At 56.3% G+C, this 57,671-nt stretch carries 51 protein-coding genes and 1 tRNA gene (1 of these 52 running past the window's edge); 27 read left to right on the top strand and 25 right to left on the bottom strand.

What is annotated here, in order from left to right; translation table 11 throughout:
- Positions 1–280, bottom strand: the 5' portion of a protein-coding gene (locus DPQ25_RS09730; protein WP_112332986.1) for a helix-turn-helix domain-containing protein. The gene continues 704 nt to the left of window position 1, outside the view; 280 of the gene's 984 nt are visible here — the first part of the coding sequence; the start codon lies at positions 278–280; its stop codon lies off the left edge, out of view.
- Between the two features lie 463 nt (positions 281–743).
- Between DPQ25_RS09730 and apgM the strand changes: the two genes are divergently transcribed.
- Together apgM and DPQ25_RS09720 are read left to right on the top strand one after the other, a co-directional pair.
- Complete coding sequence (apgM, locus tag DPQ25_RS09725; RefSeq protein WP_177576974.1) at positions 744–1,985, top strand: 2,3-bisphosphoglycerate-independent phosphoglycerate mutase; 1,242 nt, start codon at positions 744–746, stop codon at positions 1,983–1,985.
- Positions 1,986–2,115: 130 nt separating this feature from the next.
- A complete protein-coding gene (locus DPQ25_RS09720) occupies positions 2,116–3,405 on the top strand; it encodes a DUF1015 domain-containing protein (protein WP_112332984.1) in 1,290 nt (429 codons plus the stop codon).
- Between the two features lie 474 nt (positions 3,406–3,879).
- Here DPQ25_RS09720 and DPQ25_RS09715 read toward each other — a convergent pair whose 3' ends face one another.
- A complete protein-coding gene (locus tag DPQ25_RS09715) occupies positions 3,880–5,697 on the bottom strand; it encodes an InlB B-repeat-containing protein (protein WP_112332983.1) in 1,818 nt (605 codons plus the stop codon).
- Between the two features lie 325 nt (positions 5,698–6,022).
- On the opposite strand from DPQ25_RS09715, the gene DPQ25_RS09710 reads away from it, so the two are divergent.
- Entirely contained in the window at positions 6,023–6,334 is a 312-nt protein-coding gene (locus tag DPQ25_RS09710; protein ID WP_112332982.1) for an MGMT family protein, read from the top strand.
- Between the two features lie 55 nt (positions 6,335–6,389).
- Here the strand turns inward: DPQ25_RS09710 and DPQ25_RS09705 are convergent, their stop codons facing one another.
- The 14 genes from DPQ25_RS09705 to DPQ25_RS09640 form a co-directional block, all read right to left on the bottom strand.
- Complete coding sequence (locus tag DPQ25_RS09705; RefSeq protein WP_112333060.1) at positions 6,390–7,142, bottom strand: EFR1 family ferrodoxin; 753 nt, start codon at positions 7,140–7,142, stop codon at positions 6,390–6,392.
- Between the two features lie 377 nt (positions 7,143–7,519).
- Positions 7,520–7,816 carry a sensor histidine kinase gene (locus DPQ25_RS09700; RefSeq protein ID WP_177576973.1) on the bottom strand — a complete coding sequence of 99 codons (297 nt, stop codon included), beginning with the start codon at positions 7,814–7,816 and terminating at the stop codon, positions 7,520–7,522.
- Positions 7,813–7,995 carry a hypothetical protein gene (locus tag DPQ25_RS09695; RefSeq protein ID WP_112332980.1) on the bottom strand — a complete coding sequence of 61 codons (183 nt, stop codon included), beginning with the start codon at positions 7,993–7,995 and terminating at the stop codon, positions 7,813–7,815. Before DPQ25_RS09695 ends, DPQ25_RS09700 begins: the two co-directional genes overlap by 4 nt.
- Positions 7,996–8,003: 8 nt before the next feature.
- The gene (locus DPQ25_RS09690; protein ID WP_112332979.1) at positions 8,004–8,543 is read right to left on the bottom strand and encodes a hypothetical protein; all 540 of its coding nucleotides are present in this window, start codon (positions 8,541–8,543) and stop codon (positions 8,004–8,006) included.
- Complete coding sequence (locus DPQ25_RS09685) at positions 8,531–9,124, bottom strand: response regulator transcription factor (RefSeq protein WP_242978288.1); 594 nt, start codon at positions 9,122–9,124, stop codon at positions 8,531–8,533. Before DPQ25_RS09685 ends, DPQ25_RS09690 begins: the two co-directional genes overlap by 13 nt.
- A gap of 370 nt (positions 9,125–9,494) precedes the next feature.
- Positions 9,495–10,103 carry a sugar O-acetyltransferase gene (locus tag DPQ25_RS09680; RefSeq protein WP_112332978.1) on the bottom strand — a complete coding sequence of 203 codons (609 nt, stop codon included), beginning with the start codon at positions 10,101–10,103 and terminating at the stop codon, positions 9,495–9,497.
- A 13-nt stretch (positions 10,104–10,116) separates the two neighbouring features.
- Positions 10,117–10,590: a flavodoxin gene (locus DPQ25_RS09675; RefSeq protein ID WP_112332977.1), complete on the bottom strand. Its 474-nt coding sequence runs from the start codon at positions 10,588–10,590 to the stop codon at positions 10,117–10,119.
- Position 10,591: 1 nt separating this feature from the next.
- Positions 10,592–11,035 carry a cupin domain-containing protein gene (locus DPQ25_RS09670; RefSeq protein ID WP_112332976.1) on the bottom strand — a complete coding sequence of 148 codons (444 nt, stop codon included), beginning with the start codon at positions 11,033–11,035 and terminating at the stop codon, positions 10,592–10,594.
- 97 nt (positions 11,036–11,132) lie between these two features.
- Positions 11,133–11,510, bottom strand: coding sequence for a MerR family transcriptional regulator (locus tag DPQ25_RS09665; protein WP_112332975.1), 378 nt, complete (start codon positions 11,508–11,510; stop codon positions 11,133–11,135).
- 93 nt (positions 11,511–11,603) lie between these two features.
- Complete coding sequence (locus DPQ25_RS09660; RefSeq protein ID WP_112332974.1) at positions 11,604–12,494, bottom strand: LysR family transcriptional regulator; 891 nt, start codon at positions 12,492–12,494, stop codon at positions 11,604–11,606.
- A gap of 358 nt (positions 12,495–12,852) precedes the next feature.
- Positions 12,853–13,965 carry a MerR family transcriptional regulator gene (locus DPQ25_RS09655; RefSeq protein WP_177576972.1) on the bottom strand — a complete coding sequence of 371 codons (1,113 nt, stop codon included), beginning with the start codon at positions 13,963–13,965 and terminating at the stop codon, positions 12,853–12,855.
- A gap of 458 nt (positions 13,966–14,423) precedes the next feature.
- Positions 14,424–16,094 (bottom strand): RNA polymerase sigma factor, encoded by a 1,671-nt coding sequence (locus DPQ25_RS09650; protein WP_112332972.1) that lies wholly within the window; start codon positions 16,092–16,094, stop codon positions 14,424–14,426.
- 180 nt (positions 16,095–16,274) lie between these two features.
- A tRNA-Ser gene (locus DPQ25_RS09645) sits at positions 16,275–16,363 on the bottom strand.
- A 95-nt stretch (positions 16,364–16,458) separates the two neighbouring features.
- A complete protein-coding gene (locus tag DPQ25_RS09640) occupies positions 16,459–17,295 on the bottom strand; it encodes a hypothetical protein (protein WP_112332971.1) in 837 nt (278 codons plus the stop codon).
- 322 nt (positions 17,296–17,617) lie between these two features.
- Between DPQ25_RS09640 and DPQ25_RS09635 the strand changes: the two genes are divergently transcribed.
- The 3 genes from DPQ25_RS09635 (at position 17,618) to DPQ25_RS09625 (ending at position 20,998) form a co-directional block, all read left to right on the top strand.
- The gene (locus DPQ25_RS09635; protein ID WP_242978287.1) at positions 17,618–18,868 is read left to right on the top strand and encodes an ATP-binding protein; all 1,251 of its coding nucleotides are present in this window, start codon (positions 17,618–17,620) and stop codon (positions 18,866–18,868) included.
- Positions 18,869–18,889: 21 nt separating this feature from the next.
- Complete coding sequence (locus tag DPQ25_RS09630; RefSeq protein WP_112332970.1) at positions 18,890–20,089, top strand: peptidoglycan-binding protein; 1,200 nt, start codon at positions 18,890–18,892, stop codon at positions 20,087–20,089.
- Between the two features lie 384 nt (positions 20,090–20,473).
- Positions 20,474–20,998, top strand: a complete 525-nt coding sequence (locus DPQ25_RS09625) for a GNAT family N-acetyltransferase (protein ID WP_112332969.1) — start codon at positions 20,474–20,476, stop codon at positions 20,996–20,998.
- Between the two features lie 341 nt (positions 20,999–21,339).
- On the opposite strand, the gene DPQ25_RS09620 is transcribed toward DPQ25_RS09625, so the two are convergent.
- The gene (locus DPQ25_RS09620) at positions 21,340–21,771 is read right to left on the bottom strand and encodes a hypothetical protein (RefSeq protein ID WP_112332968.1); all 432 of its coding nucleotides are present in this window, start codon (positions 21,769–21,771) and stop codon (positions 21,340–21,342) included.
- 85 nt (positions 21,772–21,856) lie between these two features.
- Positions 21,857–22,453: a sugar O-acetyltransferase gene (locus tag DPQ25_RS09615; RefSeq protein ID WP_112332967.1), complete on the bottom strand. Its 597-nt coding sequence runs from the start codon at positions 22,451–22,453 to the stop codon at positions 21,857–21,859.
- A gap of 356 nt (positions 22,454–22,809) precedes the next feature.
- Here DPQ25_RS09615 and DPQ25_RS09605 point away from each other — a divergent pair, with 356 nt between their 5' ends.
- Positions 22,810–25,443 carry a metallophosphoesterase family protein gene (locus DPQ25_RS09605; RefSeq protein WP_112332965.1) on the top strand — a complete coding sequence of 878 codons (2,634 nt, stop codon included), beginning with the start codon at positions 22,810–22,812 and terminating at the stop codon, positions 25,441–25,443.
- 345 nt (positions 25,444–25,788) lie between these two features.
- Here DPQ25_RS09605 and metG read toward each other — a convergent pair whose 3' ends face one another.
- Entirely contained in the window at positions 25,789–27,735 is a 1,947-nt protein-coding gene (gene metG, locus DPQ25_RS09600) for a methionine--tRNA ligase (RefSeq protein ID WP_112333058.1), read from the bottom strand.
- Positions 27,736–28,007: 272 nt separating this feature from the next.
- Positions 28,008–28,205, bottom strand: a complete 198-nt coding sequence (locus DPQ25_RS09590) for a hypothetical protein (protein ID WP_112332963.1) — start codon at positions 28,203–28,205, stop codon at positions 28,008–28,010.
- 240 nt (positions 28,206–28,445) lie between these two features.
- On the opposite strand from DPQ25_RS09590, the gene DPQ25_RS09585 reads away from it, so the two are divergent.
- A complete protein-coding gene (locus DPQ25_RS09585) occupies positions 28,446–29,783 on the top strand; it encodes an MATE family efflux transporter (RefSeq protein WP_216083984.1) in 1,338 nt (445 codons plus the stop codon).
- 267 nt (positions 29,784–30,050) lie between these two features.
- A complete protein-coding gene (locus tag DPQ25_RS09580; RefSeq protein ID WP_112332961.1) occupies positions 30,051–30,428 on the top strand; it encodes a hypothetical protein in 378 nt (125 codons plus the stop codon).
- A gap of 120 nt (positions 30,429–30,548) precedes the next feature.
- Here the strand turns inward: DPQ25_RS09580 and DPQ25_RS09575 are convergent, their stop codons facing one another.
- On the bottom strand, positions 30,549–31,094 hold the full coding sequence (locus DPQ25_RS09575) for an acyltransferase (RefSeq protein ID WP_112332960.1): 546 nt from the start codon (positions 31,092–31,094) through the stop codon (positions 30,549–30,551).
- Positions 31,095–31,420: 326 nt separating this feature from the next.
- Here DPQ25_RS09575 and DPQ25_RS09565 point away from each other — a divergent pair, with 326 nt between their 5' ends.
- From DPQ25_RS09565 to DPQ25_RS09550, 4 genes are read left to right on the top strand one after another with little or no spacing between them, the layout of a single operon-like run.
- Positions 31,421–32,125, top strand: coding sequence for a histidine phosphatase family protein (locus DPQ25_RS09565; RefSeq protein ID WP_112332958.1), 705 nt, complete (start codon positions 31,421–31,423; stop codon positions 32,123–32,125).
- A complete protein-coding gene (gene ruvX / locus DPQ25_RS09560; RefSeq protein ID WP_112332957.1) occupies positions 32,122–32,550 on the top strand; it encodes a Holliday junction resolvase RuvX in 429 nt (142 codons plus the stop codon). The genes DPQ25_RS09565 and ruvX overlap by 4 nt, the downstream gene beginning before the upstream one ends.
- A 28-nt stretch (positions 32,551–32,578) precedes the next feature.
- Positions 32,579–33,274, top strand: a complete 696-nt coding sequence (locus DPQ25_RS09555; protein ID WP_112332956.1) for a DUF2461 domain-containing protein — start codon at positions 32,579–32,581, stop codon at positions 33,272–33,274.
- 55 nt (positions 33,275–33,329) lie between these two features.
- Entirely contained in the window at positions 33,330–36,371 is a 3,042-nt protein-coding gene (locus DPQ25_RS09550) for an alpha-amylase family protein (protein WP_112332955.1), read from the top strand.
- Between the two features lie 118 nt (positions 36,372–36,489).
- On the opposite strand, the gene DPQ25_RS09545 is transcribed toward DPQ25_RS09550, so the two are convergent.
- Positions 36,490–37,635: an MGDG synthase family glycosyltransferase gene (locus DPQ25_RS09545; protein ID WP_112332954.1), complete on the bottom strand. Its 1,146-nt coding sequence runs from the start codon at positions 37,633–37,635 to the stop codon at positions 36,490–36,492.
- Positions 37,636–37,978: 343 nt separating this feature from the next.
- On the opposite strand from DPQ25_RS09545, the gene DPQ25_RS09540 reads away from it, so the two are divergent.
- From DPQ25_RS09540 to DPQ25_RS09525, 4 genes are all read left to right on the top strand, one after another.
- Positions 37,979–39,694, top strand: a complete 1,716-nt coding sequence (locus DPQ25_RS09540; protein WP_112332953.1) for a VanW family protein — start codon at positions 37,979–37,981, stop codon at positions 39,692–39,694.
- A gap of 261 nt (positions 39,695–39,955) precedes the next feature.
- Positions 39,956–40,930, top strand: a complete 975-nt coding sequence (locus DPQ25_RS09535; protein WP_177576971.1) for a glycosyltransferase family 2 protein — start codon at positions 39,956–39,958, stop codon at positions 40,928–40,930.
- A 146-nt stretch (positions 40,931–41,076) separates the two neighbouring features.
- The gene (locus tag DPQ25_RS09530) at positions 41,077–43,023 is read left to right on the top strand and encodes an NAD(+) synthase (protein ID WP_112332951.1); all 1,947 of its coding nucleotides are present in this window, start codon (positions 41,077–41,079) and stop codon (positions 43,021–43,023) included.
- A gap of 72 nt (positions 43,024–43,095) precedes the next feature.
- On the top strand, positions 43,096–43,755 hold the full coding sequence (locus tag DPQ25_RS09525) for a GNAT family N-acetyltransferase (RefSeq protein WP_112332950.1): 660 nt from the start codon (positions 43,096–43,098) through the stop codon (positions 43,753–43,755).
- On the opposite strand, the gene DPQ25_RS09520 is transcribed toward DPQ25_RS09525, so the two are convergent.
- Positions 43,707–44,456 carry an ABC transporter ATP-binding protein gene (locus DPQ25_RS09520; RefSeq protein ID WP_112332949.1) on the bottom strand — a complete coding sequence of 250 codons (750 nt, stop codon included), beginning with the start codon at positions 44,454–44,456 and terminating at the stop codon, positions 43,707–43,709. The genes DPQ25_RS09525 and DPQ25_RS09520 overlap by 49 nt on opposite strands.
- Before the next feature lie 75 nt (positions 44,457–44,531).
- Between DPQ25_RS09520 and DPQ25_RS09515 the strand changes: the two genes are divergently transcribed.
- On the top strand, positions 44,532–46,064 hold the full coding sequence (locus tag DPQ25_RS09515; RefSeq protein WP_112332948.1) for a phosphohexomutase domain-containing protein: 1,533 nt from the start codon (positions 44,532–44,534) through the stop codon (positions 46,062–46,064).
- Between the two features lie 63 nt (positions 46,065–46,127).
- Here DPQ25_RS09515 and DPQ25_RS09510 read toward each other — a convergent pair whose 3' ends face one another.
- Both DPQ25_RS09510 and spoVAC read right to left on the bottom strand, forming a co-directional pair.
- Positions 46,128–47,168: a stage V sporulation protein AD gene (locus DPQ25_RS09510; protein ID WP_112332947.1), complete on the bottom strand. Its 1,041-nt coding sequence runs from the start codon at positions 47,166–47,168 to the stop codon at positions 46,128–46,130.
- Positions 47,169–47,191: 23 nt separating this feature from the next.
- Complete coding sequence (gene spoVAC, locus DPQ25_RS09505) at positions 47,192–47,638, bottom strand: stage V sporulation protein AC (RefSeq protein WP_112332946.1); 447 nt, start codon at positions 47,636–47,638, stop codon at positions 47,192–47,194.
- 280 nt (positions 47,639–47,918) lie between these two features.
- Here spoVAC and DPQ25_RS09500 point away from each other — a divergent pair, with 280 nt between their 5' ends.
- The 9 genes from DPQ25_RS09500 to DPQ25_RS09460 all read left to right on the top strand — a co-directional run bounded on the left by DPQ25_RS09500 (position 47,919) and on the right by DPQ25_RS09460 (position 57,241).
- Positions 47,919–48,431 (top strand): P-loop NTPase family protein, encoded by a 513-nt coding sequence (locus DPQ25_RS09500; RefSeq protein ID WP_112332945.1) that lies wholly within the window; start codon positions 47,919–47,921, stop codon positions 48,429–48,431.
- Positions 48,432–48,499: 68 nt separating this feature from the next.
- Entirely contained in the window at positions 48,500–49,267 is a 768-nt protein-coding gene (locus DPQ25_RS09495; RefSeq protein ID WP_112332944.1) for an aminoglycoside adenylyltransferase domain-containing protein, read from the top strand.
- A 198-nt stretch (positions 49,268–49,465) separates the two neighbouring features.
- Positions 49,466–49,717, top strand: coding sequence for a hypothetical protein (locus DPQ25_RS09490; protein ID WP_112332943.1), 252 nt, complete (start codon positions 49,466–49,468; stop codon positions 49,715–49,717).
- A 185-nt stretch (positions 49,718–49,902) separates the two neighbouring features.
- Positions 49,903–50,889 carry a tRNA dihydrouridine synthase DusB gene (dusB, locus tag DPQ25_RS09485; RefSeq protein WP_242978286.1) on the top strand — a complete coding sequence of 329 codons (987 nt, stop codon included), beginning with the start codon at positions 49,903–49,905 and terminating at the stop codon, positions 50,887–50,889.
- A gap of 91 nt (positions 50,890–50,980) precedes the next feature.
- Entirely contained in the window at positions 50,981–52,582 is a 1,602-nt protein-coding gene (locus tag DPQ25_RS09480) for a potassium/proton antiporter (protein ID WP_112332942.1), read from the top strand.
- 127 nt (positions 52,583–52,709) lie between these two features.
- Positions 52,710–54,008, top strand: coding sequence for a galactokinase (locus DPQ25_RS09475; RefSeq protein ID WP_112332941.1), 1,299 nt, complete (start codon positions 52,710–52,712; stop codon positions 54,006–54,008).
- 79 nt (positions 54,009–54,087) lie between these two features.
- Entirely contained in the window at positions 54,088–55,074 is a 987-nt protein-coding gene (galT, locus tag DPQ25_RS09470; protein WP_112332940.1) for a galactose-1-phosphate uridylyltransferase, read from the top strand.
- A gap of 52 nt (positions 55,075–55,126) precedes the next feature.
- Complete coding sequence (galE, locus tag DPQ25_RS09465) at positions 55,127–56,134, top strand: UDP-glucose 4-epimerase GalE (RefSeq protein WP_112332939.1); 1,008 nt, start codon at positions 55,127–55,129, stop codon at positions 56,132–56,134.
- Between the two features lie 288 nt (positions 56,135–56,422).
- Entirely contained in the window at positions 56,423–57,241 is an 819-nt protein-coding gene (locus DPQ25_RS09460) for a lipocalin-like domain-containing protein (protein ID WP_112332938.1), read from the top strand.
- Positions 57,242–57,671: the final 430 nt, after the last annotated feature.

The raw sequence follows: 57,671 nt of genomic DNA, 5'->3' as shown, positions 1-57,671 counted from the left end.
TCTCCAGCGTAACCCGGTCGCCATTGTTGATGATATGTGTTGTACGGCCCCGGCACATATACATAATTTCTATATAATTATGCTTGTGCCGGGGAAAATCAATAAACCGGGTGTGGGTGCGCACGTCAATCAGGCGGCCCTTTTCCAGCATCTTGCGGCTGTCTATGGTAAAATCGCTGCCGGCGGTGTAGAGGGTCTTGCGCACTTGGGTACGCCCGTCCAGAATCTCCTGCTCCTCGCCGGTGATCTGCTCGAGTGTGTGCATTAGGTCCTGGTTCATCGCGGTTCCCTCCCCGTTATCCGTCTCTTTACAGCCCCATTATAGCACGGAAGCCAGGCGGCTTCAATCTTTTCCGCTCAGCCGGTATGCGCGCATAAAAATCCGCCGCGCGGATGCCGGTGATTTTTGTGCGCTCGGCAACCTTTCAACACTTTCAACAGGTTTTCAACGGGCCGCGTCCCGTTTTTAGTGGCAGCTGTTCGTGCGCGGGGCGCGCCTGTGTCGAGGCGCCCTTATGCCGCACCCTGCTCATTGGGTGCTCCGCGGCGGGAGCTCCCGTGAACCGGGGCCCTTCAAACGGATAAATTTCGCAAATATAATTGAAGCGAGCCCGATTGTGGGGTATAATGGTATAGGTTTTCATATGCCATGAAAAGGGACCCTTTCGGGGCGATCCCCCGGGGCTTTTAGCCGTTACAGCCTTAAAGCTGGAAAAGGCGATCTTATGAACAGGAGGAACCCCATGAAATATATCCTTGTCATCGGCGACGGCATGGCGGACAATCCCGTGCCGGAGCTGAATGGGCGGACGCCGCTTCAGGCGGCAGCTATCCCCACCATCGACGCACTGGCGGCCCGCGGCACTGTGGGCCATGTGGTCAACTGCCCAAAGCCGCTGCCCGCCGGCAGCGAGACGGCGATCCTCTCTATTTTCGGCTGTGACCCGCTGCGTTATTTTACCGGGCGTTCGCCCATGGAGGCAGCGGCATCCGGCCTGAAGCTGGCGCCGGGCGACGTGGCCTATCGCTGTAACCTGGTTGCGCTGGAGGACGGCGGCATGCCCTATGAGGAAAAGAAAATCCTCTCCCACAGCGCGGGCAGCATCGAAGGGGAAGCCGCGCTGCAGGCGGTGGAGATTTTGGAGAGCGACCCGTGCTTCCGCGCTGCCCTGGAGCGCGCCCGTATGGTGATCCACCGTTTTCCGGCCTTCCGTCAGCTCGCCGTACAGTCCGGCGCGGACATCCGGGGAATCCGGCTCACTCCACCCCACGACCATCTTGGCGAGGCGCTGGGTCCATGGCTGCCCAGCGGCTGCGGCAACGCCGCCGTGCTGGACGAGCTGATGCGCATCGCACATCGGGTATTGAACCGCCACCCGTTTAATGAGGAGCGGCGCAAAAACGGGAAGCTGCCCGCCAACGGCATCTGGCTCTGGGCCGAGGGCACGGCAGTGGAGCTGCCCGGCTTTGAAAAGCAGTACGGCCACACCGGCGGGGTGATTTCCGCCGTGCCGCTGTGCCATGGGATTGGGGTGCTGCGGGGCCTGAGGATGATCGAGGTGGAGGGCGCCACCGGCGAGCTCGACACCAATTTTGAGGGTAAGCTTCAGGCAGCGCTTGACCTGCTCCATACCGATGCGGATTTTTGCTGCCTGCATCTGGAGGCTCCCGACGAATGCACCCACAACGGCGATCTGCCCGGAAAAATCCAGGCCATTGAGTGGCTGGACTCCCGGATATTAAAACCGCTGCTTGCCCGGCTGGACGAGGAGGGGACGGACTACCGCATCCTGCTGCTCTCCGACCATAAGACCCTGACCGCTACCCGTGGGCACGACGGTGACCCGGTGCCCTTCCTGCTGTTTGACAGCCGCAGGGACACGGGCCTTGGCGGCGTCTACGACGAGCCTGCCGGTGAGGCCGGAGTGGAGGTTGCCGCGGGCTGTGAGCTGCTGGGCTATCTCTTTGAGCAAAACACGCTTTAACGCTTCTTAGCGCCGCTAAGCACCGCTAAGCGCCGCCGCGCGGGTTCCGCGCATAGGGCGGGGAAGCGGCGCATAAATTGAACCTAGGGATAATCGCGGCCCATTGCATATGGAGAAAGGGAAGAAACGCATGAACGAAAAATTTGAACGGCTGGGCTTTTACCCCGCCGATATTCTGCTACCGCGCAGCGCCGGCATGACCAAGTGGGCCGTGGTGGCCTGCGACCAATTTACCTCTCAGCCCGAGTACTGGCGGAAGGTGGAGGAAACGGTGGGCGGGGCCCCCTCCACGCTGCGGCTGATTCTGCCGGAGGCCCGGCTCAACGACCCGGATGTGGCGGGGCAGATTGCCGCCATCAACGCCACCATGGAGCAATACCTGGCGGACGGTGTGTTCCGTACCCTGCCCGAGGCGCTCGTCTATGTGGAGCGCACCCAGTCCGACGGGCGGGTCCGGCGGGGGCTGATTGGGATGGTGGACCTGGAGCAGTACGATTTTACGCCCGGCTCCGGCGCGCTGATCCGCGCTACGGAGGGGACTGTGCTCTCCCGCATCCCGCCGCGTGTACGCGTACGGGAAAACGCGCCCATCGAGCTGCCGCATGTCATGCTGCTGATCGACGACCCGGAGAGGACGGTCATCGAGCCGCTGGCTGCCGGGAAACAGGCCGCGGAGCCGATGGAGAAGCTCTATGACTTCGATTTGCAGCAGGGCGGCGGCCATCTGGCGGGCTGGCTTCTCAGCGGTGCCCAGGCGGATGCCGTTGCCGGCGCGCTCTCCGCACTGTGCAGCGAGGAGGCCATGGAGAAAAAATACGGCCTGCGCGGCGCTGCCCCGCTGCTGTTCGCGGTAGGGGACGGCAACCATTCGCTGGCGACGGCAAAGCAGTGCTATGAAAACCTGAAAAGGGTAACGCCCCGCGAGCGCTGGACCAGCCTGCCCGCGCGCTATGCGTTGGTCGAGGTGGTCAACAACCATGACGAGGCCCTGCGGTTTGAGCCCATCCACCGGGTGGTGTTCGGCGTGGACCCGGAGCAGCTGCTGGCAGGCCTGCTGGACTTCTACCCGGGCGCTTACGAGGGCCGGGGAGCAGGGCATGCCATTGCCTATACCTGCGCCGGGCGGCAGGGGTGGGTTACGGTGCCGGAGCCGAAGCTGCAGCTCGCCGTCGGCACGCTGCAGGCCTTCCTGGATGCATATGTTGAGCGGCATGGCGGCGAGGTGGACTATATCCACGGCGACAGCGTGGCGGACGAGCTGGGGGCCAGACCGGGCAACATCGGCTTTAAGCTGCCCGCCATGGGGAAGGATCAGCTTTTTAAAACCGTGATGGCGGACGGCGTACTGCCGCGCAAGACCTTTTCCATGGGCCACGCCCAGGATAAGCGTTATTATGTCGAGGCACGCAAAATCAGATAATCTACGGGAAAACGGCACGGTGGCAGGCTTTCGCTAGAAACCGGGGTCCGCGGTAAAGAGGCGGCAGGATTACTTACGTCCTGCCGCCTCCTTTTGTAACCGGCGTTTTGCGGCTTCCAAACGGGGCCCGCTTATTACCAGGGCGGAGAACCCCAACCAACCTGGAACGCGGCGGTAACCCCGTTATCGACGGCAGCTCCGGGCCTTTTTGAAGCCATGTGGTACGCCTTATTTCCCGCTTGTTCTTACCCGCCAGCACGAGGCTTTAATCTTTGGCAGGACTGGGCGCTTTTATGCCGCCTAAAGATATAAAATATCCCCAACGGAAGACAGAAGGCCTCCGTTGGGGGATTGAGAAGGTTAGAACTTATAAACGGGTTAGTGGCCTGCCGGCGCATAGATGATTTGCCGGCGGACAGAGGAATATTGCGTTAAATACAATTTTTCAGCTTTTCAGCAATCCTCCGGCGGCATTTAATACTTTCCAGCTGGCCGCCTGAGCTTCATCATCAGGAGGGCGGCCGTACCGGACACGCCTGTCAGCAGTAGCAGCGCATAAGCCGGCATGCCGCTGTCTCCGGTTGCAGGGGGCTCGGACGGATCTGCCGGTTCCTCCGGGATGGCGGGGGTTTGAGATTCCGCGGGCTCCTCCGGTTCCTCCGGCCCGGCGTCTTCCTTCCATTGGGCGTAGAGAATGACGTGCTCGTCCGCCATGATGAAGGAATCGTTTTCCTGGTAGGAGATTCCGCTTCCATCTACGGCCGTGTTCCAGCCCGTGAAGGTGAAACCGTCCTTAACCAGCGTGCCGGGCCCAACAACGGCAACAGTGTCGCCGGTTTTGTAATCATGGGCCTGCGGCGCTTCTCCGCCGGTGTTGCCGTTGCCGTTGTAGGAGACCGTTGAAATGACCGGCTCTTTTATGGACAGCTTCACTTCCAAGAGCTCCCCGGCGAAGTCGGTGTAGTAGTCCCCGTTTGCCTGCTCCGCGAAAAATCCGAGGGTATAATTCCCGGCGGGAATCCCCTTCAGCGGAACCGACAGGCTGCCGGCGGCATTTACGGAGGCGTCTGCCAGCTTTCCATAGCGAATGAGGTTCCCGGCCTCGTCAAACAGCACGCAGGAAACGTACTGGTTTTTGCCTGTGGTGGCCTCGGTGTAATCGAAGGTCAGGACGGAATCAACGAGCGCGGTTCTGGCGTCCAATTCCTCCTGGGGGATGGACAGGGTTTGGCTGTCATCCTTCATTGTAAATTTAATGGAGCTGTTCTCACTGAATGGGCCGGCCTCGTAAAGGGCGTCGTCCGCCAGTCCGGTGCTTTTGAGGCCGGTGGACTGAGAGGTAAACAGGATGCCGTCAATATCGAGGTTGAGCGCGGGGCGTACCGGGCCGGTTAAATCCTCGTTGGGCACCAGCCGGTCGGAGCCCTCCACCTGGCTTTGATGGGCGGAATAGAGACTGTTCGGGATAACGATGCCATTGTACCCAAACAGGATATCGACGAGGGTCCCGGACGGCGTGCGGGAGTGGAATAGTTCAAAATAATTTTCGGCAGGGGTTTTGGCAATGGATTTATACTCCGCGGTGGAAAGGGTCCACAGCTTTTGGTCCGGCGCGGGCTTGCCGCTGATCCCGTCCTCAGTGGTCAGTGTTCTGGCAATTAACCGCTGAGACTCCAGCGGCAGCATGCAGGTGCTGGCAATTTCCTCCATACGCTGCTGCAAAGAACCGCCGTAATAGTCGTTTGGGTTGGTAAAACCCTGATCACCGTCCGCCGCGTCTGCATCTACCTCATAATACAGCGCCCGGTTGGGTTCCTCCTTATAGGTGGTGGTTCCGCCTTCCGTCTTGTCGGGCATCATGGGGTGAATGACCTTGCCGCCCGATTGATAGAGGACCCACCGCTTGCCCCAATGCTCCTGAAATTGCGGGAAGCCGCCCTGCCCGTCTCCTTCAAGAAATTCATAATCACGGAAAGGGGCCCATCCATAGCGTGTGTTTCCGTCCTCAGGGGCCTCGTCCAGCTTGTGGAGAAGCGTGAGATTGTTTTGGTTGCCCGCTTCGCTGTGGATTCCCTCACCGTTATAGCCGACGACATACCACTCTTCGCCCCCAAAACCAACGACGGTTACGCCGCCGTTTCCGAGGGTGGTGGTTATCGACTGTGGACGCCCGGCCCACATTTCCCGCGGCGGTTCGTTCCCCGGATCGGGGGCGGCTTGTACCGCAGCGCAAAGGCTTGTACTGCCGAACAGCAGTGCCGCCGCTACAAAAGCGGCAATTTGTTTTTTCATTCTGTCCTCTCCTTACTAAATGTATAATTGAATTAAAATTATACGTTTAGTCAAAATAATTTTTGGACAGAAAAAATAAAAAAGTCCCCTAAAAAGGGGACTTTAAAAGACGTATACGGCTATATATCATTATGATTATAAGCATACATAAAATATAAAACTGCTTAATTTCCATTATATTCCATTTAATTGTATTTTTCAAGTTCTTTTTTATTTTTTACCGGGAACAGCAGATTTTATATATTTATGCTATGATAAGCATAAGCGGGTGAGAACGGCCCGGCATAGCTTTTCAGTTTTAGCATGAATGAGAGGAGGCCCCTGCATGACAAAGCGGGCTTTACAGGATGAACTGATCTATGAGATCCTTGCTGTCGTTGAGGAAATACCGGAAGGGAGCGTTGCCACCTATGGACAGATTGCCAGGCTGATCGGCAGAGAGAAAAACGCGCGCCTGGTGGGCAAGGCGCTGAGCATGTCGGAGTATTACGGCGAATATCCCTGCCATAGGGTCGTCAACCACGCGGGGCGGCTGGCTCCGGGCTGGCCGGAGCAGCGCTTCCTGTTGGAGGAGGAGGGCGTTGCCATGAAGGATGAGCGGCACGTGGATTTAAAAAAATGCCGGTGGGACTGCTGAAAGGGCCTTTTCCGCCGGTATTCCGCCAGTCCACGAGCATGCGGCCTTTTTGTAGTCATAAATGCTTTGGGCAGGTGTACCGCGGCAGTCCTCTGCTGTGCTTTCCATATTCGATTGCTTCGCGCGGGCAGCGGCAGATGCAGGCCATGCAGTGGGTGCAGTCCTTTCCCCACACCGGCTTTCCGTTTTCCAGATGGACATTGTTGAGCGGGCAAACCTTGGCGCATTTACCGCAGGAGATGCAGGCATCGGTCGCATAAAATTTCTTGGCATGGACGCACACCGGGTAGAAAAGGCCGTTGACGATGCCGCTGTTCATTCTATCCTTGAGGGTGATCGCCTGCGGCGGGAACGCCTCGCCATTCGCTATCAGCCCAGCGGCCCGATCGATTGCCCCCTCCGCCTGCCGGATGATCTGCCCGGCCTTTTCCTGAGTGGGGGTGGAAAACATGGCAATATAGTTTTCCGGCATGGTAATGGCAAGGCAGCCCTTATATGCCAGCGCTTTCCCGGCGCACAGCTCGCGAAGATATTTTCCGGCGTTTCCAATGTCCTCGCCGCAGGTCATGATAAAATAGATCTCGCTATTTCCGGTTAGCTGGGTTTTTTTCAGCCATTTCTCCACAATACGGGGGATTCTCCAGGCATAGGTGGGGACGACGATTATCCACGGCTTGCCGGAGTGCATTTCCGAAAAGTCCTGGCTGCGGATTCTTTCAAATAAATCAACGGCCTCGTCCTTTATGGCAGCGCCGATCCTTTTGGCGGCATACGCGCTGTTTCCTGTCCCTGAAAAATATAAAACCATTTTTATGACCTCCTGCTTATATTTCTGAGCCGATATGCTCTTTACGCTCTCGTAAATGAGCGTTGTCAAACCGGATAATTCCTTCCGCCGGGTTTCGGCCGCGCTCAAATAGTAGTTTTTAACGCCCTCTTTGCGCATGGCCAAGCTGCCGGCTTCTCTTAAGATTTGCAGACGGCGGGAAACGGAGGGCCTTACAGCACGCCGGGCCCGTGGGCCTTCGCTATGAGCCGCCTGCCGGATTTTCTTTCGTTAAAGTTTTATATTAATTATAGAAGATGGATAGCGAAAAAACAATATCCGTAAAGAAAATCGTTACCAATCCGCCCGGTTCCCATATTGCCCGTGAAGAGCGGGCATGCGGCGCGCGGGCGCAAACATTACCGGCGAAGATTCCTCCGGCGGGAAGCGGCGGCCCAAGGAAGCGGGCGCGCCGGGCAGAAATCGCCCCCGCTGTAGGCCGGGGCCGCAGCGGGGGCGACCAGGCTTAAGCCGATGCCATATCCATCCCGCTTTAGCTGGTGGACGCGGTACCGGTTTTGAAAAATCTGTTCCTGTCTTTCCAGCGGAATGCCGATTCCATGGTCCTGAACGGTAATAATAACGCTTCCATGCCGGGTTTGTACGAAGACTGCAATCGGTTGTTCTGAACCGTATTTTACCGCGTTGTCTATCAAATTGCCGACGGCCTGGTAAATCCACCGCTCTTTTGCAAGGATTGTGGCATCCTGCCCCTCAAAATAAATAGGTACGGCTTGGCTGCGGTAGAATCGTCGCTCAAGGTCAGAATATCCTCCATATTATCCACAATGCGGTCGATGCTTTTTACGGCATCCGCGCCGGCCTTCAGCTCCACCGTTGTTCTCAGAACGGAAAGAGCTTTTTTTGTTCATGGGAAACATAGGCGTTCAACCGTTTATAGCCGTTTAAATGATCCTGAAATTTTTGCCTTATTTCTTCGAGCGCCTCTTGAATTGCCGGATCAAGACCGGGGCAGGGCGTTTCAGGCTGCTCAAATTCTTTCATTGAGCGGAGAATTCTTATATTCTCCCGCCGTTGAATCTGCTGCAAAACCGCCCAAAGCAAAAGGGACGGCAATAAGAAAAACAGGCACATTGAAACGGCGCCCGCCGGCAGCCACTCAAAGCTTTTGGCTGTGTAATAGCTGTCGAAGGCGTTTCTCCACACAATACGGGATACATCCATTTGAATATTCCTGCCCGCCGTAATTTCGGACCATTCTTCACGCGTGAGGATATATACGCCGCTGTCGCCGGCATATTCCGTTACCCGATTGGCGGCGGAGGTAATCCTCAGCCACAGCGGGCCGGCAATTGACAGAGCAGAAAGAAGGATTGCATAAATAACAATCGCGGCGCCGGTTTTCCAAGTCATTTTTCGCATAGAGCATACCCCTTCCCGCGCAGCGTATGAATTATTTCTTCTCCAGCCGCCTGCGTCAATTTTTTGCGGCTCCTTGAAATATGAACACGCAATACCGAAAAAAAAGGGTCAAACGTCTCGTCGTAAACATGCTCCGCCAGCTCTTCGGCAGAAACAACAGCCGGGTATTTTTCAGCCAAATATTCTAAAATATCAAATTCCTTGGCTAAAAGCTCCACCGGCTGGCCCTGGACGCTCGCCGCCCGGGCTAAGGGGGTGACCGTCAGCCGGCCGACGCTGAGCACCGGGCTGCTCTTTCCGTAATACCTGCGGATGGACGCCTGGATCCTTGCCCGCGGCTCCACCATGTAAAACGGCTTTGTCAAGTAGTCGTCCGAACTGAGAGCGAGCCCCAGCGCCCGCTCCTCAATTTCGTCCCGGGCTGTTACAATAATAACCGGCGCCGTCACATTGGAGGAACGCAGAAATTTTAAAATGTCAAGCCCGTCTTTATCCGGTAAATTCAGGTCAAGCAAAACAGCGTCATATTCATTGACAAAGGCCAGCTCCTCACCCTTTAGGCCGGTGTAGGAAACATCCAATGGAACCCCTCTCTTTGAAGCCCGGCCTTCATGGAATCTGCAAGCTCTTTGGTGTCCTCAATAATTAGTATTCTCACGGTTACCCTCCTGTCTTATGGATAGTTAAATTATAGCACGCCGAATGTTTATCGAATGTTAATTTTAATCCGGCGTATTTACGGCGCGGGATATTTTAGCAGGCGTACAGGTTCCGGTTTATCCGCTCTATATAAAAACAGCGTGTTTGTTTGGGGTATTATCCCCAGCAAACAAGCTGTCATGATTTATTTATGTCTGTTTTCACATGCCCCGTCGTGTTTTATCCGCAGGCATGGCTGCCGGCCTGTAAATTCAGGATCGGTGACATGTAAGTCCATTGCTGTCTCTCCTTTCAGCTTTTTGCGGCCTGCCGGTTATATGCGCCCGTCAATGTTTTCTTTATTGTACAGGGGTTGCCGCAGGCGACGGTGTTTGCGGGAACCGGTTTTGTAACAACGCTTCCTGCCCCGATGACGGCGTTGTCGCCGATTGTCACGCCTGGCAAAATGATGGTTCCGCCGCCAATCCAGACATTGTTTCCGATTGTGACAGGGGCGGTTTGCGTGCGGATGGCCGTTTTGCCGGCTTCGTCTGTATAAATGCGCGCTGCCGCCGAAACAGGGTGAACGGCAGTATAAATTTTTACATCCGGGCCGATCAGGGTGTTGTTGCCAATGGTGATTCTGCCGGTATCTAAAAGGGTGCAGTTCATATTGATGAGGCTGTTTGCACCAAGAGAGATGTTGCAGCCGTAATCCACCCAAACCGGCTGGTTCACACGCACATTTTCACCGCAAGAGCCAAACAATAAATGAATGATTTGATTGCGCAAATCCATATTTTCGGCGGGCAGGCTGTTATAAACCCGCATAAGGTCTTTTGCGTTGCTGCTCAGGCGGCGAAGCGCCAAGTCCCTTGTATCATAGTATTTACCGCAGAGCATTTTTTCCTTTTCCGTCATAGGTCCGCCTCTTTTATGAAAGGCCTTTCACCCAATCCTCCAGCTCCCGGCCGGAAACACGGTTCAGCATTTTGCCCTCCGCCCAATTTGCGCCCGGGCAGAGAGGCTTCAGGACCTCTACGGTTTTTCCCATTCCGCTGCCGCCGGAGGTAGCAAAGGGGATGATGGTTTTGCCCGAAAAATCGTAGCTTTCCACAAAGCTATTGATAATGGTGGGCGCGACATACCACCAGATCGGAAAGCCGATAAATATGGCGTCGTAGTCCGCCATATTGGGAAGCCGTTCTGCGATTTCAGGGCGGGAGGCGGGGTCGTTCATTTCAATGGAGCTACGGCTCTTTTTGTTCGTCCAGTCGAGATCGGCACGAGTATAGGGGACGGCAGGTTTGATTTCAAAGAGGTCGGCGCCGGCAGCCTTTGCCAAATGCCCGGCAACGGCTTTGGTAACGCCGCTTGCCGAAAAGTATGCAACTAGCTTTTTGCTCATTTTATTTTTCCTCCAATCTATTGTATTCTTCATCACTTACAGGCTCGCACCATTCGTTTGAGGCGTCCTCACCCGGTACTTCTACGGCAATATGCGAAAACCAGCTGTCCTTTTTGGCTCCGTGCCAATGTTTTACCCCTGCGGGAATGGTAATTACCGTTCCCGCGGCAAGAGAAACAGGCGGTTTACCTTCTTCTTGGTACCACCCCTCGCCCGCTGTGCAGATAAGAAGCTGGCCGCCGCCGCTTTTGGCGTGATGAATGTGCCAGTTGTTGCGGCAGCCCGGTTCAAAGGTCACATTGGCAAGAAACAATGCTGTTTTTTGTGGATTTGTCAGCGGGTTCAAAAAGGATCTGCCGGTAAAATACTGTGCAAACGCTTCGTTCGGGCCTCCTGTTCCAAACATGTTGATTGCTTCAAATTGTTCTTTTTCGCGCACTTTCATTGTTCAAACCGCCTTTCTTTCATTGGATTTCGGGGCGCCCGGCTGCTGTGGAGCGGAGGAGCCCGCCTCTTCGCGCCATAAAAATAGAAACCGGTTTTTATTCTGGAATTCTCTCTTTTGTTTGCTTCCTGTTCCGGGCTTTGATTTCAAACCGCAGGTAATCGAGCCGATCCAACTGCCGTTCCTTAAAATGGATTTCCTCAAGTGTTTCGCTTCTTTTTGCCTCCAGCATTTTAAGCCGTTCGTCTTCACCGGAAGCGCCCTGTAAAAGCAATTTCATGTACCTTTCTGCCTCGGCGCTTGTAAACCCAATATCGTGAAGCGTCATAATGGCGCTCAAACGCTCGAGGTCGCTGCTGTCATAGCGCCACGCGCCCATGGCTTTCTTCATTTCGCCGCACAGTCCCCAGCTTTCATACGCCTGCAAAATTTTAATGGGGATTTTATATCGTTCACTCGCTTCGTTGATTGTCACGTTAAGGTTCCTTTCCGCCGGGGATATAAAAATAAAGGCGCTCCGTTTTGAAACACCTTTATTATAGGTTCAATAATTTGAAATGTCTAATGCTTATATTTTATTACAAGATATGCCTTTTAGGTATTGTGCCGCGAAGTCCATGAAAGCAGAAACCGTGGCAGAAAAAATTTGATCCTTTTTCCACCCCAGGACCGTTGAAATTTCCAAAACGGGTTGTAATGGAATAAACCGTAAATTTTCGTAGGTGCAGTTTAAGCTGATGCTGAGCATGACACCGATGTTTTCTTTGGCTAACACCGCCTCGTTATATGGCAGGTTGGCGGCCGCCGCAATGTCTACCCGATCTTTATAATCGCCGAGCCATTTTCCGATCCGGCTTTGGTTGAAGTCGCCTGTTGCAGTTACAACCGACATTCCTGCCAGATCCTCCGGCCTTATACTTTCTTTTTCGGCGAGAGAGGAATCACTCGGAGCAAACACCCCCCATTGTTCTTTAACCGGCATATTGACAAAGTTATATTTGCGCATATCAACCGGTTCTGACATTAAACCCATATCGAGAAATCCTCTTTCAATATAATCCCGAATGTTAGTTGCGTTTCCGCTGTATATCTCGTATTTTACGTTGGGATATTTTTTGCGAAATTCTGCAATGATTTTCGCCAGATATTCCGTCGAACGAAATTCACCGCTGCCGATTGAAATGGTGCCGGAGAGCGCTTCCTCTTTTTTAATAAAATCTCGTTTTGTTTTGTCGGCCAAGGACAAGATTTCCTGCGCACGGCGCTTCAATATCATTCCGTCCTCGGTCAAAACAATATTATGATTACTACGGACAAACAGCTTCACGCCAAGCTCCTGTTCCAAATCTGCAATTTGTCTTGATAATGTCGGCTGTGTAACGTGAAGCATATTAGCTGCTTTTGTAAAATTTTCTTCTCTTGCAACCGCCAAAAAATAATTTAATACACGAAGCTCCATATCAGCACCTCCTCATATAGTTTAGCACAAGCTTGTTCCATTTTAAATATATCTAATAGGAAGATATGCCTATTGCGAAATTTATGTATTAAACTGCCCTTTATACGGACGGCTTGCGGTTTCAAGGAGCAAGCCGCAGCGGGGCGCTCTGGTTCAATGGGTGAAAACAGCGCCGGTAAAAAAGGACCTGCCGTAAGCGAGAGAGAACAGGCAAAATAAGAACCGAGCCCGGAACGCGGAAAGCGTCCAGGCTCAGCCTAGCGGCAAAAGACCGTGAAAAATTATTTTTGCGGTTTTGGCAGATGGACGCGAGCGCTCACGTTCTTGTGAGAAAAGTAATTATTTCATCAAATACAGTTCAGTGAGAACACCTGCCATAATCTCTCCTGAAAACATAATAATCGGTGTCAAAACCGCCCCAGCGGTAATCGCCGCTTTTCCACTCTATAAATAGATATTCTGTATCGTCGATGTTTTTGATTTCATAAGCGCACGCAGTGCAGTTCCATTTGCGCAAAACAAATCCGTTTGTCCACTCCTGAGCATGCCTGCCGCTTATGATTTCATCTCCGTAAACGCTGCTGCATTCTCCGTTTGGCAGAAAATCAATCTCCTTAAAATACGGCTCGAAGCTGCTGTCAACATTTTCCGGGGAAAAGTCATCTTTATTCTGAACAAAGGCTACAGATTTCCATTTGCCCAAAATATTCCGGTCGTTATTAAAAGGGATAGAAATATTATCTTTCCGCGCAATATCCTTTGCTTTGTAGCGGCAGTTATCGCATTGATGAAGCACCAAAAGCGTTGTCCTGCCGGTTTGCAGATAATCAAAGGATTTCAGCTTCACAAACATGTATAATCCGTCCGATTGTTTCTCAACGGTAAATTCGTTGACGGAAGAGCTTTCGCCGTCATCGATCAACAATTTGCCCTTCGTCCAGGAATAGCACCAATACCACTCGCCTTGTGGTAGAAAAAATATTTCACGGTTCTGGCTGCCGATCCCTTCTTCCGGCAGCTTTTTGCCAAGGTTAAACGCTGCTTGGTTATGATATTCGCCTATAATTTCCCACTTTCCAACGATTTTCTCATCGTTTTCAAATGGGATATGTACATTTTCATGTATAAAATTAATCTTTGCTTCTTCCATAAAATTTCCTCCTAACATTAAGCCGCGGAGCTCGTCGAGGCGGCAGAGCGTTTCGTTTAGCTGTTTTTTCTTATTGTCAAATATTGCGCCTATGGCCTTGGGCGGCACGCTGCCTGAAACCAGTTGCTTTATTTCTGAAAGGGAAAAGCCCGCGGTTTTCAATTCGTTTATGCGAGCGCACACGCTGATCTGATTTTCGGAATAATGCCTGTAACCTGTAAAGCTGTCAATATAAACAGGTTTTAGCAAGCCGCAGCTGTCATAATACCGCAGCACAGAAATGGGCATATGGCAGGCCCTGGAAAATTCTCCTATTCTCATTGGTTTCATCTCCGGATTTTTATATAAGGTACCTTACGCGCATATTATAAAGCTAAAGTGTAGGTGAGAGTCAAGCATACAATGAAAAATTATTTTGGCTAAACAGAAAGCAGTCAAGAAAATACAAAACAGCGGCTAATTTTATGAAATAAAAAGTCGGAACGGGTTAGGCTCGTTCCGGTGTGGGTTTACGCTACAAAAAAGATGCCCGCGGAAAATGAGAATTCCGGGTTCAGCATACGTCTATTTTCATGTTAACACAGTGATTTTTCGATTTTTACTTCTGGATGTCCCGTTGGGTAAAAGAGGACGACCCTGAAAAAACAGCTTAAATGCTGGATTTATGACATGAAAAAAATCGGAACGAGCGCAACTCGTTCCGACGTGTAATAGTAAGACAAAAAGAATCTTTTGTTGTTTTTTAAAGGGACTTGAACTTTCGCAATGCCTTTGTTGTCTTAAACATTTGGAACAATGATTGTTGTCAGTGATTTTTTCTGCGCCCCTGTCGGAAGTTTCAGTTTTCCGTTATTTACAAGTTCCTTCATACAATGAAGAATAAACCAACCGTCGGAAAAGAAGGTGTATTGCAATCCGTATTTCTGCATTTTGTGGAGATGCTTCGGCGTTTCATCAAGCACTGCTTTCACAAAAGATTCTTTCAGTGTTTCAAATTCATGCCAATATTTTTCTTTAATGTGGTCACCGATCGCAATAAGCTTATTTTTAATGTCAGTATTTTCAAGCCATACGGCTTGAGAAACGGATTTAAACCATCCCGTATTGCCATTAATGTTCATTTTTGTTCTCATGATTCCCGTTTCCTCAAGGAATGCATAACTTTCATCGCTTACCGAATCATCTAACCTTGATAGAATAGATAGAATACGATTTGTTTTTGAAATATAGTTGTCATCAACCCGTCCATCTGACCATTCGGAGTCGATCTGCCATAAAGTATAATCCTCGTTTCTATTCCAGCAGGGCCCGCACCACTGTTTCATACTATCAAAATACATAGGCTTTTTAACGCCGGGACTGATAACAGAAGCGTAACATATATTCTGTCCTCCATCTGGGCGAACAGTTGCCACCTCCTCAAAGGAAATGCTTTTATCCATCAGACTCTCCCCGCTGAGTGCGGCAATATACGGCACGAGTGACCAAAGGATAAAATTGTCATCTGCTCTTGGGGATTCAGACAGCGAAATCGGTTGATCTGTCTGTCCGCAAATAATGCGTTTATCCTTTAAAATTCCGCTGTTAGTCAGCTCTTCCATTAATTCATTTGCAAAGAGCTTTGCTGCTTCTTGATACATTACGTCATGCAACGAAATCAGTTCGTTTGTTGGATCATCAAGCAAAATATTGCAACGATATTTGCCTTTGTTCTCGGCGAGAAATCCATATTCGGAAAGATACTCTGCTTCACTTTCCACATATACAGGGGAAACGCCAAGGCAGTCGGCGATTTCGTTGATTGTTTTATCCTCTTTCCAAACAGCATAGACAATATTTTGCGATAAAGCACTTCGAAAGAAGTTACTGTTTGTGCCTTTCGTTCCCGGAGAACCATTTGTTCCGCACAGTTCAAATTTGATTGGATTGAATTTGAGTTCACCCGTCTGTCTCATAGTATCCATACCTCTCTTCAAATCTTTTTTTGCTTCAAACAAATGCCATTTGACTGTGCCGAGAGGAATATTGAGTTCTTCTGCGATTGCTTCTTGCTTTTTATTTTCAAAATAGTAGGCAATTACAATACGACGTTGCAGTTTTGACAAATAGGCTATCTCACGATGCAAATGGTCAATCAATTCACTTTCAACGCTTCCTGCTAGCGTGTCATCTTGGGATGGCAATAACTCCGCTAGTTCATCAATTGGAACACCGATCGTCGTTTTTGTCCTGTCACGATAGTAATTAGCCAGAACGTTGTGTGCTATCGTCCAAATGAATTTTTTAGGCGAATCCAAATCATCTTTGACAAGCATCGCACGGAACGCACGTAAGACGATATCCTGAGTCAAATCCTCTGCATCCTGCAAATTAGCGCATCGTTTCAGTGCAAAACCGTATATAGATTTCAAGTATTCAATTATAATACTCTCGGCATATTCACGATCCATCTACTTTATCTCCTTGAAAGCTTTCACCCATATAGACACAGGCATAGAAGAAAGGTTGGGGATTTTTATTTAAATTTTCCCGTTTTTGTCTAATGCAATAAATCGTTGGATTAAATAAATCATATTACACAAATGAAAAGAGGTCGACAGCCTTAAAGCAATCGACCTCTTTTGACAAACTGGCGGAAGCGGTGGGATTCGAACCCACGAGCCCGTGAGGGCTACCTGATTTCGAGTCAGGCCCGTTATGACCACTTCGATACGCTTCCATCATATGAGGCGCGGAAAGGCGCCTCTGTCATTTTATTGTTCTTTTATTATAGCCAGCGGGCGGGGAAAAGTCAAGGCGGGATTTTTTGCCGCTTTAGCCGACTGCGGAGATGGTTTCGCCGTTTTTGGCCTCATCGGGCAGGACCGGCGCCTCGGCCTGGTTCAGGCTGGAGAGGCTGCCGCTGAGAACGTACTTATTGACCTTAATGCTGGCGTCCATGCCGTCTATATGGGAGAGAATGGTGTTAAGCGCCTCCGCGCCGTCTACATCAAACTGCAAAAACTGCCCGTCCTCCGCGCTGATATAGGCATAACCGTAGAGCTCGGGGGCGGTGGCCAGCAAAGTGTCCACAATGGTAGCCGAGCCCTCGCCGATTCCGGTGGAGGTGACAATGTTTTCAATGGCGCTGCGCAGGACCTCGCTTTTCAGGGTCAATTCAAGCTTGTAGGCTTTCTGCCCGCCAGTATCCTCTGTGCGAATCATCTTCTGCGCGGCCACCTGAGGAATGAGCCGGAGAATATCAATCTGCGTCATCGGGGTAGTGTCCAGCTCGCCGGCCAGCGTCCTGGTCCATCCGTCCCCACTATTGGCATAGACCCAGATGCCGTCGTCCTCTGCCGCCGTATAGGTTTCCGTCTGACCGGAAGCGCCGGCCAGGTCGCTGGTTTGAAAGCTCTTGAGTATAAAGGGCGAGGCCGCATAGGTGACGGTGTTCTCGCTGGTAAAGGAAATCTTCTCACCTTCAAAAGTAATTTCAAGCGTGCTTTGATAGGTGGCGTCGCAGCTGGACAACGCGTTGGCGTTGGTCATGGCTTCGCGGAACAGCATGTCCGCATCCGGCAGATCCGCGGCATTGCCGCAACCGGTAAACAGCCCGGCAGCCAGGAATGTGGAAAGAAAGACGGAAAGAATTTTCAGTCGGCGCTTCATGGGCATTCTCCTTTATTGTAAAAAAATGGATATTTGTTGTAAACGCAGGGAAAAAACCGGTTTCTTTTTATATTAACAAACAATTTGTAAATTTACAAGATAAAAACTTCCGCTCGCTTGACACCATATGCGGAATAAGGGTACAATAAATTTGATTTTATGAAAAGAAGGAGCATGCTTGGCCTTGGAACGACGCCCTGACAGGCCGCCTGCTCGCGTGGCGGGCTTTTTATATTCCCATCGCTGCCGGGGAGGCTTCTCCCGCATAAAATCGTTTCCACCATTTTAATTTAGATTCCAATTATAGAAAGAATGAGTATACATGACGGCAAAAGTAAAAGAAGCGGCCTGCGCGATGGCCTCCCTCTCCGTCTACAGGGGAATTTTGAAAAGGACGGTGCCAAAGGCATTGTTTCGCCTGCTGTGGGCAGAGGATGAAAAGGCCTTCTTACAGGCTTGGGGTTCCTTTTTGGCAGTTCTGTGCGAACGCGGCTTCAGTGAAAATTTAATGGAATGTATTTCGCAGACGGCGCTATTTGACGAAAACGCTTTTTCCCTTGCCGCCGCGGCGGGGGAAACGGAATTTCCGCCTTCGTTGATGGCGGCCGTAGAACACGACCTGAAGGTTATTCTGGATATTTCCGCCCTGACGCCGGAGGATCTGCTGCGCGGCTGCCCCTTTGAGGCGGTGCGCGGAATGCAGCTGCCCGGCTGGCAGACGGGGGAGCCGATGGAGGCGCTGCGGGGGCCGATTGACGGCTGCATCTCCCGGATGGCCGCCTATTACCGCGCCAACGGCTGCGGCATGTATGCCCGCTACCGTGCGTTTATCTGGCGTGACGGAGCAATTCAGCCGGTTGCCTACCCGGATAAGACGCGCCTGCAGGATTTGAAGGGTTACGACGTTCCCCGGCGTGAGGCCATTGAAAACACGCTGGCCTTTCTGGAGGGCCTGCCGGCGAACAACTGCCTGATGTATGGCGACCGCGGAACCGGGAAATCCTCTACGGTAAAGGCGCTGCTCAACGAATTTTATCCCAAGGGCCTGCGCGTGATTGAAATGCCCAAGGAATCGCTGATGGATTTCCCCAAGCTGGTTGACCAGATTGCCGCCGTGCCGATGAAATTTATCATTTTTATCGACGACCTGTCCTTTTCCAACCAGGACGACACCTATGCGGCGCTCAAAGCCGTTTTGCAGGGCGGCCTGGCGGCTCAGCCGGATAACGCGCTGATCTATGCCACCTCTAACCGCCGCCACCTGGTGCGCGAGACGTTTTCCGACCGGGAGGGGGACGAGCTGCACCGCAATGACACCATTCAGGAAAGCCTGTCACTGGCCGACCGGTTTGGCCTTGCCATTAATTTTTCTCTGCCGGATAAACAGCAGTACCTGGAAATTGTCCGGCTGCTGGCGGTACAGCGTGGGCTGGAGGAACACATGGAGGAGCTGGAGCGCGGCGCTGAAATGTGGGCGATTGCCCGCGGCGGGCGGTCGCCAAGGTGCGCGCAGCAGTTTATTGCCGGCGCGGAGTCCCGCATTCGGCGGGGAATACCCGTACTGGACCCGTAAACCTGTTTGAAGGAGGCTGCTATGAAAAAAAGAAGAATTGGACGTTCGTCTTTACCGCTGTTTTTATGCGCTGTGATGATGCTTTTGTGCCTGGTTCCCCTGGCCGCCTGCGGCGGCCACGATGTGGAGTCCGGCGCGGGCCAGAGCGATTACCCCGTCACCATCAATGAGGTAACCTTGTCCGCGGAGCCGGAAGGGGTTGCCGTCCTGTCGCCCAACCTGGCCGACGTGGTTCTGGCGCTCCGCTATGAGGTGTCCCTTAAGGCGAGGAGTGAAGACTGCACGCAAAGCGACCTCGCCATCCTGCCCACCGTCAGCTTGGAGGACCCGCAGGCCATACGGGACAGCGGCGCCACGCTGGTCTTGACGGAGGAGGCGCCGACGGAGGAACAGAAAAAAGCCGCGGCGGATGCCGGGCTGGCCATTCTGGTGTTGTCCCCCGCGACAAACCGAGAGGATTTAACACGCCTGTACACCCAGGTCGGCAGCGCGTTCAAGGGCGCGGCCACCGGTTACCATCAAGGGGAAAAAATCGCTAAGAATATTCTGATGACCATTGATGATGTACGGCGTGTCATTCCGGAGAGCGACGTTGTCGTCACCGTCTGTTTTTTGCTGGATGACCAAGGCGGCGCCGTTACCGGCGACTGCTTCGCCGGTAAGCTGATTGAGAGCCTGGGCTTTGCCAATGCGGCAAACGACGGCGCCGGCAACCAGGTGGAGCTCTCTGTTATTGCCAACGCCAGCCCCTCCTATTTGTTCTGCCCCACCGGCATGAAGGATACCATCGCCGCCGCTGAGGCTTTCAAAGACCTTGAGGCCGTCCAGCAGGGACGAATTTTCGAAATCGACCCCCATTTGCTGCAGTGGCAGGGCAACAGCATCACCCAGGGAATTACGGAAATTGTCGGCTCCATCTATCCAGAGCTTCTGAGCGAGCCCGGCGTTAGCTCAGCCGCATCGCAGCCGCCGGAATCATCGGGGGCCGCCGCGGCAACGGAATTGAAACCCGGCGACGAAAATGAAACCGTTAAAAACCTACAGCTGCGCTTGCAGGAGCTCGGTTATTTATTTGTCAGCCCGACAGGCCTTTACGGTGAGGGAACAGAACAAAGCGTCAAGGATTTTCAGCTGCTGAACGGCTTGGAGGTCACCGGCATTGCCGACGAACAAACCCTTGAGCTGCTCTATTCCGACGCGGCAAAACCGCGGACAGATTAAAAGGCGCGGCCTTTCTCTTCATGCCTTTTGTCAATCGGCAGCCGGCCCAGCCGTGGCCTGATTTCGTTTGCCTCTCACGCTTTAGCGTCCGATTGGTGCCTGAATCTCCCGATGGCAATAAAATGGATGTGGGCAGAATCACATGCGATTTGAGGGTGAACGTACTCGCTGCGTTCGCCCTTTTGTTTGCTATAGGATCAGATGCGCTTGCGGGCGGTGGGCGATGCTCATTTATCCCGCCTGTTGACAAGGAGCGGACGGCTTTACTGCCCTATGCGGGACAGGGCTATGCCTGAGAAAATATATAAGCGCTGCAGCTGTAATCATAGAAGACGTACAAACCGGCAAAAGCGGGATCCGCATGCGTGAAGGGGGAGATGGAAAATGAATATTGAGCTTGTCGCATTAACAAACGAATATAAGAAGCAGCTGTTTGAAATGTTGGAAGAATGGAAAAAAGATATTGTAGAGAATCACACAAATATGTCCCCGTGGAAAATATGGTTCAATGATTTTCATGATTTTGATTATTATTTAAAGAATCTTGATACAAAGGAAGAGGCTAAAAATGGTTGGGTGCCGGATACGACACTTTTTTGTCTCGATAAAGATAGAAACATTTTTGTAGGTGCTGTGAATATTCGCCATTATTTAAACGATGCGCTGCTAAAAACCGGCGGCCATATAGGCTTCGGGGTTCGTCCAAGCGAAAGAAGAAAAGGCTATGCAACGGCTATGCTTGCATTGGCATTAGATGCGTGTAGAAAGCTTGGGCTCAATAAAGTATTGATATGCTGCAACAAAGAAAATATTGGTTCGGCAAAATCAATACGCCGCAATGGTGGAGTATTGGAAAATGAAGTTGAGGAAGAAGGGCACATTGAACAGCGCTATTGGATTCAATGGTAGCGAAGAATTTCAATTTATTCCCGGCAAGCAACAGTCTTACTTAGTTCTATTAAAATGGCGCCCAACGCAGCAAACCCGGCTTAATGAGGAGAAAAAATAGAAGGCGCTCAAAAAAATATGCGCAAAGCCTTGATTTAAACCCCATACAAGGGCTTATAACAAGATTTCCATCTATCAAATCAATAAAAAGCAAAACGGCGTTGCGGCTTGGGGGCTGCTGCGCCGTTTTTTGGCGGCCCAAGGGCCGAAGCAGAAACGCGCTGCTTCAGACCGCCCTTAAACAGGCCGGGCATTTTAATTTTACCGCGGCCCCGGTTTTTAGGGCGCGGCGGGCAAGACAGCTACCGGCTGCCCTCCAGCGTGATGAGCATAGCGAATACCTCGCCGGAATAAGAGATGCTCAGAGTGGTCCCGCCCCTTTTGAGCATCGTCCCCACGGCTGTTTTATTTTCCGCGGCGGCGGTTTGAGCATACCCCTTTTCCTCCAGCTGCCGGACATATGCGGCGGCCTCGTCCCTGGTTATATTCTTGAGGAACAGCGCGTAGCGCCCGTCCTCTGAACAATCATAGATATAATCCATTTCCCCGCAGACGGGCTTGGTAACCTGCGCGGTGTATTCGTTTTCCGGCCACGCCGTCACATAGGTGGGCTCGGTTCCGGCCAGGTCCCAGGCTGGCGGGGCAGCTTCGGATAGCCCCGCCGCGCCGGAACAGCCGGAAAATATGCACAGCAGCACAAGAACAGCAGTCAGAGGCTTAATAAGATATTTCATGGCGTCACTCTTTCTATAGGTTTTTAGGGGGCCGCACCCCGGCAATGGCGAAACGCCGGCTCTCTGCCCATGCCGTAAACCGCCGTCATTCCCCTGTGTAAAGCGGGTAGCGGTACCGGTCCTGCTCCGTGACAGGCCGCAGCACCCGGCAGGGAACCCCGGCGGCGACCACGTTGGCCGGTATGGGTTTTGTAACCACGCTCCCCGCGCCAATCACGGTATTGTCGCCGATGGACACCCCGGCGAGCACGGTTGTCCCCGCGCCGATCCAGACGCTGTTTCCAACGGTAATCGGTTTGGCGGCCTCCAGCCCCGCGTTGCGCTGCGCAGGGTCAATGGCGTGCTCGGCGGTTGTAAAGCAGCAGTTGGGCGCGATGAAAACATGGTCGCCAAAGACCACGCTTGCCCCGTCCGTAATGATGAGGTTATGGTTTGAATAAAAATGATCGCCTACGGTAATGTGGTAGCCGTAGTCGCACCAGAACGGCGGGGTAATGAAAACGTCCTCCCCCATTTTGCCCAGCAGCGCCGCAAGAATTTCCCGCTGCGCCTCCCGGTCGTTGGGGCTCAGCTGGTTGTAGCGGTGGCATTGATCCTTACAGCGGCTGATTTCCGCTTCAAGCGCAGGGTTATAGCAGGCCTTGAACAAACAGCCAATCGGAATTTTTACTCGGTCCTCCATATTACTCAGCTCCCCAGCTCCGCCTGCCGGCGGGAAATTTCTTTTCCCCTATTATAACGAAGAGCTTCAAAAAAAGGAAGCCCCGGGAAGAAAAATGGGCCGCGCTCCACTTTACCGGGCGTAAACGCTGCCTTTACAAAATTTTGCCGCTTTTGCGGGCAAGCTCAGCGGCAGCCAGGAAGCCGCCCGCACCGGACTGTTGCCGCTTTGGGCCCGGGCCCGGTGTCTCCGGGGGTTTATACAAGCTTAAAACAGCGGACGGAAGTTTAACGGAAATTTTTCGCAAACCCGGTTCGGCTCTTACATTCATTTTGTACGATAAAACCGTAGAATTTGAATAAAAGGAGAAAGTAACCATGAAAAAAGCAAAAGGGCGGCTGAAAAGGGCCGCCGCGGCATTGATGGCAATGCTGATGGTCGGCAGTGCCGCTTACCCGGTGCTTGCCGCCGGGCCGGCAGAGAAGGACGAGCTCAAAATCGCCGTTCTTTCAGACACACATTATCTCTCGCCGGATATGATTAAGGACACCGCCGATTACACGGAGCACCTGAACAGCGACCGGAAAATGTTTACCGAGAGCTCGGCGATTCTGGAACAAATGCTGGAGACTATCCGGGCCGATCAGCCCGATGTGCTGATGATCTCCGGCGACCTGACCAAGGACGGGGAAAAGGAGGGGCATGAAGCGCTCGCGGCGCGGCTGGAGGCCCTGAAGCAAGCCGTTCCTGGCCTTAAGGTTTATGTTGTACCGGGCAACCACGACCTGCGCAACGCCAACGCCATGAACTTTAACACCGAGGACGGCGCCGCGGCGCCTGCCGGGCGCACGGAGCCGGAGGATTTTAAGGAGATTTACAACGAGGTGACCTATGGGGATGAGAGCATCATCGCCGCCTATACCCCGCCGGAGGGAAAGGAAGCGGGCGGCCTCTCCTATGCTGCCCGCCCGGCAGAGGGCTACACGGTGATCGCCATTGATTCGGCCCGTTACAGCGCGGATAATACCGACAGCGGCCTGGACGAGCATGAGACCAGCGGCGCTGTCAGCGCGGACCTGGAAAAATGGATTCTGGAGCAGATCGCTGCCGCTAAATCCCGCGGCGACACGGTTATCGGCCTGCAGCACCACGGCTACATCCCCCACTTCACCATGGAGCCGGAGCTGCTGCCCATGTACCTGGTCAATGACTATGAACGCCTGAGCACGGCGTTTGCCGACGCGGGCATGAGTTATGTTTTTACCGGGCATATGCATGCCAACGATATTGCCGCTATGACCACCGAAGCGGGCAGTACGCTCTATGACATTGAAACCGGCTCGGTCGTCACCTACCCCTCTCCTATGCGTTTTGTGACCATTAGCCGCAGCTATGACGGCGGTATGGTCCAGGAGCAGCTTGCTGTGGAGACAAAGACACACCTCGGCCCCATCACCTTCACCAACCCCGTCACCGGCCGGGAGCAGACCATTGAGGATGTCACCGCCTATGGCCAGCAGCACGGCTTCAGCAACGACATGCTGTCCACCACTGTCAACGGCTTTCTGAATGGCTATTACCGGCAGATTGCTCAGTCCGGCGGCATTAAGGTGGCGCTGGAGGGCCTGCTCAACGACCTGCTCGGCGACAGCCTTCCCATCGGCAATATCACGGTGGAGAAGCTGGTCGACGCCGGTCTGCCGCTTTTACTGCCGGGTGCGGACAGCGGCGAGGCGCTTTATTACGACACCGACGAGGGCGGCATCGTAGTCAAGCAAAAGCTTTCGATCCTCAACCTCAACGTGGTCATTCCGTCTTCCGCGCTCAAGCAGACCCTCAATGTGCTGCTGGAGAAGATCGACAACGAGGTCTTGGCCAACCCGGCGCTGCTGGATGCCGTTGTTGAAAAGCTGGTGTCCGGCCTTACCGCCATTCCTGTAGCAGAGGACAAATCCCTGCTGGATTATGCAAACTACATTTATCAAAGCCACCTGGCTGGCGCGGACAGCGGCGATCAGCCCGAATGGGTGGCTGCCGCCACGAAAAAAATTGAGAACGGCGAGCTGCTGGAGGCGATCCTCCAGGCCGTCATCGCGGACGTGGCGGATGTGGCAAACCAGGCGCTTGCCAACCTGCCGCTGGAGGACGTTCTCGGCGCGACCGCTTGGAACAACACCACGAAGGAGTTTGTTGCCGCCGGCGGCCGTACGCCGCTTGTCCGTCCGCTGGATAAAAGCGGGGAAAACGCACTTTCCATTGCGCTCGGCGTTCTGGGCGCCAAGTGGCCGTCCGACAGCTCAAGCGGCGAGACCATCTACAGCATGCCGGAGGGCTCTAATCCCGAGGTGGGCTACAGTGTAGCGGATTTTCTTAACGCACTAAAAAAATATTTTGAGTTGGACATCGGCGCCCTGCTGGACAGCTTAATTAACGGGACCCCGGCTGACCCGGAGGAGGGCACGGAGGCCACCGAGGGCCTGCTGACAGCTGCCCTCAAGGGCCAGATCAACACCTGGCTGGCTGGTGTAGTGGCTTCTATGGGTGAGGACGCCAACTACCCCGCGGATAACGACACCGTAATTTCCTCCGAATGGCGTCTGTCCGACCGTACCGGGCTGAACGCCGCGATTGCGGAGGCGGAAAAGAAGCTCGGGGACAGCAGCCGCTATACGGATGAAACCGTTGACGTCCTGCGCCGGGAGCTTGAGGCCGCCGCCGGTCTTGCCGGGGATGCGCTGCAGGCGGAGGTGAACCTTGCCCGGGAAAGGCTTGAGTCCGCGATTGCGGGGCTCGCTGAGAAGCCCGGGGATAACGGCAGCATTCCAGACGGCAACGGCGGCGCAAGCAGCACGCCGGATGACAGCAGGCCCGGCGGCGGTGAGCCGAATATCAATGCGCCGCAGACCGGCGAAGGCTTCTCATGGGCCTCTGTGGCGGTGATTCTGAGCGCCGCGGCCGTTGCTGTGCTGACTTTGGCCGCACTGCGCAGAAGAAATGCCGAGGGCCGTTGAAGATAAGCCTGGCCGGCAGGGCATTTTGCTAAGCAAAATATAAATAGTCTCTCATATAAAGCAGGCTCCTGGTGACAACCGGGGGCCTGCTTGCTGCTGAGGGGACGGCGCCTCCCGCTGCGGAAGGGCTTTGATAGAACGCGGCGCTGCTGCGTTCATGCCCGGGTAAAACAATGCCCCGGTATCTCCAGGGCGCATAAATGAGGTTGCACGGCGGGCTTTACCGTACAGGCCGCCGCGACCGCACATAAAAACCGCATCCAGGGGCGGGCCCCGGGATGCGGTTTACGGACAATATAATGGTTTTATGCCGCGTGTTTCCGGCGCGGCAGGCCCGGCTGCAGGTCAGTGGATGGATGCCCCGGCGGGAATATCGTCCACAAAGATAACGCGTACGTCATCCTCCGCGGCATCCGCCGCTAGAATCATGCCCTGGCTCTCGACGCCGCACAACACAGCCGGCTTGAGGTTTGCCACCAGAATGATATGACGGCCGACGAGGTCCTCGGGCTTGTACCATTTTGCAATCCCGGAGGCCACGGTCCGCTCACCCTCGCCGTCATTGAGCGTCAGCTTCAGCAGCTTTTTCGCGCGCTTAATCGGTTCGCAGGCGGTGACCTCGGCGACGCGCAGCTCCACCTTGGCAAAGTCGCCGATGCCGATCTGTGCCAGCCCCTCAACCTTTTGCGGGGAGGCGGGCTTTGCCTCCTGAGCCGCCGGGTTGGGGATCAGCGCGTTGAGCGCCTCGATTTCCTTCTCCACATCGATGCGGGGGAAGAGCGTTTCGCCCTTGCTGATAACGGCGTCGCTGCGCAGGGTGCCCCATTCGCTGCTGGAAGCATAGGTGGTTTCAGCAGCCGTGAGGCCAAGCTGAGCCTGGATTTTTGGGGAGGTTTCGGGCATGAAGGGGGTAATGAGGATGGAGACGATGCGCAGCACCTCGCACAGGTTGTACATCACCGCCGCGAGACGGGCCTTCTTGGCTTCATCCTTGCCCAGCACCCAGGGCATGGTCTCATCAATATATTTATTGCTGCGGGCAATGACCTTCCAAATCTCGGCCAGAGCCGCCGAGAACTGGTAGGAATCAATGGCCCTGTCGCAGCGTTCGCGCAGGGAGGCCGCCAGCCCAATGAGCTCGCTGTCGATGGGATCCGCCTCGTGCCCGGCGGGAATGACGCCGCCGAAGTATTTCTGCACCATGGCGGTGGTGCGCGAGAGCAGGTTGCCTAAGTCGTTCGCCAGGTCGGCGTTGATGCGTGCAATAAGCGCTTCGTTGGTGAAGACGCCGTCCGCCCCAAATGGGATCTCGCGCAGCAGAAAATAGCGGATGGCATCCACGCCGTAGCGCTGGCACAGCACATTGGGGTCCACTACGTTACCCTTGCTCTTGCTCATCTTGGTGCCGTCCCCAAACAGCAGCCAACCGTGCCCGTAGACCTGCTTCGGCAGCGGCAGCTCCAGCGCCATCAGCATGGCAGGCCAGATGATGGTGTGGAAACGCACGATTTCCTTGCCGACAAAATGCACGTCCGCCGGCCAGTATTTGCGGTAATCGGAGTCGTCGTCCGAGCCGTAGCCCATGGCGGTGATATAGTTCGTCAGTGCATCGACCCAGACATAGACCACATGCTTGGGGTCAAAGTCCACCGGGATGCCCCAGGTAAAGCTGGTGCGGGAGACGCATAAGTCGTCGAGCCCCTGCTTAATGAAGTTAATCATCTCGTTTTTGCGGCTTTCGGGCTGAATAAACTCGGGCCTGTCCTCATAGAGCTTGAGCAGCCGGCTGCTGTATTTGGAGAGGCGGAAGAAATAGGCCTCTTCCTCGGCACGCTTGACCTCGCGCCCGCAGTCCGGGCATTTCCCATCCTTGAGCTGGGTCTCTGTCCAGAAGGACTCGCACGGCGTACAGTACCAGCCCTCATATTTGCCCTTGTAGATGTCGCCGCGGTCATAAAGCGCGCGGAAAATCTGCTGCACGGCCTTGACATGGTAGCCGTCCGTCGTGCGGATAAAGCGGTCGTTGCTGATATTCATCAGCTTCCATAGGTCCTGAAAGCCCGCCACAATTTTATCAACATATTCCTTCGGCGTGACGCCGGCCTCCTTGGCCTTGAGCTCAATCTTTTGGCCGTGTTCATCGGTGCCGGTCAGGAACATGACGTCGTACCCCTGCATTCGCTTGTACCGGGCAATGGCGTCGCTCGCCACAGTGCAGTAGGTGTGCCCGATGTGTGCGTTGCCCGATGGATAGTAAATCGGGGTTGTGATGTAAAAGGTTTTCCGTTCCATGTTCATCCTCGCCTTCTCTTTTCTTCTTTTTTACACCCAAGCGCTTGGGCGTAAGGGGGGAACTTTACTTATTATATCAGCCGCGGCCTTTTTTTTCAACTGAAACAGCATTCTTTTGTGGAAAACCCGGGCGGCCTTCCCGGTGTTGGCTCTGGGCTGCAAAAAAGCGCCGCAAGCCGTGCGGCAACGCTTGAAATCATGTGAAAGCCCATAAAAAGGCGCTCTTCTGGGCGCCTTTTTATGGACCGAGGCTGAGGAAGCCGGCGCGCGGGTCATTTTTCATAGCCGCCGATCCGGAGCTGCCGGTGGTGGCGTTCAAGAAGCTCGGCCCGGCGGCGCAGCTCCTCCGCGGAGTGGATAAAACTGTTTTGCCCGTGCAGCTCCAGCTGCGCGGGCACTGGCAGAGATAAAAAGTAAGCCCGGCTACTGCGGCTGTTTTCAAGCAGTGCATGCAGATGTTCATATTGCAACGGTATCACCCCCGCCGGTAGTGTGCGGCGTATAAGGAAAAATATTCGGGGTGTGCCGGGCGGGCTGTGTGAAAAAGGGCCCGCGGGGCTTGTAATTTTTTTGTAAAGAGATTAAAATAGTAGCGTTTGGACCGGGTGGTTTTTCCCTCAACAGCGGCCCCCGGGACCGGTAAGCCGTTACGACAACGTATGAAGAAGGGGTTGGGTTGAGCTATCGTGAAACGATCCTATGAAATTGACATGTGCAACGGGCCACTGCTGGGGAAAATCTTACTCTTTTCTGTTCCATTGATGCTGTCCGGTATTTTGCAGCTGCTCTTCAATGCGGCGGACATTGTGGTGGTGGGCCAATTTACCGGCAGCGACGCACTGGCGGCGGTGGGGTCGACCGGTTCATTGAACAATCTTATCATCAATGTGTTTATGGGCCTTTCCATCGGCACCAGCATCATGGTGGCCCGGTACTACGGCGCTCAGGATTGGAAAAATGTACACGAGGTAGTGCACACCTCCATGCTGCTCAGCGCCGTTTGCGGCGTTGTTCTGATTTTTATCGGCGTTATTCTGGCGGCGCCGCTGCTGGAGCTGATGGGCACGCCGGAGGATGTGCTGGACCAAGCGGTGCTGTACATGCGCATCATCTTCGTCGGTATGCCTGCGCTGATGATTTATAATTTCGGCGCGGCGATTCTGCGTGCGGTGGGGGACACCCAGCGCCCGCTGATTTTTTTGCTGATTGCCGGCGTTATTAATGTAGTTCTCAATTTATTTTTTGTCATTGTCTTTCATATGGGGGTTGCGGGTGTGGCGCTGGCAACGATTATTTCTCAGTGTGTTTCCGCCGCGCTGGTGGTCGTCTGCCTGGTTCGCAGCAACGGGGCCTACCAGCTGCACCTGAAGCAGCTCTGTGTGAAAAAGGATAAGCTGCTTCAGATTGTTCAGGTAGGCCTGCCCGCCGGGATTCAGGGCGCTGTCTTTTCGGTTTCCAACGTCCTGATTCAATCCTCCATCAATTCCTTTGGTTCGGTTGCGATGGCCGGCAATACCGCCGCGGGTAATATTGAGGGCTTCGTCTATACCTCTATGAACGCCCTGTACCAGGCCTCGCTGAGCTTTACCAGCCAGAATGTGGGGGCGAAGAAGCTGAACCGCGTGGTACCGGTGCTGGTCCGCTGCTTGGGGGCCGTGGTAGTGGTGGGCGCCGCCCTGAGCAGCCTGGCCATCCTGCTGAGCCGTCAGCTGCTCGGTATTTATTCCTCCGACCCGGCGGTCATTCAATATGGCGTGGGCCGCTTGGAGGTGGTCTGTGCCACATATTTTCTCTGCGGCATGATGGATGTTGCCTGCGGCTCCATGCGCGGCCTGGGCTCATCCATCATCCCAACGGTTGTTTCTCTGGCAGGCGCCTGCGGGCTGCGGATTTTGTGGATATTCACCATCTTCGCTGTAGACCGCACGCTGTACTGCCTGTACCTTTCCTACCCCATTACATGGATAATTACTTTTGTCTGTCACCTGACATGCTTCCTGATTTTCCTGTACGTTAAGAAAAGGCGGGAGGCCGCACAGCCGCAGTAGGATCAGGGCTTGACCTGTATTCAGGCGGAAATAGAACAGGAGGCCTGACCGGCCGGTGGGTTTAAAGGATTCCCGGCCGCCGGTGTTGACGCTAAAAATAAAACAGGATTATTTATATTTTTGTTATGAATTGACAATTAGGCGCCTTCCGTTTATACTGGACATAGTGGAGAGGTCTTCCCCTTAAATGAGGGAAAATCCGCTGTCTTCCGGGCCTGCCGCCGGCAGAGCGGGGACCGGGAAAGATTTTGGAAGGAGTTGAGCGCAATGACATCGATTGACCCGTTGCTGCTGCTGGACAATACCTCGATGATGTCTGTCATGAACAAGGGGGTGTTCCGCTGTACGGATGTAACCTTTGAGGAGGCCAAGGCGATTATGGAGGTTCATCAGCAGGAGGATATCCTGCAGTGCTTCTCAAACCTCGACTTGGAGGATGTAATCTATGATTATCTCCGGATTGAAAAGCGGGAATTTACACACAAACGGGTGCGCGATATGCGCGTGGGGCAGGATGGACTGGTGTTCAAGCTGTATACCACAAAGTCGGAGACACAGCCGGTTATTGTAACGGACAAGGGAAATGAAGCGAAAAAAATCCAGAACGTCTATGTGTATTGCCAGCTGGTGTCGAGAATCGAGTAGCTACATAGTTATAAACCAGCAGCCGGGCCCGAAATATGGGCCCGGCTGCTTTTGCTGCAAATAATTTTTCAGGCCGCGGAGGGGCGGCCCGGAAAAGCGGAGGATGCGCCCCGGAGCGCGCTACTCGACAAAGCCGATGCCGTCCTCAAGGGCCCGGAGCATCTCCTGCTTCCGCTCGGCAGAGATATTCTGCCGGGTTGTCCATTCCTCGCCGTAAACCGGGCGGGTTTTCATTTGCTCCTTCTGTTTTTCCAGGTAGGCCGCTGTGGCGCACAGTACCCTGGCGGGGTTTCCGGCGGCGACGGAGCCGTCGGGCAGGTCCCTTGTCACTACGCTGCCGGCGCCGACAATGCAGTTGCTGCCGATGCGAATGTTGGGCAGAAGAATTGCGCCTGCGCCGATAAAGGTGTTGCAGCCAATGGTTACGCGGCCGATCCTGGCATAATTCAGCGCCCTTTTCATGCTGGCATCGTGCGCCAGAATGTGGACGCGGGGCGCCAGCGTCACATTGTCCCCAATCTCAATCAGCCAGCAGTGAGAGACGTCGAGAATGCATTCCTGGCCCATGCTGAAATTTTTGCCCACACGCAGTCCGGCTGCCCGCAGCCTATCCAGGTCGGGCTCCCCGCGCAGCCGCATAATAAATTTTCTGATTGGATTTTTCATGGCAGGTTCCCCCTCCATTCCTTTGCATTTTTTATATTGGGCTTCCGGCTGTTCGCAGAACTGCCGGCGCCTGTATTTTTATTGTAAATCAAAATCAGCAGGATGTAAAGAAAGGGGGCCTCCGCTCCGTGCGGGTACTTTGGGGCGGCATACGGAGGCAGCCGGGGAAGAAGGCCGGGACTAAACGCCAAAAAACAACGGAATCTGAAATTCCGCACGGATTTTCATTTCCAACTCCGGCAAAAGATGGTACAATAGTCGGGAGTAAACGTTCCCGCCGTGCTTCTTTACCGGGCAGCGGGGATAAGAGGAGGCGCTTTCTGCTTTTGTCCACGAAAATCATCCTTATCCGCCACTGCGAGTCCGCCGGAAATACCGGCGGGACCTTTCAGGGGCAAACCGACTGTGATATTAGCGAGACCGGCCGGAAACAGCTGGACCTGCTGGCGCTGCGCTGCCGCAACCTGCATTTTGACGCCATTGTCTCCAGCCCGCTGCTGCGCGCCTACCGGACCGCCGAGGCGGTAAACCGTTACCGGGGGCTTGAAATTCAAACCGACGCCAGGCTTGAGGAGATCGGCGGCGGCGCCTATGAAAACACCCCCTGGAGCGAGCTGCCGGCGCGTTTTCCCGAGGAGACGCGGCGGTGGTATGAGGACCCCGGTTCGTTCCAGGCTCCCGGCGGCGAGAGCATGAGGCAGGTGTACGACCGGGTGTGGGCGGCGCTGCTGGAGCTTGTGCGCCGGTACCCGGGCGGGACGGTGTGCGTGACCTCGCACGGCTGTGCCATCCGCAACATGCTGTGCCACGCGCTGGGCTATCCGCTGGCGCGCATCGGCGAGGTGCCCTGGTGCAACAACACGTCCCTGACCAGCCTGGTCTTTACAGAGGACGGGCAGGTGCGGGTGGAGTTTATGAACGACTATTCCCACCTGACCCCGGAGACCTCCAATTTTTCCAAGCAGAAATGGTGGAGCAGCCCGCCGGCTGAGCCTGGCGGAGAAGTAAAAGAGGAAGGAAGCGGGCTATGATTATAATGGCAGTGGATCTGGGAAAGGCCCGGACGGGCTTGGCTGTGTGCGACCCGTCGGAGTTTCTTGCCTCCCCGGTGGGGACGGCGCCGTCCTACCGGCAGGAGGAGCTGCTGGAGAAAATCTGCGCCGAAGCGGCGGCGCGCGGCGTAGAGGCCTTTGTGGTCGGCCTGCCCCGCAACATGGACGGCAGTGAGGGCGAGAGCGCCGCTGCCGCGCGCGGCTTTGCCGAAGCGCTCAGCCGGCGCAGCGGCCTGTCCGCCGCGCTGTGGGATGAACGGCTGACCACGGTTTCAGCCCACAATGCTTTAAACCAGACCGATACCCGGGGAAAAAAGCGTAAGGCAGTAGTGGATACCGTCGCCGCTACGATGATTTTACAAAATTACCTTGATTACCGGCGCAACCACCCTGAGCAGCTGTAGCAGGGGAAGCGGGGGAAGGAGGAGCAAAATGGCATTTTCGGCGGGGACGCTGGATTTTTTATTTGAGAACCGGCTGAACAACAGCCGGGCATGGTTTGAGGCGCACAAGGAGGATTACCGCAGGCTGGTGCTGGCGCCCCTGCAGGAGCTGGTGCGCGCCCTGACGCCGTGCGTGTTGGAGATTGACGGCGAGTTTGCCACCGAGCCGCGGGTGGACCGCACCATCTGCCGCATCCGGCGCGACACGCGGTTTTCTCACGATAAATCGCTTTACCGGGACAATATGTGGATCATTTTTAAGCGCGGGCGCATGCACGGCACCGAGATGCCGGGGCTGTATTTTGAAATTAGTGAGCGGGGCTTTGAGTACGGCTGCGGCTACTATGCCGCCTCCGCTTCTTATATGAGCGCCTACCGCTCGCTGATTCTTGCGGGCGACGCGGCTTTTGAGCGGGCCCGGCGCGCGTTTGAGCATCAGAAGGTCTATGCGTTGACCGGCGGCTGCTACAAGCGCCCGCATTACCCGGATCAGCCGGAGCAGCTGCGCGCCTGGCTGGAACGGCGGCAGATCTGCTTTACCGCACAGAGCGCGGATTTTCCCCTGCTGTTTTCACAGGGGCTGGCGGACAAGCTGGCAGAGGACTTCCGGCTGCTTGCCCCCATCTATCGGTTTTTGCTGCGCGCCGCGCAGGTTGAGCGTCAGCATCAGGCCCGCACGCCGTGAGCGATTGGCCCGGCGGCATTTTTCGAGCTATAATGGATAAAAGGGATGGGAAAACATGAAATATACGCTGATTTACGACCCCACCGCGCCGTTTGACGGCGTACGGCCCTCCGAAGCCGATCTGGCGCGGCTGTCGGAGCAGTTTAATCTGATGTCCTTTACCGGGCCGCTGCCGGCGGAAACTACGGTGCTGGTGAACCTGCATGGAAAATATTTTCCAAAGGAATGGTGGAAGGAGCTGTCGGACGGGCTGAAGCGGGGAATGGGCTACCTCTCTTTCTCGGCGGAGGCGCCGCTTTCCCGCCCGGTTTACCGGAGCGGCGGGGAATGGTATGCCGAACGCCCGCAGACAGCCTACCATAAAAGGCTGATGATCCAAAACAGCATCCCCATCGAACGGGCCCGGCAGGAGCAGCTCCGCTGCAACGCGGATTTTCCGGTGCTGGCCGGCAGCCTGCAGGCCTTTGAGCTCACCGATACCCAGGGGCTGATTGTACAATTCACCAGTGCGGATGACCACCCGGGCGCCTGCGGTTCCTCCGGGCCGATTGACGGCGATATTGTCCCGTTAATCCAGGCTGTCGGGGCGAACGGGGCCCCGGTAGCCGCCTGTGTGGAGATGATCGAATGCTTCCGCGGCCCGATGGCGGGCGCCCGCCATATCCTGATCAACCAAAATCCGTCCGAAGCCTTCTGGAGCCACGGCGGCGCGGAGATCCTCGGGCGGCTGGCGGATCTGAGCGCCGCCGGCGCCGTCCGTTTCTACCCGCAGCCCGGCTACGCGCTCTATTACCCGCAGGAGGCCCCCACGCTGAAGCTGGCCTATGAAAGCCTGCGGGGCGCGCGGGATGCCCGGCTCAGCTTGGCGGTGCAAAAGGACGGCAGGACGCTCTGGGCTCAGGAACAGGCGCTGCGGCTGGAGCCGGAGATCGGCTATGAGCAGCTGGTTCTGCCCTTTGCCGTGGAGGCGGGCTTTTACCGTGTGGAGGCGGCGCTCACCGTGGAGGGCGAGCCTGCCCGGCGGTACCGCCAGGGCTTTTGGGGCTATGATGCCGGTTTGCTGGCCAGCGCCGGCACGGTTAGCTGCGGCCGGGATTACTTCCTCAAGGACGGGAAGGCGCTGCCGGTGGTGGGCATGACTTATATGCAGTCGGACCTGCACCGCAAGTTCCTCTTCCTGCCCAACCCCTGCCGCTGGGACGAGGATTTCGCGGAGATGAAGCGCGCGGGCATCAATATGGTGCGCACCGGGGTATGGACGGCTTACCGCCAGGTGATGTTTATCGACGGGCACCCGGACGAGGGCGTCATGCGCGCCTTCCAAGCCATGGTCCACACCGCCTGCAGGCATGACATGCCGCTGGTGTTTTGCTTTTTTGCCTTTACCCCGGAGCAGTGGGAGGGCGTCAACTGTTACCTGGACCCCGACAGCCTGCGCGCGCAGAAGCGCTACATCGCCGCTTTTCTGGACAGGGCGGAGAACTGCGGGCTGGTGTCCTGGGATCTGATCAACGAGCCATCGGTCTGCAACCCGCAGCGGCTGTGGTCCTCCCGCCCCAACGGCGATGCCTTTGAGCTGGCGGCCTGGCGGGCTTACCTGCGCCGGGTACATGGCACAGCCGAACGGCTGCAGGAGCGCTGGAATGTGAGCGCGGATGCCTGCCCGGATTTTGAGTCGGCCCCGCTGCCCGAGGAGGGCTGCTTTAACGACGACCCCACCTATGCGCAAGCGGTCAACGGCTTTCCGGCCTTTGATTACCACCTGTTTACCATGCAGGTGATGAATGGCTGGATTCGGGAAATGTCTGATTTTATCCGCCAAAAGGGAAACACCCAGCTGGTCACGGTGGGGCAGGATGAAAGCCTGCCGGGCAAAAAGCCGCACCCGCTGCTGTTTAGCTGCTGTACGGACTATGTTTGCAACCACTCCTGGTGGCTCATGGATGGCATCTACCAGGACGGTGTATTCGCCAAGCCTGCGGGACAGCCGGCGCTGATTCAGGAGACGGGCATTATGTATGTGGCAAACGCCGACGGGCGGGCCCGCCGCAGCTTTCATGAGACGCGCAATATCCTGGAGCGCAAGTACGGCCTGGCCTTTGGCGCGGGCTGTGCCGGCGCCGTCCACTGGCTGTGGAATACAAACTGCCAGATGGATAACCTCAACGAGGCGCACATCGGCGCGCTCCTGGCCGACGGCAGCCAGAAGGCGGAGGCGGATGTAAGCTATGATTACGGGCGCTTCATGCGGGCCTGCGCGCCCTATATGGGGGATCTGCGGCCGGAAAGGGTCGCGGTTGTATTGCCGTTCTCCAACCTGTTTTCCGTGCGCAACTGCGCCGAACAGATTCTTGTCACGGTGTCGCGGGTACTGGGCTATGAGCTGAAGGTGCCGTTTCAGGCTGTCAGCGAATATGAGCTGAGTGCCGGCATGGACTACGACGTGGTGATTGTTCCCTCTCCGCGGATTCTAACAGACAGCTGCTTCGCCGCGCTTTCGGCACTCGCGGAGAAAGGAGCGGCCATCGTGTTGACCGGCGCTTACTGCCAGGATGAATATTTTACGACCAAAACGGAACGGTTGGGCAGGCTCAGCAGCACGGCGGAGATTCTGCCGGCGCAGCGGGAGGAAAAGCTGGAGCTGGACGGCGCCGTCTATTTTGCCAGCTACAGCGGAGATTCCCTTGCGTTTGTCGATAAGGCTGCGCCGGACGGGGGCGGCAATGCGGTCGTGCGGGTTCCCAGCGGCAAGGGCCAGTGGATCTGGTGCAGTCTGCCCCTGGAGCTGAACGGCAACCACACGCTGCTGCGGGCGTTTTACAGCTATGCGCTCGGCTGCGCCGGCTATGTGAGCGACATCGAACCGGAGGCGTTCGAGCCGGGCGTGCTGCTCCGCAAGCTGAAATTTTCCGCAACGGGCGCCAGCCTGTTCGTGGCGGTCTCTGAAAACGGTGTGGACACGGATATTGGATTTACCGACCGTGAGACTGGAAGGGCCTACCGCTTTGCCGTGGAGGCCGGGCGCGCGGCATTGTTCCTATGTGACGCGGGCGGCGCGGTTCTGCACGCCTACCGGGATTTAAACATAGAATCCTGATTAGGCGGCTCGCTTTATAGATTTAAAAATCCGTATTGTATTATTCTGATAAATAATACAATACGGATTTTTATCTTGCGCTGTTGTGCCTTGACGCATGTTTCCGGCTTTTCCAGCGTTATTTTTCTGCCCTGGGGCTGCTTTTGATCCGGTTTTCCACCAGGCGGTGCGCCAGGGTGAGGATGTTCTCGTTTGCGTGGGATTTGTCGAACGCCACGCAGGAGTCGCGCATGGCGAGCAGCTTCTGGCGGTCCTCCAGCAGGGTGCGGATCGCCTCGGCGCAGTGCTTGCCCGAATCCAGTGGCACAGCCATGTTATGGGAGATGAGAAAATCCGCGTTGTCCTCCTCCTGCCCGGGAATCGCGTCAAACACCGCCAGGGGGATGTTGCAGGCCAGGGCCTCTGAAACCGTAAGGCCGCCGGGCTTGGTAATCAGCAGGTCGCAGGCGCGCATATAATTTTCCACCTCATTGGTGTAATAGACAAGCTTGACGGGCTTGGGGCTGCGGGGAATCATGGCCTCAAAGTCCGCATACAGCTTTTTATTTTTGCCTGTAATGATGATGATCTGAAAGGGAGTAGGGAGCTCGATCAGGCTTTGGTAGATTTTTTTAATGTTGTTGACGCCGAAACTGCCCGCCATAATCAAAACGGCGGAAAGCCCGGGGGTTAATTCCAGCTTTTTCAGCAGCTCCTCCTTGTCGGCGCTGGTAAAAAAGACGCCGTTGACCGGAATGCCGAACGGGTAAATTTGATCTCTGGCGACGCCGAGCGCCTCCATGCGCGTCACCATTTCCTCATTGGCCACCACATAGGCGTCCACCTTTTTGGCGATCCAGGTGCGGTGGGGGCCGTAGTCGGTCATCAGGCAGATGAGCGGGATGTCGATTTTGCCCCGCTCCTTGAGCTTTGAGACCATCTCGGTGGTAAAGGGGTAGGTGGAGAGGATGAGATCCGGGTTTTTCTCCCGGATAAGCGGCAGAAGCCGTTGGCTGATAAGATGGTTAAAGCCGTCCACCAGCCAATAGAGCGGGTTTTCCTCATTGGTGGCGCGGTAGAGCTGGCCGAATATTTTCGGCGTCTTTGTGGCGAGGAAATGGTAACCGCCGCAGCAGGTCTTGTCCAGCACAACGTTGATGGCCTTGAGGGCATCGACAACCTCGGCGGTGTCGCCGGGGCTGTGCGCGGCAATGTAGGACTGTATGGCGTAGGAGGCCCGCAGATGGCCGCCACCCGCGGCAGCCGACAGGATTAAGATCTTCATCGTTTCAGGTTCCACCTTTCACGGCGAGGCCGCCGTTTATACAGGTTTTAGCAGGCCCATATGCAGGGGCTTGCCTTGTATGGGTTTATTTATTCTTATTATATATGATTTTTCCGTCAAAAGCCATCGGATTCCGTCCGCGGCTAAAAAGTTTTCTGCTGCGGCCCGGTGTGGGCGTAAAATTGCCCTGAATTTTATGAAGATGTTATAAAGCTGTAACTTTACTTTTTAGGCAAAATGGACTATGATTAACATAGCTCAAAATGATTATTATTTTGGGGAATTATCTTAGCCCGGGGGCCTGCGTTCAGCGGCCTTTCGGTTGATTTTTTGGAGGAAGCCCATGGCCAAGAATAAAAATTACAGCCAGAATCTGGCGGATACACAGCAGGATATCTATTCAAATTCATCGGAACCGCCGGTAAAAAACGGCGGCCCCAATAAGAAAATATACATTGGCATCGGTATTGCGTGTACCGTTTTAATTGCCGCCGTTGTGGTTGCGGTGATCTTTTTGCTCTCCGGAAGCCAGGGGGAGCAGGCCGGTGTACCGTCTATGACGAGCTCAAGCGTTTCCTCTGAGCTGGAGGCCCTGAACACCAACACCTTTTATGACGGCATTCTGATTGGCGGCGTCGATGTGGGCGGCATGACGAAGGAGGAGGCCAGAAAGGCCCTGGAGGAAAAGCTGCCGCAGGCGGACAAGGATTATGATGCTGAGTTGACCTACGGGGAAAAATCCTGGCATATTACAAAAGAAAACCTCACCTTCACCTCTAATTTGGACGGGGTGCTTGAGGAGGCGTTCGAGTACGGCCGCAAGGGGACGGATGAGGAGCGCTTGGAGCAGGTGAGGGCGCTGGAGAAAAAACCGAAGGATTTTGAGGTGAAAACCGAGCTGGACGAGGCCAGCATCGATGCGGCGCTTGAGCCCATCTGCGCTGAGATCAACCGTGAGCCGGAGGACGCCACCATCTCCGCTTTCAACAGCAGTACCGGGAAATTCAGCTTTAAAGAGGGCGTCAAGGGCGTGCAGGTCGATGAGGAAAAGCTGAAACAGGACGTGCGCGCCGTGCTGCTTGACAGCGAGGACGGGACCGGTACGGTGGCAATAACGACAAAGGAAATTGACTTCAATATTAATTCCAGCGACCTGGAGGGGAACATCCAGAAGCTGGGCAGCTACAGCACGGTTTCCACCAACACCGTGGACGGCACCTACAACATGACCAAGGCGCTGCTTTCCATCAACGGCACCTGCGTGAAGGCCGGCGAGACCTTCTCCTTCCTGGGGACGGCGGGCCCGTGCGGCAAGGCCCAGGGCTACCGCCCGGCGGGCGCAATTGTCGGCGGGCGGATGTCACAGGCCTACGGCGGCGGTATCTGCCAGGCGTCCACTACCATTTACGGCGCTGCGCTGCGCTCAAATGTGCAGATTGTCCAGCGCTCCAACCATTCCATCCAGTCCACCTATTGCCCCATTGGGCAGGATGCCGCGGTCAACTACCCCTATCAGGACCTGAAATTTAAAAATACAAGCAAGTACCCGCTTTATATTGTCACCAGCGTAAACGGCCGTACCCTGACGGCTACCTTCTATGGATACCAGTCCCCGGACTATGACCGCATTGAGGTGACCTCACAGCGCACGGAGGTCATCGCAGCCAAGGAAGGCATCACCTATGTGGAGGACAGTACGCTCGCCAAGGGTGAAATTCGCAAAACGGCGGCCCGTGCCGGCGCCCGTGCGACGGCACAGCGGGTTTATTACAAAAACGGAAAGGTCGTTAAAACAGAGGCGTTGACGAGCTCGTACTATCCGCCGGCCACGGCCTTCTGGGCCTATGGGCCGGGAACGGATATTGACAGCGCCGGCAGTTCGCCCGCCAGCTCTGCAAAGCCGTCGCCCAGCTCGTCCGCCGCGCCGAAACCCCCGGTGGTGGAGCCGTCCTCCGCCCCCTCCTCTTCAAATCCGTCTTCTTCCGAGCCGTCCTCCTCTGCGGCGCCGGACTCCTCCCAGCCCTCGGCTGCACCGGAGCAGGGTGAGCGGGAGGAGTAGCAGGCCCCCGGCATAATACGGAAATAAAAGGAAAGCCTGATGTAAAAGTCAGGCTTTCTTCCGGCGTTGCGGGCAGAGCGGAAAATGCACGGCAGGGGCTGGAAATTTTTAGATTTCCCTCAAATTCAAGTGATTCTTTATTAAAAGTGTGCTACAATAGAATGGTAACCGGCGAAGAAAACAGGAGGAGCCCTTCGCAGGCGGGGCGTTCCGGCGCCCTTTGAGCCGCCCGGCTTTTGCAGAAAAGAGGAAGTGATGTTTATGGAGAAAGCACCGAAGATCAGCGTGATTATGCCCGTTTACAACGTGGAGGAGTTTCTGGTTGCCTGTATGGAGTCGCTCGTCAACCAGACGTTTCGGGATTATGAGATTATCGCTGTGGACGATGGGTCCACCGATGCCTCCGCTGAAATTTTGGATTCCTACGCGCGGCAATATGATTTTATCCGCGTAATTCACAAGAAAAACGAGGGGCAGGCAAAGGCGCGGAACCTGGCGATTCAGCAGGCGCGCGGCGAGTACCTTTCCTTTATAGACAGCGACGATTTTGTCAAGCCCGAGTTTTTGGAGAAGCTGTACCGCGCCTGCGAGGAAACCGGCGCGGACATTGCTTATTGCTACTACTATTTCAGGGGCAGCAAAAACGGCCTGCTCTTCAAGTACCCGTTCCGCTGCCGTACGGGTGTGCTTTCTACAGAGGCCGCCATGAAAAAAATCCTGCGCGACACGCAGCTTCAAAGCCTGCCCTGGAATAAGCTGATCCGCAAGCGCCTGTTTACGGATTATGAGGTGGAGTTCCCAACCATGTGCTTTGAGGACCTCGCAATTATGAACGCCGTGTTCGCCCATGCAAACCGGGTGGCGATGATCAATGAGGCGCTGTATTTTTACAACATGCGCGAGACCAGCACCCTGGGAACCATGGACGCAAAAAAAATCAGCGATTATATCCGCGCGGTGGGCATCACGCGCCTGTTTTTAGAGAATAACCAGCTTTACCGGCAGTACCGGCGCAGCTTTGGCGGCCTGGTCCGCAAGACCTGCCTGTGGTGCTGGATGTACGTAGCCGGCCTTCATTGGAAAGAAAAGAACCTGCGCGGGCTGGCCCGTAATATGCGGCAGGTGACGCACGCGCTGCGCATCTGCGATGCACAGGATTTTACGGTGGAGGACATCGCCCGGCTTTACGAGGTGGTGGAAGCCCCCTGCCGGCTGCAAAAAAATTATATTATCTGACATGCAGAAGGACAGGGCAGGCAAATCAGCCGATATCTGGTTTGCCTGCTTACTTGATGCCGGCGGGCCGGGCCCCAGCCGCGCATCCGGTGTTGAATATCAGGGCTGAGGGCTCCCCCCGCAGCCGGTAAAGGAGCGGAATTTTCATGGCATATCATAATGACGGTTTCGTCCGGGTAGGCGCCGCTACGCCGCGCATCAAGGTGGCGGACTGTGAGGCCAACCGGGAGTCGGTGCGGCGCCTGATGGAAGAGGCCGCCGGGGCGGGCGTCCAGGCAATGGTGTTCCCGGAGCTTTGCTTGACCGGGTACACCTGCGGGGACCTCTTTCAAAGCGGAACGCTGCTGGCGGGCGCGGAGCAGGCGCTGCGCCGGTTGCTTCAGGAGACCGAGGGGCTGAACCTGGTTGCCGCCGTGGGCCTTCCCGTGGCGGTGGGCGGCGAGCTCTACAACTGTGCCGCTGTTTTGTGCAGGGGCCGCCTGCTGGGCCTGGCTGCAAAGTCCAACATCCCCAACTACGGGGAGTTTTACGAGGCGCGCCATTTTTCTGCCGCGCCTGGTTACCTGGAGGTCTGCTTTGCCGGGCAGCGGGCGCCGCTTGGCAACAGCTTGCTGTTCCGCTGTGAAGAAATGCCCGAGCTGGTGCTGGGCGTGGAGATCTGCGAGGACCTGTGGGTGCCCTGCCCGCCGGATGTGCGGCTGACGGCAGGGGGCGCGACCCTGATGCTCAACCTCTCCGCAAGCGACGAGATTGCCGGCAAGGCAGAGTACCGCCGCGGCCTGGTGCAGGGGCAGTCCGCGCGGACGCTGTGCGCCTATGCCTATGCGGATGCGGGCGAGGGTGAGTCCAGCACGGACCTGGTCTTCGCCGGGCACAATGTGATTGCGGAAAACGGCGCCCTGCTGGCGGAGTCACAGCCGTTCGGGACAGGCCTTATCACGGCGGATGCCGACCTTGAGCGCATGCTGGCGGAGCGCCGCCGCACCACTACCTGGCGCAACGCCCGTGCCCCGGAGCCCTTTGGGCCGACGCATGAGGTCGTGTTCTCTATGCCGGTCGAGAGGCTGGAGCTTCGGCGGAAGATTGAGCCGCTGGCGTTTGTTCCGCGCGATGCGCAGCATCTGGAGGCCCGCTGTGAGACAATCTTGAATTTGCAGGCCGCGGGCCTGCGCACCCGGCTGGCTCATACCGGCGCGAAAAACGCGGTGGTCGGGGTGTCCGGGGGCCTGGATTCTACGCTGGCCCTGCTGGTAACGGCGCGCGCGTTCGACGCGCTGGGCCTTTCAAGGGCGGGAATCCTGGCGGTGTCCATGCCGGGCTTCGGCACAACCATGCGCACAAAGTCCAACGCCCAGCGCCTTGCCGGGCTTTTAGATGCGCAGTTCAGAGAGACGCCCATCGGCGCGTCGGTTCTGCAGCATTTCAGGGACATCGGCCAGGACCCGGAGAACCACGACGTCACCTATGAAAACGCCCAGGCGCGGGAGCGGACCCAGGTGCTGATGGACCTGGCAAACCAAAACGGCGGGCTGGTCATCGGCACCGGCGATCTTTCCGAGCTGGCGCTGGGCTGGGCGACGTATAACGGCGACCACATGAGTATGTATGCCGTCAATGCGTCCATCCCCAAGACCCTGGTGCGGCACCTGGTGGCCCACGCTGCCCGCCGGGCCCGGCAGGACGGCGCGGCCGGCGGCGAAGAGCTCGGCGCCGTGCTGGAGGATATTCTAAACACACCGGTCAGCCCGGAGCTGCTGCCGCCGGAGGAGGGGGAGATCGCCCAGCGCACCGAGGACATTGTGGGCCCTTACGAGCTGCACGATTTCTTCCTCTACTATGTGCTGCGCTTCGGTTTCGGGCCCGGGAAAATCTATCGCATGGCCTGCCGCGCATTTGCAGGAGCCTACAGCGGCGAAACCGTGCGGCATTGGCTGAATATTTTCTTCCGCCGCTTTTTTGCCCAGCAGTTTAAGCGCTCCTGCCTGCCGGACGGCCCCAAGGTGGGCAGCGTGACGCTCTCCCCGCGCGGCGACTGGCGGATGCCGAGCGATGCCAGCGCGGCACTGTGGCTGGCGGAGCTGGAGACGCTGTGAGGGCGCTTCCCGGCTGGCCGGCTCCCTGACGGATCCAATCGATTAAATACATGCTTTAAAGGAGAATTCCACATGAACAATGGCAACGCGGCCGTGCTCTGCGCGGCGGGAATGGATGAGATCCCCTCTCTTTACGAAAACCTGCGCCAGCAGTTTCCGCCCGAGGAGCTTTACCCGGAGGAAATTCTGCGCAGCCTGATTGATAAGGGACGCTATCAGATTTTTCTTTATAAACGTGCATCGGATAACGCGCTGATCGGCTATGCGCTGATGTTCTACCCACAGGACGGCATCACCGTGTGGCTGGACTACATTGCAATATTGGAGGAGTACAAGGGCATGGGCTATGGCGGCAGCCTGTTTCAGGCGCTGTGCAGGCGCTTCGGCGATGCCTCGCTGGGCATGCTGTTCTCGGTTGAATACATCTGCGAGGAGGATGCCGCCCTGGCGGAAAAGCAGCGCCGCCGCCTGGGCTTTTACAAAAAGATGGGGGCCGTGCCGCTGCGGGCAGATTTTCAGCTGCCGACCGACGGCGGCGCGCTGCCCATGTACTTATTTTATAAGCCCTTTAAGCGGAACCGCATCACCCGCGACATCCAGCTGCGGACGGTGGCTGAGATGTATGAGTATTGCTTTTCGTACCTGCCGCATCGCCGCAAGCTGCTGGAGGATTCTCAGGAAAGCTATGTCGATGAGGTGATTGAGGACGCCCAGGACGGACAGGCCGGCTGAGAGCGCCCGCCGGACACAGGCCCGGCCTGCGAGTCCGCGATGATCCGCCCGTCCTGGATGCGGACGGTGCGCCTGGCGGTGGAGGCGATGCCGTTGTCGTGTGTAATGAGAATGACGGTTCGGCCCTCCCGGTTCAGAGCATGCAGGATCTCCATCACGGCCTCGCCGGAATGAGAGTCGAGGTTGCCGGTGGGCTCGTCCGCCAAAATCATAGGCGGGTGCGCGGCAATGGCCCGCGCAATGGCGACCCGCTGCTGCTGTCCGCCGCTCATCTGCGTGGGCTTGTGGTGGAGGCGCCCGCCGAGGCCGACCTGCTCCAGGGCGTCGAGCGCCAGCTGCCTGCGCTCCTTTTTCTCCATCCCGCGGTAGACGAGGGGCAGCTCTACGTTTTCCAGGGCGCTGAGGCCGCTGACAAGGTTGAAGCCCTGAAAGATAAACCCCACCGTTTGGTTGCGTATGTGGGAGAGCTGGCGCTGGCCCATGGCGGCGACATCCTTTCCGCCGAGCAGGTAATCGCCCGCGGTGGGCAGGTCCAGACAGCCGAGGATATTCATCAGGGTCGATTTGCCGGAGCCGCTCTGCCCGACAATGGCGAGAAATTCGCCCTCCTGCACCGTCATGGAAACACCGTCCAGCGCGTGGACCGCGTTTTCTCCCCGGTTGTAAATTTTATAAATATCCCTTAATACAATAAACGGCATGGCACGTACATCTCCCTTTTGACGCATGATGGTTGGCTTGAGTGGAACGACAAGACGATGGAGGTATGACAGAATATGCTAAATTCCTTTTGGCGGCTTTTGAAAAGCGGTACGGATATCCGCGGCGTTGCCTGTGAAAACGAGGCCGGCGAGGCGGTAAATTTGACGGATGATGCCGTTGCGGCGATTGCAAACGGCTTTTTAGTATGGCTTGAGGGCCGGGCCGGCAAGCAGGCCGCAGCGCTGCGGCTGGCAATTGGGCACGACAGCCGAATCTCCGCGGAGCGCATCCAAAACGCCGCCGCCGGCGCTTTGACAAGAGCCGGGGCCCAGGTGTTTCTCTGTGGGCTCAGCAGTACGCCCGCTATGTTTATGGCTGTGCGCAGCCTGGACTGTGACGCAACCATTCAGATAACCGCCAGCCACCACCCGTACCACCGCAACGGGCTGAAGTTTTTTACGCCCGGCGGCGGCCTGGAGGGCAGCGACATTGAAGCCATCCTGCAAAACGCGCAGGACGGGCGCGCGCCGCGGGCAGCGGCGCAGCCGGGCCGGACGGAGGCAGTGGACTTTATGCCGCGCTATGCGCGGCGCCTGCGGGAGATGGTCTGTGCGGGCATCGGCGTAAATGACGCTGCGCAGCGCCCGCTCAAGGGGTTTCATATCGTGGTGGATGCGGGCAACGGCGCGGGCGGCTTTTATGCCACGGAGGTGCTCGCCCCACTGGGCGCGGACATCAGCGGCAGCCAGTTCCTGGAGCCGGATGGGCGGTTTCCAAACCATATTCCCAACCCGGAAAACGGCGAGGCCATGGCCAGCGCCAGCCGGGCAACGCTGGCGGCGGGCGCGGACCTGGGCATTATTTTCGACACGGATGTCGACCGTGCCGGTGCGGTTGACCGCACCGGGAAGGAGATTAACCGCAACCGCCTGGTGGCTTTGGCAAGCGCGATAGCCCTTGAGGGGAATCCCGGCGGGGCCATTGTTACGGACTCCATCACCTCCACCGGCCTGAAAACCTACATTGAGCAGGAGCTGGGCGGCGTTCATTACCGCTACAAGCGCGGCTACAAAAACGTGATTGATGAGGCGGTGCGGCTGAACCGCGCGGGAGTAAACTGCCCGCTGGCGATTGAGACGTCGGGGCACGCGGCCTTTCGGGAAAATGACTTTCTTGACGACGGCGCATACCTGGTGACGAAGCTGATTATTAAAATGGCGGTGCTGCGCCGGGAGGGAAAAGCGCTGGAGGATCTGCTCGCCGGCCTGGCGGAACCTGTTGAGACGGCGGAGCTGCGGCTGGCGATTCGGGCGGAGGACTTCCGTGCCTATGGGGAGCGTGTCATTGAGGAATTGGGGCGCTTTTCCAGAAAGCAAAGCTGGGACATTGCGCCCGACAACCGGGAGGGCATCCGGGTTTCCTTTCCCAAGGGGCATGGAAACGGCTGGTTTTTGCTGCGGCTGAGCGTACACGACCCAATTATGCCCTTGAATATTGAGAGCGACTCCGTGGGCGGGGCCAAGGAGATTGCGGTACAGCTTTACGCTTTTCTGCGCCTGGCGGAGAAGCTGGATGTTTCGCCGCTGGAGGCTTTCCTGGCCCGCTGAAAAATGTTTGCGCGCGGTTTTCCGCGCGCTTTTTATTTTTCTGCGGGCGGCCCGGGCCGGCGGCTACTCCTCTACGGGACAGGCCTGTAGGTGGACAAGGTGGGCCACGCCGGGGATGCTTTCGCCCTGCTGGGACGAAGTGGTGGACATCAGCGCGCCGGTGGCGATAAACAGGACGTTGTCCAGCGTCCCCTGCTCCATGCGGTTCAGCACCAGCGAGCACAGAACGCCGCCGGAGCAGCCGCAGCCGGAGCCGCCTGCGTGAACGTCCTGGTTCTTGCGGTCATAGAGCATGAGGCCGCCGTCATTGTGGATGCCGCCTATATCCAGGCCGTCGTCGCGCACCAGCTGTTCCATCAGGTCGCAGCCCACCTGGCCGAGGTCCCCGGTCATAATCAGGTCAAAGTCCTTCGGGGCGGCGCCGGTGTCGTTCAAGTAGTCGATCAGGGTCTGGGCGGCGGCGGGAGCCATGGCGGCGCCCATATTATTGGCATCCTTGATGCCCAGGTCGGCGATGCGCCCGAAGAGGACCTCCCGGATGCGGACATATTTGGGGCCGCGGAAGGCCGAGGGCTTGCGCCCAACAATCAGCGCGCCGGAGGCCGTCGCCGTCCACTGTGAGGTGGGGGCGCGCTGGCCGCCGTATTCCAGCGGCAGGCGGAACTGGCGCTCCGCGGAGCAGAAATGAGAGGAGGTCACGGCGGCGGCGCGTTCTGCCGCTCCGGTTTCAACAAAGACCCCCGCGAGCGCCAGGGTTTGTGCCATGGTGGAGCAGGCGCCGTATTGCCCCAAAAATGGGATACCCAGGCCGCGCAGGCCGAAGGTGGAGGAGATGCACTGGTTCAGCAGATCCCCGGCGAAAATATAATTGATTTCGCTGGCGCTGCACTTGGCCTTGTGCAGCGCGACCTCCACGGCCTCCGTTTGCAGGCGGCTTTCGGATTTTTCCCAACTGGATTCGCCAAGGGTTGTGTCCTCATAGCATTGGTCGAAGTATTTGCCCAGGGGGCCTTCGCCCTCCTTTCTTCCGCCAATGGATCCAAAGCCCATGATGACGGGGCCATTTTCCATTTGCAGGGTGTATTTCCCAATACGCTTGACCATATCAATTCATTCCTCCTATTTCCTTAATGAAACAGCTGCAGCGCCCACAGGACAAGCCCGTAAAGAATGGAGGCCGTGATGCCGTACACCAGCACCGGCCCGGCAATGGTAAACATCTTCGCGCCCAGGCCCAGCACAAGCCCCTCGCTCTTAAACTCCATGGCGGGCGAAACAATGGAGTTGGCGAAGCCGGTAATAGGCACCAGCGTGCCGGCCCCGGCGGTCTTGGCAATGTTGTCGTAGACCTTGAAGGCCGTCAGAATGGCGCTGATGCCAATGAGGGAAATGGAGACGAACGCCCGCGCGTCCTTGAGCTCAAGGCCCCAGTACATGTATAGGTTGACCAGGCCCTGGCCCAGGCAGCAGATGGCGCCGCCGAACAAAAACGCCATCAGCGCGTTTTTTAGAAATGGGCTGCCTGGCGAGGCCTTTTCAGCCATTTTTTGATATTCTTGTTTGGAAGGATTCATCGTAAACGCTCCTATCGGTTCAAAGATATAAAAGGACAGTTGTATTGTACCTCGTTTTCAGTGGTTTACTCTTGGCCGCGGCCAAAAAATTACCGGCTGTACAATGATTGGAAAAATTTAACAAATGCCGTTTTGCAGGCGTTTATAAGCCGCTATAGGCGGGCGAACACCGCGCGGGAACCGGGCGCGCGGGCTCAAGGGCAGCTCTCCCGTGTTGAAAAATACGCGTTTTTTTGCTATGCTGAAGGTGAAGACGAATTTAAGAGGTTGAGGGAAGAAAATGATTGTTTTAATTACGGGCGCTTCACACACAGGGAAAACGGTGCTGGCGCAAAAATTGCTGGAGCGGTACCGGTTCCCTTACCTTTCAATTGACCACCTGAAAATGGGGCTCATCAGAAGCGGAAACACCAACCTGACGCCGTCCGGTGATGCGGCGCTGACAGACTACCTATGGCCGATTGTCAGGGAAATGATTAAGACGGCGATAGAGAACGCTCAAAATTTGATCGTTGAAGGCGTGTACATTCCGTTCGACTGGAGAAATGATTTTGACGATGCATATTTGAAGGAAATCAGGTACAAGTGCCTGATTTTGTCGGAAAGCTACATTCACCATCATTTTAACCAAATTAAAGCATATGCCTGCGCGGTTGAGAAACGGCTTGACGATTCATGGTGCACCAAAGAGTCGGTGCTTGCGGAAAACAAATATTATTTTGAGATGTGCCGGAAATACGGGTGTGATTATACCCTGATTGACGGCTGTTATGCTGTGGATTTTGAGCTGTAAAATGATGGACGGTAAATGACCCCGAAAAATTAAGGACGCAGCAGGCGGAGCTTGAGGGAGGAAAAAATATGCAGGCAGCACCGTGGCCGGTATTGAACAAAATCGCGGCGGCATGCAGGGCGGCCCTGGGCAGGAAGCTCACCGGCATCTATGTCCATGGCTCGATTGCCTTCGGCTGCTTTAACTGGGATAAAAGCGATATAGACCTGATTGTGGTCACAGAGGAAGAGCCGGGCCAGGCGGAAAAGGAAGGGCTGCTTGCGCGCCTGCTGGGGCTGGAGGCGGATTGTCCGCCCAAGGGCGTGGAGATGAGCGTGGTCTTGCGGAAATATTGCCGCCCTTTTCATTACCCAACGCCGTTTGAACTGCATTATTCCGCCGCGCACCGGGAAAAATACCAAATGGACCCGGCATCCTACTGCCGGGAGATGCACGGGACGGACCGGGATCTCGCGGCCCATTTTACCGTCATTCGCGCGGTGGGGGTCACACTGTGCGGCACAGATAAGGCCGCGGTGTTCGGCGAGGTGCCGGGGGAGCAGTATCTCGACAGCATCCGGCGCGATGTCCTGGAGGCTGCCGGGGCAATAGAGACGGCCCCCGTCTATGCGGTGCTGAACCTGTGCCGGGTGCTTGCATATACCCGGGACGGCCTGGTGCTTTCCAAGGAGGCGGGCGCCGGGTGGGGGCTCAAAAACCTGCCGGGGCGGTTCCGGCCCCTGGTGGAGCAGGCCCGGGCGTGCTATGCGGGCGGCGGCGGTTTTGCGGCCGATGCCGGGTGCCTGCACGGCTTTGCCGCTTATATGCTGGCGCGCATTGCCGGGGGAAGCGCCTGACCGCCGGGCAATGCAGCCGGGCAATACAGCCGGGCAATACAGCCGGCGTGCATCATTTTTGGCAATTCTCACAGCATGGGATTTATTGACATTGCCGCAAAACCCCTTTATAATAAAACTGTAAAGGCGCCGAACCCCGGCCCACCGGAGGAGTGACGGGCCCGGCGGGGCGCAATTGAAGAAGGAGGCTGATTTTTTATGGCATCAAAGACGATAGAGCTGCATGACGTTAATGTACCTGAGTTTTTGAAGGAGCTGGATTCCTGCAAAGGGAACGTATACCTGGTAACACGCGAGGGCGACCGCCTCAACCTGAGAAGCAAGCTTTGCCAGCTGGTCGGCTTGACCCAGCTGATTGAGGGCGGCAAGATTGCCGAGGCCTTCGTAGAATGTGATGACCCGGAGGATGAAAGCAAATTGTTCCGTTTTAATCTTTTTGGTAAAAAATAAAGCCGCTGCGCTTTCAAAAGACAAAAATAGGCGGAAACGTGAAAAGATGCTATCTCCCTGTCTATGGTCGAGATAACATCTTTTCTTTATCATCGGGGCTTTTGCCGCCGTGCTGACAAGAGGATCCGTGCCTGTGCGCAGCCGCGTACCGCGGGCACGGGCCGAAAGAAAAGGAGAAATGCGGGTTGAATATCGGTGGGCTTTCCATTGCCGGGCGCGCCGTGCTGGCGCCCATGGCCGGTGTGACGGACCGTGCCTTCCGCGAGCTCTGCGTGCGGTTCGGCGCCGCCTTTGTCATCAGTGAGATGGTGAGCTCGAAGGGACTGCAGTATAATGACAAAAAGACCGGGCAGCTGATGCTGCTGAGCGAGGAGGAGCATCCCGCGGCCATCCAGCTGTTCGGCTGTGAGCCGGAGGCCATGGCCCAGGCGGCCCGGAAGGCGCTGGCCTATGGGCCGGAGCTGATTGATATCAACATGGGCTGCCCGGCCCCAAAGATAACCGGCGGCGGCAGCGGCAGCGCCCTGATGAAAACGCCGGAGCTCTGCGGGGAGATTGTCGCCGCGGTAAAGGCGGCGGTGCCCGTGCCGGTGACGGTCAAAATCCGCAAGGGCTGGGACGGCGCCAGCGTCAATGCGGTGCAGGTGGCGAAGCGCTGTGAGCGGGCGGGCGCGGACGCAATCACCGTACACGGCCGCACCCGGGCGGACCAGTACGCTCCCCCGGCGGATTGGTCCATCATCCGCGCGGTGCGCGAGGCCGTCGGCATCCCGGTCATCGGCAACGGCGATGTGGCGGACGCGGAATCGGCGGCCCGCATGCTGGAGGAAACGGGCTGCGACGCGGTGATGATTGGCCGCGGCGCGCTGGGGAACCCGTGGGTTTTTCAGCAGGTCAACGCATATTTGGAGCACGGCCGGCACATCCCGCCGCCGGGGCTGTCTGAGCGGCTGACTGTTTTGGTACGCCATGTGGAGCGCATGTGTGCCTACAAGGGCGAATACTGCGCCATGAACGAGGCCCGCAAGCATGTGGGCTGGTACCTGAAGGGGCTGCACGGCGCGGCGGCCTTTCGCAGACAGGCCGGGACGCTTTCAAGCATGGATCAGCTTATGGGACTGGTGCGCGAAATTGCCGCGGCGAACGCGGAGAATTTTACAGTGGAGGGCTAATGCCCGATAAGGATGAACAGGAACGAATGGAAACTGTACGGCCCTTTGCAAGGGGTCCGGAGCTCATGAATTGGAAAAGAGGGTGGTTTGATTGACGACGGCACTGCTGATTGTTGCGCTGGTGATCATTGTCTGCATTTTGTGCAACAAAATTACCAGTAAGCTCGGCATCCCCATGCTGCTGGCCTTCATATTACTGGGCATGGTGTTCGGCTCGGACGGTATTTTTAAAATTCCGTTTGAGGATTTTAAATTTGCGGAGCAGGTTTGCTCCGTCGCACTGATCTTTATTATCTTTTACGGCGGCTTCGGCACCAAGTGGCATGAGGCCAAAAGGGTTGCGGCTCAGTCGCTGCTGCTCTCCTCCGTCGGTGTGCTGCTTACGGCGCTGTTCACCGGGCTGTTCTGCCGCTTTGCGCTTCGCTTCGATTGGCTGGAGAGCCTGCTTATCGGCTCGGTGCTGGGGTCTACGGATGCGGCCTCGGTGTTTTATATCCTGCGCTCCAAGAAGCTCAACCTGAAATACGGCACGGCCTCCATGCTGGAGCTGGAGAGCGGGAGCAACGACCCCTGGGCCTATATGCTGACGGTCATTATCCTGTCCATTATGGATGGACAGAGCTCCGGCGCGGGCGAGATTATTTACATGGTGTTTGCACAGGTTTTCTTTGGCGTGCTCTTCGGGCTGATGATTGCCGCGGGGGCGCTTTGGGCGTTGAAGCATGTTCACTTTGGAACAACGGGCTTCGACGCCATTTTTGTAGTGGCGGTGGCGCTGCTGTCTTACGCGCTGCCGGCGCTGCTGGGTGGAAACGGCTATTTCAGCGCCTACCTGGTGGGCATCATCCTGGGCAATAAGGAAATTCCCGGCAAGGCCTCGCTGGTGCACTTTTTTGACGGCATCACCGGGCTTATGCAGATTATGATCTTCTTTTTGCTGGGGCTGCTGGCTTTTCCGTCGCAGATCCCGCATATCCTGCTGCCCTCCATTGCCATCGCGATCTTTCTGACCCTGGTGGCGCGCCCGGCGGCAATCATGGGCATCCTTGCGCCCATGCGCGCAAGGATGCGGCAGCAGCTGGTGGTTTCTTGGGCGGGCCTGCGCGGGGCCACCTCTATTGTCTTTGCCATTATGGCAATGGTCAGCTCTGCTGAAACCCGCAACGACGTTTTTCATATTACCTTCTGCGTGGTGCTGTTCTCCATTGGGATTCAGGGGTCGCTGCTGCCGTGGGTTTCCAAAAAGCTGAATATGATAGACAACCGCGGCAATGTTTTGCGCACCTTCAACGATTACACAGAGGAATCGCAGCTTCAGTTTATCCGCCTGACTATGCGGGAGGGCCATCTGTGGGTCGGCAAAAAAATTAGAAATATTCAGCTGCCGCCGGAGACGCGGATCGCCGTGATCCTGCGGGGAAAGGAAAAGCTCGTGCCGCGCGGCAGCACGGAGATTATGGCGGGGGACGTTTTGGTGGTGAGCGCGCTTAGCTATGAGGACGAGGATGCGGTGGAGCTGACGGAGTTTACCGTGGACGACAGCCACGCCTGGCGCGGCAGGACACTGTCGGAGATAGCGCCCGCAAACCAGATTGTGGTCCTGATAAAGCGCCGGGGCCGGGTGGTCATCCCATCCGGTTCGGTCAAAATCCGCAGGAACGACATCGTGGTGGTGACCACCGCCCAGTCATAATTGAAATTGCAACAATAATCCATAAATACGAAACAGAAAAGAATTGCGGGGGCGAGCCGCTCCTGCTATGATAGAAATAAGAAAATGAAAATATTTTATGCGTTTGTATAAACAGGGGGAGACGAAGATGGACGGTCAAGCCATATTTAAGCTGCTGGAGTCCGGCGCGCTGGATGAGAAGCTGAAAAAGCTGTATGTTTGCGGCGCCGGGGACCTGCCGCGTTACCGGGCGCGCTTTGAACAGGCAATTGTAAAATTTGAAGAGCGCTACGGCGCCGGCCGGGACCTTATGCTGTTCAGCGCGCCGGGCCGGACGGAGGTTGGCGGCAACCATACCGACCATCAGCGGGGCCGGGTGCTGGCTGCGAGCGTCAATCTGGATGTCATTGCCGTAGCGGCCCGCAGCGAGGGCGGCGTGGTGCGCATTCAGAGCGAGGGCCACGCCGAGGATGTGGTGGCCCTCGAGCGCCTGGAGCCCCAGCCGGAAGAAACCGGCGGTTCCCAGGCGCTTGTGCGGGGAATTTGCGCCGCTTTCAGCCGGCGGGGCTGCCCGGCCGGCGGCTTTGACGCCTACACCACGTCCGATGTGCTTTCCGGCTCAGGGCTCTCCTCTTCCGCCGCGTTTGAGGTGCTTGTCGGCGTGATGGTCAATGAGCTTTACGGGGAGGGCCGTGAAAGCGCGGTGGAAATCGCCAAAATTGGACAATACGCGGAAAATCATTATTTTGGAAAGCCCTGCGGCTTAATGGACCAGACAGCCAGCAGCGTTGGCTCCATGGTGACCATCGACTTCAAGGACCCGGCCCGCCCGCTGGTGGAGCAGGTGCCGTTTGATTTTGCCGCCCATGGCTATGGCCTCTGTATTATCGACACCCACGGCAGCCACTCCGATTTAACGCCCGATTACGCCGCTGTTCCGCAGGAGATGCGGGCGGTTGCGGCGGCAATGGGCAAGGAGGTTCTGCGCGAGGTAGACCCCGCCGGATTTTATGCTGCCGTGCCGCGCCTGCGCGCCAAACTCGGCGACCGTGCGGTGCTGCGTGCCATGCACTTTTTTGACGACAACGAGCGTGTTGCGCGCGAGGTGGAGGCTCTGAAGGCGGACGACCTGGAGGCCTTCAAGCGCCTGCTGATTGAGTCGGGGCGTTCCTCCTTCATGTATTTGCAGAATGTCTATTCGCCCGCGCATGTGGAGGAACAGGGCGTTTCCCTGGCATTGGCGCTGTGTGAGCGTTATCTGGGCCAACCAGGCGCCGGAGAGGGGGGCGCATGGCGCGTTCACGGCGGGGGCTTTGCCGGCACCGTACAGAGCCTGGTTCCCCTGGCGCAGATGGACGGCTTTGTGCAGAAGATGGAGGCTGTTTTCGGCGCCGGCAGCTGCCACCGCCTGGCAGTGCGCCCGGTGGGCGGCGTGAGGGTGCTGTAAAGCTTGCCTGCATGGAGCGCCGCATCATGCGCCGCATAATACGCGGCAGAAAGCGGAACAATAAAGAGGAGGTCTTTTTTTGTCAGAGTTACGTTGGAATCCTTTTTTGAAGGATTGGGTCATGATCGCGGGAAACCGTCAGGGCCGGCCGCAGATGCCGAAGGATTTCTGCCCGTTTTGTCCCCGCTTTGGAAAGGTGCCGGATTATGAGGTGCTGAAATACGACAATGATTTTCCGGCGCTGACGCAAAACCCGCCGGAGCCGGACCCCGTTGCCACCGGCTTTTTCAAGACCCGCCCCTCGTACGGCAAGTGTGAGGTCATCCTTTACTCCCCAGGCCATACCGCCACGCTGCAGGAGCTTTCCGACGGGCACCTGGAAAAGCTGGTGAACCTGTGGTGCGAGCGGTTTGAAGCGCTGAGCGCGGATGAAAAGGTAAAATATGTGTTTCCGTTTGAAAACCGGGGCGACGTGGTTGGGGTAACCATGCCGCACCCGCACGGGCAGATTTACGCCTACTCCTATGTGCCGAAAAAGCTGGAGCTGGAGACTGCCGCCGCCCGGGAGTACTATGAGGAGCAGGGCAGCTGCCTGTTTTGCGGCCAGCTGAAAAATGAAATCCAGGAGCAGAAGCGGCTGGTTTTTCAAAATGAATACTTTACCGTTTTTCTGCCCTTTTATACGGAATATCCCTACGGGGTGCAGATCATGGCCAACCGCCATGTCCCGGTGCTGACCGGCCTTACGCCCGCAGAGCGCCGGGCGCTCGGCACCACCCTCCGCGATACCGTGGGCATGCTCGACAGCCTGTTCGGCTACCGTTTCCCCTATATGATGTGCATGCACAACGCCCCGGTAAACAGCGGCGACTATTCAAGGGATTATCATTTCCACATCGAATTTTACCCGCCGATGCGCAGTGCGGATAAACAGAAATTCAACGCCTCCAGCGAAACGGGCGCGTGGGCCTGCTGCAACCCCACCTGCCCCGAGGAAACAGCCGCCGAGCTGCGCGCCGCCTATGAGCGCTACCGGGCGGCGGAAAAGGAGATCCGGCGGTCTTGAGCTGTACGCAAACAGCCCGAGATTTATATGGCCTTGAAAGGAGATCGCATTCATGAATGTATTGGTAACAGGGGGGGCCGGTTACATCGGCACCCATACGTGCGTAGAGCTGCTGAACCGGGGCGACCGGGTTATCGTGCTCGACAATTATGTCAATTCCTCCCCCGCGGCGCTGAGGGGCGTCGAGCAGATCACCGGGAGGACGTTCCCGGTTTATGAAGCGGACCTGATGGATTATAACGCGGTGAAAAGGGTTTTCTCCGAAAATCAGATTGATGCGGTCATCCATTTCGCCGGATTGAAGGCGGTGGGTGAAAGCGTGTCTAAGCCGCTTGACTACTACCGTAATAATTTGATTGGCACCTTGAACCTGCTTGAGGTGATGAAGGAGCACGATGTAAAAAAGCTGGTGTTCAGCTCTTCCGCCACGGTCTACGGCATGAACAATGAGCCGCCCTTCAGGGAGGATATGCCGCGTTCGACCACCAACCCCTACGGGGCGACAAAGCTGATGATTGAGGATATGCTGCGTGACCTCTGCTATGCCTGCAAGGAATGGAGCGTGGTGCTGCTGCGCTACTTTAACCCTATCGGCGCGCATGAGAGCGGCCTGATCGGTGAGAACCCCAACGGCATCCCCAATAACCTCATGCCCTACATTGTCAAGGTGGCGGCGGGCGAGCTGCCCTGCCTGAGCATCTATGGCGGCGATTACCCCACGCCGGACGGCACCTGCATTCGCGACTATATCCATGTTTACGACCTGGCTATGGGACACCTGAAGGCGCTGGAATACCTAGGGCATATGCAGGGGGCGGAGGCCATCAATCTGGGAACGGGAAAGGGGTACTCCGTCCTGGAGGTGGTTCAGGCCTTTGAGCGGGCAACGGGCCGGACGGTCAATCATAAGATGGCGCCGCGCCGGGAGGGCGATATCGCGGCCTGCTATGCCGACGTTTCCAAGGCCAGGGAGCTTCTGCACTGGGAGGCCGTCAAAACCCTGGAGGAGATGTGCCGGGATTCATGGAATTTTGCCGCGCGGAACGGCGCCCGCCAATAGCCGCAGGGTAAGCTGTCCCCTGCTGAAAGGAAATGATCCTTCGGCAGGGGACGTTTTGCGCCCGGATAATATTTTTAGAGAGAAAGTCACTTGCAATTCTGCGGGAAATCTGATATTTTAACATAAAGGAGCTTGGCGGGGTCAATAAACGGCCTGCTTGCGGGTTTATGTTTTCTCTCTGAGGCGGACGGTTGTTCCCTCCTGTTAGTCGAGCGCCGCTTTAATAGGACCTCGGAGGTGATCGCGCCTCTGAGGTTAAAGTTTGCATGAGGAAGGAATGGAACACAAATGAAAATGAAGAAGAACAGATTGCTGGCGGCCCTGCTGGCGGCCGGACTGCTTTTGGGGCTTGCGGCATGCGCCTCCGCACCGGCGGCCTCAGAGGCTTCAGAGGCCCCGCAGGCCTCGCAGGCGGAAGGCGGCGCCGTTGCGCAGGAGGATAGCACCCCCGCGCCGGAGGCGGTTTCGTACGACGGCGTATGGCAGACGGAAAAGGTGACGCAGGACGGCGAGGAGATTTCCGGCGATGCGCTTGATCAGCTTGGCGGCCGGTCCACGCTTACGCTGTACCCGGACGGCAGCCTGACGCTGAAGAACGATAACGTAAGCCGCACGGGCGCCTGGAGCAAAAAGGACGGCGGCGTGCAGATAGACTCGGAGGGCTACAGCGTAGAGGCGAAGCTTTCCGGGGATAAGCTGGTGATGGACTCTAAGGAAGACGGCGTGGTCATGACCTTTGCGCGCACGGGCGACGCGCCTGAGAAGAGCGGAACGGCTTCTACGGATGGAGACAAGGCCTCGGGCTCTGACAGCATAGCCGGCACATGGGAAATCACGGCCGGAAAAGAGGACGGAGCCTCCCTTACCAGAGAAGAGACGATTGAGGCGCTCGGCGCGGACATGCGCCTTGAGATTCGGGCGGACGGAACATTCACCGCCGTTGCAATGGCGGACGGGAAGGAAACCAATTCCACAGAGGGCGAATGGAGCCAGGAGGGCAATTCGTTTATTCTGTTAGCCAATGGTGAAGCCGAAACCTTTGAGCTCTCCGGCAGCACGCTCATTGCGGAGGATGGCGGCGTAACGCTGATATTTGAAAAGAAGTAAGGCCTGTCCGGGAAGCTAAAGGGCAGCGCCCGGCAAATAAATCCTTGAAAGAAGATACCGCTGAAAATAGAATCATTGATGTAAAGCCCGGGCAGCGCGTTTGATGTGCTGCCCGGGCTTTACATTTTCATAAAGGCTTAGCGGGCAAAGGAACACAACGGTTGAGCCGGGCTTTATGAAAAAACCGTATTTTGAATGCTTGGCGGCGGAGGCGGCTGTTCAAAACCCGGCGGCGGGCGTCCGGATAGGCGTTGCGGGAATAAAAAATTTTTTCTTGTATGGATATATTCACGCCGCAGCGCTGGAATGCGCCATAAAAAATTGTCATTTTAGCGCTTTGGGGGCTGCTGGCAGCGCCTTTTTTATGCATATTCCATGAGATAAACTTGCAGGACAGGGAAAAATGCGGCGCACAGGCCGCGCGGACGGC

The sequence above is a fragment of the Hydrogeniiclostridium mannosilyticum genome, assembly GCF_003268275.1.
In the GTDB taxonomy this organism is placed as follows: domain Bacteria; phylum Bacillota; class Clostridia; order Oscillospirales; family Acutalibacteraceae; genus Hydrogeniiclostridium; species Hydrogeniiclostridium mannosilyticum.
Note: the sequence above shows the minus strand (reverse complement) of the source record. Positions and strands in the feature narration are given on the sequence as shown.

Coding starts and splice junctions, on each gene's coding strand:
- DPQ25_RS09715 (WP_112332983.1), bottom strand. CDS start 5,697: ATGAAAAAACAAATTGCCGCTTTTGTAGCGGCGGCACTGCTGTTCGGC.
- DPQ25_RS09580 (WP_112332961.1), top strand. CDS start 30,051: ATGACATCGATTGACCCGTTGCTGCTGCTGGACAATACCTCGATGATG.
- DPQ25_RS09475 (WP_112332941.1), top strand. CDS start 52,710: ATGGACGGTCAAGCCATATTTAAGCTGCTGGAGTCCGGCGCGCTGGAT.
- DPQ25_RS09520 (WP_112332949.1), bottom strand. CDS start 44,456: ATGCCGTTTATTGTATTAAGGGATATTTATAAAATTTACAACCGGGGA.
- DPQ25_RS09495 (WP_112332944.1), top strand. CDS start 48,500: ATGCAGGCAGCACCGTGGCCGGTATTGAACAAAATCGCGGCGGCATGC.
- DPQ25_RS09625 (WP_112332969.1), top strand. CDS start 20,474: ATGAATATTGAGCTTGTCGCATTAACAAACGAATATAAGAAGCAGCTG.
- DPQ25_RS09680 (WP_112332978.1), bottom strand. CDS start 10,103: ATGACGGAAAAGGAAAAAATGCTCTGCGGTAAATACTATGATACAAGG.
- DPQ25_RS09650 (WP_112332972.1), bottom strand. CDS start 16,094: ATGGATCGTGAATATGCCGAGAGTATTATAATTGAATACTTGAAATCT.
- DPQ25_RS09540 (WP_112332953.1), top strand. CDS start 37,979: ATGGCCAAGAATAAAAATTACAGCCAGAATCTGGCGGATACACAGCAG.
- DPQ25_RS09460 (WP_112332938.1), top strand. CDS start 56,423: ATGAAAATGAAGAAGAACAGATTGCTGGCGGCCCTGCTGGCGGCCGGA.
- DPQ25_RS09720 (WP_112332984.1), top strand. CDS start 2,116: ATGAACGAAAAATTTGAACGGCTGGGCTTTTACCCCGCCGATATTCTG.
- DPQ25_RS09670 (WP_112332976.1), bottom strand. CDS start 11,035: ATGAAAGTGCGCGAAAAAGAACAATTTGAAGCAATCAACATGTTTGGA.
- DPQ25_RS09515 (WP_112332948.1), top strand. CDS start 44,532: ATGCTAAATTCCTTTTGGCGGCTTTTGAAAAGCGGTACGGATATCCGC.
- DPQ25_RS09705 (WP_112333060.1), bottom strand. CDS start 7,142: ATGGTTTTATATTTTTCAGGGACAGGAAACAGCGCGTATGCCGCCAAA.
- DPQ25_RS09525 (WP_112332950.1), top strand. CDS start 43,096: ATGAACAATGGCAACGCGGCCGTGCTCTGCGCGGCGGGAATGGATGAG.
- DPQ25_RS09490 (WP_112332943.1), top strand. CDS start 49,466: ATGGCATCAAAGACGATAGAGCTGCATGACGTTAATGTACCTGAGTTT.
- DPQ25_RS09510 (WP_112332947.1), bottom strand. CDS start 47,168: ATGGTCAAGCGTATTGGGAAATACACCCTGCAAATGGAAAATGGCCCC.
- DPQ25_RS09615 (WP_112332967.1), bottom strand. CDS start 22,453: ATGGAGGACCGAGTAAAAATTCCGATTGGCTGTTTGTTCAAGGCCTGC.
- galE (WP_112332939.1), top strand. CDS start 55,127: ATGAATGTATTGGTAACAGGGGGGGCCGGTTACATCGGCACCCATACG.
- DPQ25_RS09640 (WP_112332971.1), bottom strand. CDS start 17,295: ATGAAGCGCCGACTGAAAATTCTTTCCGTCTTTCTTTCCACATTCCTG.
- apgM (WP_177576974.1), top strand. CDS start 744: ATGAAATATATCCTTGTCATCGGCGACGGCATGGCGGACAATCCCGTG.
- DPQ25_RS09690 (WP_112332979.1), bottom strand. CDS start 8,543: ATGCGAAAAATGACTTGGAAAACCGGCGCCGCGATTGTTATTTATGCA.
- DPQ25_RS09550 (WP_112332955.1), top strand. CDS start 33,330: ATGAAATATACGCTGATTTACGACCCCACCGCGCCGTTTGACGGCGTA.
- spoVAC (WP_112332946.1), bottom strand. CDS start 47,638: ATGAATCCTTCCAAACAAGAATATCAAAAAATGGCTGAAAAGGCCTCG.
- DPQ25_RS09635 (WP_242978287.1), top strand. CDS start 17,618: ATGACGGCAAAAGTAAAAGAAGCGGCCTGCGCGATGGCCTCCCTCTCC.
- DPQ25_RS09555 (WP_112332956.1), top strand. CDS start 32,579: ATGGCATTTTCGGCGGGGACGCTGGATTTTTTATTTGAGAACCGGCTG.
- DPQ25_RS09500 (WP_112332945.1), top strand. CDS start 47,919: ATGATTGTTTTAATTACGGGCGCTTCACACACAGGGAAAACGGTGCTG.
- DPQ25_RS09620 (WP_112332968.1), bottom strand. CDS start 21,771: ATGAAATATCTTATTAAGCCTCTGACTGCTGTTCTTGTGCTGCTGTGC.
- DPQ25_RS09585 (WP_216083984.1), top strand. CDS start 28,446: ATGTGCAACGGGCCACTGCTGGGGAAAATCTTACTCTTTTCTGTTCCA.
- DPQ25_RS09535 (WP_177576971.1), top strand. CDS start 39,956: ATGGAGAAAGCACCGAAGATCAGCGTGATTATGCCCGTTTACAACGTG.
- DPQ25_RS09675 (WP_112332977.1), bottom strand. CDS start 10,590: ATGAGCAAAAAGCTAGTTGCATACTTTTCGGCAAGCGGCGTTACCAAA.
- DPQ25_RS09710 (WP_112332982.1), top strand. CDS start 6,023: ATGACAAAGCGGGCTTTACAGGATGAACTGATCTATGAGATCCTTGCT.
- ruvX (WP_112332957.1), top strand. CDS start 32,122: ATGATTATAATGGCAGTGGATCTGGGAAAGGCCCGGACGGGCTTGGCT.
- DPQ25_RS09545 (WP_112332954.1), bottom strand. CDS start 37,635: ATGAAGATCTTAATCCTGTCGGCTGCCGCGGGTGGCGGCCATCTGCGG.
- DPQ25_RS09660 (WP_112332974.1), bottom strand. CDS start 12,494: ATGGAGCTTCGTGTATTAAATTATTTTTTGGCGGTTGCAAGAGAAGAA.
- DPQ25_RS09655 (WP_177576972.1), bottom strand. CDS start 13,965: ATGAGAATAGGAGAATTTTCCAGGGCCTGCCATATGCCCATTTCTGTG.
- DPQ25_RS09530 (WP_112332951.1), top strand. CDS start 41,077: ATGGCATATCATAATGACGGTTTCGTCCGGGTAGGCGCCGCTACGCCG.
- DPQ25_RS09630 (WP_112332970.1), top strand. CDS start 18,890: ATGAAAAAAAGAAGAATTGGACGTTCGTCTTTACCGCTGTTTTTATGC.
- metG (WP_112333058.1), bottom strand. CDS start 27,735: ATGGAACGGAAAACCTTTTACATCACAACCCCGATTTACTATCCATCG.
- DPQ25_RS09575 (WP_112332960.1), bottom strand. CDS start 31,094: ATGAAAAATCCAATCAGAAAATTTATTATGCGGCTGCGCGGGGAGCCC.
- DPQ25_RS09605 (WP_112332965.1), top strand. CDS start 22,810: ATGAAAAAAGCAAAAGGGCGGCTGAAAAGGGCCGCCGCGGCATTGATG.